Origin of the sequence: Haloarcula sp. KBTZ06 (assembly GCF_048595605.1) — an archaeon.
GTDB classification, from domain to species: domain Archaea; phylum Halobacteriota; class Halobacteria; order Halobacteriales; family Haloarculaceae; genus Haloarcula; species Haloarcula hispanica.
On sequence record NZ_CP184337.1, the window covers coordinates 656,125 to 711,048 of the forward strand.

General features: G+C 64.2%; 61 protein-coding genes and 2 tRNA genes (2 of these 63 cut by a window edge). 50 read left to right on the forward strand and 13 right to left on the reverse strand.

Annotation, left to right across the window (positions count from 1 at the left end):
- The 3 genes in view from ACNO8S_RS03510 to ACNO8S_RS03520 are tightly spaced (at most 17 nt apart) and all read left to right on the forward strand, a layout consistent with a single transcriptional unit that may run on beyond the window.
- Positions 1-497, forward strand: the end of a protein-coding gene (locus ACNO8S_RS03510; RefSeq protein ID WP_014039730.1) for a carbohydrate ABC transporter permease. 568 nt of this gene lie to the left of the window's left edge; 497 of the gene's 1,065 nt are visible here — the last part of the coding sequence; its start codon lies off the left edge, out of view; it ends in the stop codon at positions 495-497.
- A complete protein-coding gene (locus ACNO8S_RS03515; protein WP_014039731.1) occupies positions 494-1,423 on the forward strand; it encodes a carbohydrate ABC transporter permease in 930 nt (309 codons plus the stop codon). Before ACNO8S_RS03510 ends, ACNO8S_RS03515 begins: the two co-directional genes overlap by 4 nt.
- A 17-nt stretch (positions 1,424-1,440) precedes the next feature.
- Positions 1,441-2,580, forward strand: a complete 1,140-nt coding sequence (locus ACNO8S_RS03520) for an ABC transporter ATP-binding protein (protein WP_050006913.1) — start codon at positions 1,441-1,443, stop codon at positions 2,578-2,580.
- 58 nt (positions 2,581-2,638) lie between these two features.
- Here ACNO8S_RS03520 and fen read toward each other — a convergent pair whose 3' ends face one another.
- A complete protein-coding gene (fen, locus tag ACNO8S_RS03525; RefSeq protein WP_420182494.1) occupies positions 2,639-3,619 on the reverse strand; it encodes a flap endonuclease-1 in 981 nt (326 codons plus the stop codon).
- Between the two features lie 80 nt (positions 3,620-3,699).
- On the reverse strand, positions 3,700-4,257 hold the full coding sequence (locus ACNO8S_RS03530; protein WP_064288313.1) for a GNAT family N-acetyltransferase: 558 nt from the start codon (positions 4,255-4,257) through the stop codon (positions 3,700-3,702).
- A gap of 110 nt (positions 4,258-4,367) precedes the next feature.
- Between ACNO8S_RS03530 and ACNO8S_RS03535 the strand changes: the two genes are divergently transcribed.
- Positions 4,368-4,781 carry a DUF3054 domain-containing protein gene (locus ACNO8S_RS03535; protein ID WP_014039735.1) on the forward strand — a complete coding sequence of 138 codons (414 nt, stop codon included), beginning with the start codon at positions 4,368-4,370 and terminating at the stop codon, positions 4,779-4,781.
- Positions 4,782-4,816: 35 nt separating this feature from the next.
- Here the strand turns inward: ACNO8S_RS03535 and ACNO8S_RS03540 are convergent, their stop codons facing one another.
- Positions 4,817-4,984 carry a DUF7331 family protein gene (locus ACNO8S_RS03540; RefSeq protein WP_014039736.1) on the reverse strand — a complete coding sequence of 56 codons (168 nt, stop codon included), beginning with the start codon at positions 4,982-4,984 and terminating at the stop codon, positions 4,817-4,819.
- 478 nt (positions 4,985-5,462) lie between these two features.
- Here ACNO8S_RS03540 and ACNO8S_RS03545 point away from each other — a divergent pair, with 478 nt between their 5' ends.
- Positions 5,463-5,696 carry a hypothetical protein gene (locus ACNO8S_RS03545; RefSeq protein WP_014039737.1) on the forward strand — a complete coding sequence of 78 codons (234 nt, stop codon included), beginning with the start codon at positions 5,463-5,465 and terminating at the stop codon, positions 5,694-5,696.
- A 107-nt stretch (positions 5,697-5,803) separates the two neighbouring features.
- Positions 5,804-6,811 carry an ornithine cyclodeaminase family protein gene (locus ACNO8S_RS03550; RefSeq protein ID WP_014039738.1) on the forward strand — a complete coding sequence of 336 codons (1,008 nt, stop codon included), beginning with the start codon at positions 5,804-5,806 and terminating at the stop codon, positions 6,809-6,811.
- Between the two features lie 14 nt (positions 6,812-6,825).
- Here the strand turns inward: ACNO8S_RS03550 and ACNO8S_RS03555 are convergent, their stop codons facing one another.
- From ACNO8S_RS03555 to srp19, 3 genes are all read right to left on the reverse strand, one after another.
- Positions 6,826-7,938 carry a presenilin family intramembrane aspartyl protease PSH gene (locus ACNO8S_RS03555; RefSeq protein WP_420182495.1) on the reverse strand — a complete coding sequence of 371 codons (1,113 nt, stop codon included), beginning with the start codon at positions 7,936-7,938 and terminating at the stop codon, positions 6,826-6,828.
- A gap of 75 nt (positions 7,939-8,013) precedes the next feature.
- Positions 8,014-8,241 carry an H/ACA ribonucleoprotein complex subunit GAR1 gene (locus ACNO8S_RS03560; protein ID WP_014039740.1) on the reverse strand — a complete coding sequence of 76 codons (228 nt, stop codon included), beginning with the start codon at positions 8,239-8,241 and terminating at the stop codon, positions 8,014-8,016.
- Positions 8,238-8,516 carry a signal recognition particle subunit SRP19 gene (srp19, locus tag ACNO8S_RS03565; protein ID WP_004593581.1) on the reverse strand — a complete coding sequence of 93 codons (279 nt, stop codon included), beginning with the start codon at positions 8,514-8,516 and terminating at the stop codon, positions 8,238-8,240. The genes ACNO8S_RS03560 and srp19 overlap by 4 nt, the downstream gene beginning before the upstream one ends.
- 122 nt (positions 8,517-8,638) lie before the next feature.
- Between srp19 and ACNO8S_RS03570 the strand changes: the two genes are divergently transcribed.
- Positions 8,639-9,409 carry a CAP domain-containing protein gene (locus ACNO8S_RS03570; RefSeq protein WP_014039742.1) on the forward strand — a complete coding sequence of 257 codons (771 nt, stop codon included), beginning with the start codon at positions 8,639-8,641 and terminating at the stop codon, positions 9,407-9,409.
- A gap of 889 nt (positions 9,410-10,298) precedes the next feature.
- Here the strand turns inward: ACNO8S_RS03570 and coxB are convergent.
- Positions 10,299-11,063 carry a cytochrome c oxidase subunit II gene (coxB, locus tag ACNO8S_RS03575; protein ID WP_050037666.1) on the reverse strand — a complete coding sequence of 255 codons (765 nt, stop codon included), beginning with the start codon at positions 11,061-11,063 and terminating at the stop codon, positions 10,299-10,301.
- A 142-nt stretch (positions 11,064-11,205) separates the two neighbouring features.
- Between coxB and ACNO8S_RS03580 the strand changes: the two genes are divergently transcribed.
- From ACNO8S_RS03580 to ACNO8S_RS03600, 5 genes are all read left to right on the forward strand, one after another.
- On the forward strand, positions 11,206-12,594 hold the full coding sequence (locus ACNO8S_RS03580; RefSeq protein WP_050037667.1) for a heme o synthase: 1,389 nt from the start codon (positions 11,206-11,208) through the stop codon (positions 12,592-12,594).
- Positions 12,591-13,292 carry a DUF7546 family protein gene (locus tag ACNO8S_RS03585; RefSeq protein ID WP_420182496.1) on the forward strand — a complete coding sequence of 234 codons (702 nt, stop codon included), beginning with the start codon at positions 12,591-12,593 and terminating at the stop codon, positions 13,290-13,292. Before ACNO8S_RS03580 ends, ACNO8S_RS03585 begins: the two co-directional genes overlap by 4 nt.
- 31 nt (positions 13,293-13,323) lie before the next feature.
- Positions 13,324-13,563, forward strand: coding sequence for a SelT/SelW/SelH family protein (locus ACNO8S_RS03590; RefSeq protein ID WP_050037669.1), 240 nt, complete (start codon positions 13,324-13,326; stop codon positions 13,561-13,563).
- Between the two features lie 269 nt (positions 13,564-13,832).
- Positions 13,833-14,774, forward strand: a complete 942-nt coding sequence (locus ACNO8S_RS03595) for an ABC transporter ATP-binding protein (RefSeq protein WP_050037670.1) — start codon at positions 13,833-13,835, stop codon at positions 14,772-14,774.
- Positions 14,771-15,511: an ABC transporter permease gene (locus ACNO8S_RS03600; RefSeq protein ID WP_014039748.1), complete on the forward strand. Its 741-nt coding sequence runs from the start codon at positions 14,771-14,773 to the stop codon at positions 15,509-15,511. The genes ACNO8S_RS03595 and ACNO8S_RS03600 overlap by 4 nt, the downstream gene beginning before the upstream one ends.
- A gap of 16 nt (positions 15,512-15,527) precedes the next feature.
- Here the strand turns inward: ACNO8S_RS03600 and ACNO8S_RS03605 are convergent, their stop codons facing one another.
- Positions 15,528-16,067: a protein-tyrosine phosphatase family protein gene (locus ACNO8S_RS03605; protein ID WP_023843156.1), complete on the reverse strand. Its 540-nt coding sequence runs from the start codon at positions 16,065-16,067 to the stop codon at positions 15,528-15,530.
- A gap of 161 nt (positions 16,068-16,228) precedes the next feature.
- Between ACNO8S_RS03605 and cofD the strand changes: the two genes are divergently transcribed.
- The 5 genes from cofD (at position 16,229) to ACNO8S_RS03630 (ending at position 19,808) form a co-directional block, all read left to right on the forward strand.
- On the forward strand, positions 16,229-17,221 hold the full coding sequence (gene cofD, locus ACNO8S_RS03610) for a 2-phospho-L-lactate transferase (RefSeq protein WP_420182497.1): 993 nt from the start codon (positions 16,229-16,231) through the stop codon (positions 17,219-17,221).
- Positions 17,221-17,967 carry a tRNA-dihydrouridine synthase gene (locus ACNO8S_RS03615; RefSeq protein ID WP_151103013.1) on the forward strand — a complete coding sequence of 249 codons (747 nt, stop codon included), beginning with the start codon at positions 17,221-17,223 and terminating at the stop codon, positions 17,965-17,967. The genes cofD and ACNO8S_RS03615 overlap by 1 nt, the downstream gene beginning before the upstream one ends.
- Positions 17,940-18,803 (forward strand): triphosphoribosyl-dephospho-CoA synthase, encoded by an 864-nt coding sequence (locus ACNO8S_RS03620; RefSeq protein WP_371727274.1) that lies wholly within the window; start codon positions 17,940-17,942, stop codon positions 18,801-18,803. Before ACNO8S_RS03615 ends, ACNO8S_RS03620 begins: the two co-directional genes overlap by 28 nt.
- A complete protein-coding gene (locus tag ACNO8S_RS03625; RefSeq protein ID WP_420182498.1) occupies positions 18,800-19,426 on the forward strand; it encodes a DUF447 domain-containing protein in 627 nt (208 codons plus the stop codon). Before ACNO8S_RS03620 ends, ACNO8S_RS03625 begins: the two co-directional genes overlap by 4 nt.
- Positions 19,427-19,616: 190 nt before the next feature.
- Positions 19,617-19,808, forward strand: coding sequence for a 30S ribosomal protein S17e (locus ACNO8S_RS03630; protein ID WP_004516807.1), 192 nt, complete (start codon positions 19,617-19,619; stop codon positions 19,806-19,808).
- Between the two features lie 62 nt (positions 19,809-19,870).
- Here ACNO8S_RS03630 and ACNO8S_RS03635 read toward each other — a convergent pair whose 3' ends face one another.
- Positions 19,871-20,932 carry an Mrp/NBP35 family ATP-binding protein gene (locus ACNO8S_RS03635; RefSeq protein WP_014039754.1) on the reverse strand — a complete coding sequence of 354 codons (1,062 nt, stop codon included), beginning with the start codon at positions 20,930-20,932 and terminating at the stop codon, positions 19,871-19,873.
- 128 nt (positions 20,933-21,060) lie between these two features.
- Positions 21,061-21,360, reverse strand: a complete 300-nt coding sequence (locus tag ACNO8S_RS03640; protein WP_014039755.1) for a hypothetical protein — start codon at positions 21,358-21,360, stop codon at positions 21,061-21,063.
- A 218-nt stretch (positions 21,361-21,578) separates the two neighbouring features.
- On the opposite strand from ACNO8S_RS03640, the gene ACNO8S_RS03645 reads away from it, so the two are divergent.
- The 24 genes from ACNO8S_RS03645 (at position 21,579) to ACNO8S_RS03760 (ending at position 42,234) form a co-directional block, all read left to right on the forward strand.
- Positions 21,579-21,663, forward strand: a tRNA-Ser gene (locus ACNO8S_RS03645).
- A 21-nt stretch (positions 21,664-21,684) separates the two neighbouring features.
- Entirely contained in the window at positions 21,685-22,218 is a 534-nt protein-coding gene (locus ACNO8S_RS03650; protein ID WP_008310371.1) for a 30S ribosomal protein S13, read from the forward strand.
- A complete protein-coding gene (locus tag ACNO8S_RS03655) occupies positions 22,218-22,733 on the forward strand; it encodes a 30S ribosomal protein S4 (RefSeq protein WP_004593562.1) in 516 nt (171 codons plus the stop codon). Before ACNO8S_RS03650 ends, ACNO8S_RS03655 begins: the two co-directional genes overlap by 1 nt.
- Entirely contained in the window at positions 22,730-23,119 is a 390-nt protein-coding gene (locus tag ACNO8S_RS03660) for a 30S ribosomal protein S11 (protein ID WP_004516802.1), read from the forward strand. The genes ACNO8S_RS03655 and ACNO8S_RS03660 overlap by 4 nt, the downstream gene beginning before the upstream one ends.
- A gap of 3 nt (positions 23,120-23,122) precedes the next feature.
- The gene (locus tag ACNO8S_RS03665) at positions 23,123-23,902 is read left to right on the forward strand and encodes a DNA-directed RNA polymerase subunit D (protein WP_004963344.1); all 780 of its coding nucleotides are present in this window, start codon (positions 23,123-23,125) and stop codon (positions 23,900-23,902) included.
- Positions 23,903-24,006: 104 nt separating this feature from the next.
- Positions 24,007-24,091: transfer RNA gene (locus tag ACNO8S_RS03670), tRNA-Leu, on the forward strand.
- A 24-nt stretch (positions 24,092-24,115) separates the two neighbouring features.
- Complete coding sequence (locus ACNO8S_RS03675) at positions 24,116-24,466, forward strand: 50S ribosomal protein L18e (RefSeq protein ID WP_004516800.1); 351 nt, start codon at positions 24,116-24,118, stop codon at positions 24,464-24,466.
- Positions 24,463-24,900, forward strand: coding sequence for a 50S ribosomal protein L13 (locus tag ACNO8S_RS03680; protein WP_008310363.1), 438 nt, complete (start codon positions 24,463-24,465; stop codon positions 24,898-24,900). The genes ACNO8S_RS03675 and ACNO8S_RS03680 overlap by 4 nt, the downstream gene beginning before the upstream one ends.
- On the forward strand, positions 24,894-25,292 hold the full coding sequence (locus ACNO8S_RS03685) for a 30S ribosomal protein S9 (protein WP_004516798.1): 399 nt from the start codon (positions 24,894-24,896) through the stop codon (positions 25,290-25,292). The genes ACNO8S_RS03680 and ACNO8S_RS03685 overlap by 7 nt, the downstream gene beginning before the upstream one ends.
- Positions 25,293-25,304: 12 nt before the next feature.
- Positions 25,305-25,505 carry a DNA-directed RNA polymerase subunit N gene (locus tag ACNO8S_RS03690; protein WP_023843157.1) on the forward strand — a complete coding sequence of 67 codons (201 nt, stop codon included), beginning with the start codon at positions 25,305-25,307 and terminating at the stop codon, positions 25,503-25,505.
- Positions 25,502-25,675 (forward strand): DNA-directed RNA polymerase subunit K, encoded by a 174-nt coding sequence (locus tag ACNO8S_RS03695; RefSeq protein ID WP_004516796.1) that lies wholly within the window; start codon positions 25,502-25,504, stop codon positions 25,673-25,675. The genes ACNO8S_RS03690 and ACNO8S_RS03695 overlap by 4 nt, the downstream gene beginning before the upstream one ends.
- A gap of 2 nt (positions 25,676-25,677) precedes the next feature.
- A complete protein-coding gene (gene eno, locus ACNO8S_RS03700; protein WP_050006905.1) occupies positions 25,678-26,883 on the forward strand; it encodes a phosphopyruvate hydratase in 1,206 nt (401 codons plus the stop codon).
- Positions 26,880-27,701, forward strand: a complete 822-nt coding sequence (gene rpsB / locus ACNO8S_RS03705; RefSeq protein WP_420182499.1) for a 30S ribosomal protein S2 — start codon at positions 26,880-26,882, stop codon at positions 27,699-27,701. The genes eno and rpsB overlap by 4 nt, the downstream gene beginning before the upstream one ends.
- Before the next feature lie 100 nt (positions 27,702-27,801).
- Entirely contained in the window at positions 27,802-28,185 is a 384-nt protein-coding gene (locus tag ACNO8S_RS03710) for a DUF5518 domain-containing protein (protein ID WP_014039759.1), read from the forward strand.
- 58 nt (positions 28,186-28,243) lie between these two features.
- Positions 28,244-28,624 carry a DUF5518 domain-containing protein gene (locus ACNO8S_RS03715; protein ID WP_014039760.1) on the forward strand — a complete coding sequence of 127 codons (381 nt, stop codon included), beginning with the start codon at positions 28,244-28,246 and terminating at the stop codon, positions 28,622-28,624.
- Between the two features lie 70 nt (positions 28,625-28,694).
- Positions 28,695-30,032 (forward strand): cytochrome P450, encoded by a 1,338-nt coding sequence (locus ACNO8S_RS03720; RefSeq protein WP_050006902.1) that lies wholly within the window; start codon positions 28,695-28,697, stop codon positions 30,030-30,032.
- 369 nt (positions 30,033-30,401) lie between these two features.
- Positions 30,402-32,582: a PAS domain S-box protein gene (locus tag ACNO8S_RS03725; RefSeq protein WP_151103019.1), complete on the forward strand. Its 2,181-nt coding sequence runs from the start codon at positions 30,402-30,404 to the stop codon at positions 32,580-32,582.
- Positions 32,583-32,649: 67 nt separating this feature from the next.
- A complete protein-coding gene (mvk, locus tag ACNO8S_RS03730) occupies positions 32,650-33,633 on the forward strand; it encodes a mevalonate kinase (protein ID WP_151103021.1) in 984 nt (327 codons plus the stop codon).
- Complete coding sequence (locus ACNO8S_RS03735; protein WP_014039764.1) at positions 33,630-34,385, forward strand: isopentenyl phosphate kinase; 756 nt, start codon at positions 33,630-33,632, stop codon at positions 34,383-34,385. Before mvk ends, ACNO8S_RS03735 begins: the two co-directional genes overlap by 4 nt.
- A 170-nt stretch (positions 34,386-34,555) precedes the next feature.
- Entirely contained in the window at positions 34,556-36,043 is a 1,488-nt protein-coding gene (locus ACNO8S_RS03740; protein ID WP_420182500.1) for a hypothetical protein, read from the forward strand.
- 264 nt (positions 36,044-36,307) lie between these two features.
- Positions 36,308-37,654: a ribonuclease J gene (locus ACNO8S_RS03745; RefSeq protein ID WP_014039766.1), complete on the forward strand. Its 1,347-nt coding sequence runs from the start codon at positions 36,308-36,310 to the stop codon at positions 37,652-37,654.
- A 4-nt stretch (positions 37,655-37,658) separates the two neighbouring features.
- A complete protein-coding gene (gene idsA3 / locus ACNO8S_RS03750) occupies positions 37,659-38,699 on the forward strand; it encodes a geranylfarnesyl diphosphate synthase (protein ID WP_008310347.1) in 1,041 nt (346 codons plus the stop codon).
- A gap of 87 nt (positions 38,700-38,786) precedes the next feature.
- Positions 38,787-39,722 (forward strand): ArsA family ATPase, encoded by a 936-nt coding sequence (locus ACNO8S_RS03755; protein WP_420182501.1) that lies wholly within the window; start codon positions 38,787-38,789, stop codon positions 39,720-39,722.
- 772 nt (positions 39,723-40,494) lie between these two features.
- Positions 40,495-42,234, forward strand: coding sequence for a glutamate--tRNA ligase (locus tag ACNO8S_RS03760; protein WP_420182502.1), 1,740 nt, complete (start codon positions 40,495-40,497; stop codon positions 42,232-42,234).
- Positions 42,235-42,242: 8 nt separating this feature from the next.
- On the opposite strand, the gene ACNO8S_RS03765 is transcribed toward ACNO8S_RS03760, so the two are convergent.
- Complete coding sequence (locus ACNO8S_RS03765) at positions 42,243-44,684, reverse strand: PAS domain S-box protein (protein WP_420182503.1); 2,442 nt, start codon at positions 44,682-44,684, stop codon at positions 42,243-42,245.
- 250 nt (positions 44,685-44,934) lie between these two features.
- On the opposite strand from ACNO8S_RS03765, the gene ACNO8S_RS03770 reads away from it, so the two are divergent.
- The 9 genes from ACNO8S_RS03770 to ACNO8S_RS03810 all read left to right on the forward strand — a co-directional run bounded on the left by ACNO8S_RS03770 (position 44,935) and on the right by ACNO8S_RS03810 (position 52,537).
- Positions 44,935-45,306 carry an Hsp20/alpha crystallin family protein gene (locus ACNO8S_RS03770; RefSeq protein ID WP_023843159.1) on the forward strand — a complete coding sequence of 124 codons (372 nt, stop codon included), beginning with the start codon at positions 44,935-44,937 and terminating at the stop codon, positions 45,304-45,306.
- Positions 45,307-45,363: 57 nt separating this feature from the next.
- On the forward strand, positions 45,364-45,519 hold the full coding sequence (locus ACNO8S_RS03775) for a hypothetical protein (RefSeq protein ID WP_191907481.1): 156 nt from the start codon (positions 45,364-45,366) through the stop codon (positions 45,517-45,519).
- Between the two features lie 131 nt (positions 45,520-45,650).
- Positions 45,651-46,607, forward strand: coding sequence for an alpha/beta hydrolase fold domain-containing protein (locus ACNO8S_RS03780; RefSeq protein WP_420182504.1), 957 nt, complete (start codon positions 45,651-45,653; stop codon positions 46,605-46,607).
- Positions 46,608-46,656: 49 nt separating this feature from the next.
- Positions 46,657-46,986 (forward strand): 4Fe-4S dicluster domain-containing protein, encoded by a 330-nt coding sequence (locus tag ACNO8S_RS03785; RefSeq protein ID WP_004593526.1) that lies wholly within the window; start codon positions 46,657-46,659, stop codon positions 46,984-46,986.
- A gap of 204 nt (positions 46,987-47,190) precedes the next feature.
- On the forward strand, positions 47,191-48,045 hold the full coding sequence (locus ACNO8S_RS03790; RefSeq protein WP_050037686.1) for an electron transfer flavoprotein subunit beta/FixA family protein: 855 nt from the start codon (positions 47,191-47,193) through the stop codon (positions 48,043-48,045).
- Between the two features lie 2 nt (positions 48,046-48,047).
- Complete coding sequence (locus ACNO8S_RS03795; protein ID WP_191449753.1) at positions 48,048-49,712, forward strand: electron transfer flavoprotein subunit alpha/FixB family protein; 1,665 nt, start codon at positions 48,048-48,050, stop codon at positions 49,710-49,712.
- Positions 49,705-51,366: an FAD-dependent monooxygenase gene (locus ACNO8S_RS03800; protein ID WP_420182505.1), complete on the forward strand. Its 1,662-nt coding sequence runs from the start codon at positions 49,705-49,707 to the stop codon at positions 51,364-51,366. Before ACNO8S_RS03795 ends, ACNO8S_RS03800 begins: the two co-directional genes overlap by 8 nt.
- Before the next feature lie 11 nt (positions 51,367-51,377).
- Positions 51,378-51,737: a hypothetical protein gene (locus tag ACNO8S_RS03805; RefSeq protein ID WP_044951721.1), complete on the forward strand. Its 360-nt coding sequence runs from the start codon at positions 51,378-51,380 to the stop codon at positions 51,735-51,737.
- A gap of 68 nt (positions 51,738-51,805) precedes the next feature.
- Positions 51,806-52,537 (forward strand): GNAT family N-acetyltransferase, encoded by a 732-nt coding sequence (locus tag ACNO8S_RS03810; RefSeq protein ID WP_014039779.1) that lies wholly within the window; start codon positions 51,806-51,808, stop codon positions 52,535-52,537.
- 4 nt (positions 52,538-52,541) lie between these two features.
- Here ACNO8S_RS03810 and ACNO8S_RS03815 read toward each other — a convergent pair whose 3' ends face one another.
- Both ACNO8S_RS03815 and ACNO8S_RS03820 read right to left on the reverse strand, forming a co-directional pair.
- Entirely contained in the window at positions 52,542-53,516 is a 975-nt protein-coding gene (locus tag ACNO8S_RS03815; protein ID WP_420182506.1) for an LLM class flavin-dependent oxidoreductase, read from the reverse strand.
- 76 nt (positions 53,517-53,592) lie between these two features.
- Positions 53,593-54,924: the 3' portion of a class I adenylate-forming enzyme family protein gene (locus ACNO8S_RS03820; protein WP_420182507.1), read on the reverse strand. The gene runs 270 nt beyond the window's last position; only the last 1,332 of its 1,602 coding nucleotides appear in the window; its start codon lies beyond the right edge, outside the window — the gene reads right to left on this strand; its stop codon occupies positions 53,593-53,595.

Sequence of the window (54,924 nt, forward strand, 5' to 3'; positions counted from 1 at the left end):
ATCTCGAAGGTGCCATCGTGGGACTACTCCGCCCGGCCGGGGTCAACGCCGAGGTCATTCAGTGGCTCTCCTGGAACACGACCGCCTTGGCGGCGGTCATCTTCGCGCTCATCTGGCAGTTCAGCGGCTACGCGATGGTCGTCTTCCTCGCCGGCCTTCGAGCAATTCCGACCGAACACTACGAGGCCGCGCGGGTCGACGGTGCGTCGACGGTTCGGATGTATGCGCGGGTAATCATCCCGCAACTCCGTGCCTCCGCGGTGTCCGCGTCGGTGGTGCTGATGGTGTTCGCGCTGAAGGCGTTCGACTTCATCTACGCGCTCCGTGGCTCACAGCCGGGGGCGAACATGGACATTCTGGCGACGATGATGTATCGGGTCGCGTTCGACAGCCTCCAGTGGGCGTACGGGTCAGCCGTCGCTATCGTGCTGTTTGCCCTCGCGCTGCTGGTCATCGGCCCGTACCTCTACAGCGAATACCGACGGGGTGAACTATGAGTATCAGAGGCGGCAATTTCATCGACGAACTCCGCAGTACAGAGAACAGTCGTATCGGCCTGTATGCCCTCCTGCTGGCGGGTATCGCCTTCTACCTCTTCCCGGTAGAGACGGCCGTGATGACGATGTTCAAGACCGAGAGCGCGTTCGCCCGGACGCTCCCGTTCGCGCCGCCGGGCACTGACGGCTTCACGCTTGAAGCGCTCAGCACCGCCTGGAACACGCTCCGGCCGGGACTTATAAACTCGCTGTTGATGGCGATCCCGGCGACGATTATGTCTGCGCTGCTTGGAAGCCTGACCGCGTACGGACTGACGACGATTAGCTGGCGCGGCCAGGTCGGCGTGGTCGTTCTCATCATCGCGGGCATCTTCATCCCCTACCAGGCCGTGCTGGTCCCGCTGGCACAGTTCTGGTTCCAGGTGTTCCCCGGACTAGTCGAGGGTTTCGTCAACACTCTCTTCGGCTTTATTACGGGCGGCAGTTGGCAGTATCCGAGCCGTAACGGCTACGTGCAGTTGCTGCAGCTGTCGGTGACCCACGCTGCGTACGGGATTCCGATCTGTACGTTGCTGTTCCGGTCGTACTACCAGAGCATCTCCGAGGAGATGATCGAGGCCGCTCGCCTCGACGGCGCGAGCGCGTTCAGCATCTACCGCAACATCATCCTCCCGCTGTCGCTGCCGATGTTCGCGGTGACGCTCATCTACCAGTTCACGCAGGTGTACAACGACCTGCTGTTTGCGCTGGTGCTCATCAACGAGCCGGCCTCGCAGGTGGCGACCCAGCGCCTCGCGGCGCTCACTGGCGGGGTCGTCCAGTCGTTCAACACCACGATGGCGGGCGCCATCGTCGCAGCACTGCCGACGCTGCTCGTCTACATCGTGTTCGGCGAACAGTTCGCGAAAGGCGTCGCTGGAGAGTAATTACGGAGGTATTCACAATGGCACAACTCACACTGGACGAGGTAACGAAGACGTTCCAAGACGACGACGGCGAAATCATCGCAGTTGACGAGGTATCGGTCGACATCGAGGACGGCGAGTTCCTCTGTGTCGTCGGCCCATCGGGCTGTGGGAAATCGACGACCCTGCGGATGATCGCCGGGCTCGAAGACATCACGCGCGGCGAGATCCGGCTGGACGGCCAGATAATCAACGACCAGCCGCCGGCCCGCCGGAACGTGGCGATGGTGTTCCAGTCCTACGCCCTGTACCCGCACATGACCGTGCGGGAGAACATGGCGTTCGGGCTGGAGGAATCGACGGACATGCCCGACGACGAGATCAACGAGCGCGTCGAGAAGGCGTGCAAGGACATGGACATCTTCGAACTCATCGACCGCAAGCCCGGCGAACTCTCCGGCGGCCAGCAACAGCGCGTGGCGCTCGGCCGCGCTATCGTCCGGGACCCCGAAGTGTTCCTGATGGACGAGCCGCTGGCGAACCTTGACGCGAAGCTCAAAGCGGAGATGCGGACGGAACTCCAGGAGCTCCAGCAGGATCTCGACGTCACCACTGTCTACGTCACCCACGACCAGACGGAGGCGATGACGATGAGCGACCGTATCGCCATTCTCAACGACGGCGTCCTCCAGCAGTGTGCGACGCCGCTCGAGTGTTACCACGAGCCGAACAACCTCTTCGTCGCCGGCTTCATCGGCGAGCCGTCGATGAACTTCTTCCCGACGACTCTGGAGGGGTCGACGCTACGGGGCGAGTGGTTCGAGTACGAACTCAGCGACGAGACGGTCGCCGAAGTCGAGGGGACGACCGACATCACGCTCGGCATCAGACCCGAAGACATCGAGTTCGTCCAGACTGACACCGGCCCGAACGTGTTCGATTCCACGGTCAACGTCGTCGAGCCACGCGGGAACGAGAACACGGCCCACCTGCAGTTCGACGAGTCGATGGACGACCAGTTCATCGCGACGGTCGGCGGCATGAAACAGCTCAAGGCCGGACAGCGCGTCAAAGTCCGGTTCCCCGAGAACGCGATTCACCTCTTCGACACGGCCAGCGGTGAAGCCATCCGGAACCGCACGCTCGACGAGATCGAAACGGTCGAGTCGGTCGTCTGAGCTGAAATCGTCCGCGGTCGTTTTTAGTGCGCTATTGGTCAGTCGTGGGTTTTCGCTGTCACGCCCAGCGGTCTAGCCCCGTCTGGACGACCGACTCGTCGATGCGCTCGAACCCGCGAGCGACCTCGTCGGCGTCGACCTCCCACTGCTCGGTGACGAACGCGCGGGCGGCGTCGACGTCCGGCTCGATGCTGTCCGGAATCTCGTAGTCGTCGGTGACTTCGGGGTCGAGAAACAGGTTCCGGATGCGGTCGGCGTGGTCGATGTGTTCGTCCCGGGCTTCGAGAACGGCGTAGAGGTCGCCGTGCTCGTGAAGTTCCTTGACAGCAGTCTTGGGACCGATGCCGGAGATCCCCTCGTTGAAGTCCGTCCCCATCAGGATAGCGGCGTCGACCAGTTGCTCCCAGGTGAGGTCGTGCTGTTCGAGTGTCGCCTCGAAGTCCATCAGCTCGGGGTCACCCTTCGACGTAATCTGGCGGAGCGTCATCGGCGCACCGAACAGGAGCGCGTCATAGTCCTCCGTCCCGACGTAGTCCACGTCGCCCCGCCGGGCCATCACCGACGCCTGCCCTTCGCCTTCAGCGGGGGCGTCGACGATAGGCACGTCGAGCAGTTCCAGCAGGTCCCGCGTCGTGTCGACGATGGTATCGGTCAGCCGCTGCGTGCGGGAGTCAAGCTTGGCGACGCGGGTGCTGTCACCCGCTTCCCGGGCTGCCTCCAGTTCGGACTCGTACTTCTCGCGTTGCTCGCGGCGCTTCTCGACCTCGTCGTCTTTGAGGTCCGTGACCGCGCCGTCGAAGACGAACACCGGCGTGAGGTCGTGTTCAAAGAACTTCGGTAGCCCTTGGACGACGCCGATGAGGTTCGCCACCTCCTCGCCGTCGCCGGTGGTGTACTTCGACTCGCTGGTGAACTTCACCGTCGTCGTCAGATAGCGATAGAGCCAGTTGTGGGCGTCTACGGCGACGACGCTCCCGCCGAGGTCGCCGAACGACACGTCCGACAGCGCCGCGAGCGACCGTAAATCAGCGTTTCCCATTGGCAGGCCTTTGGCCGACAGCCGCTTGAATCTCTCGGAGATGGGACGACTCTACAGGCCAGTCGACTCGATCGGGCCGATCAGCCTGATGTGGTTGTCCGTCCGGACGGCGGTTCGGCCCAGTCGTCGAGGACCGACGGCGGGTCGGCGTCGGCCTTCGCCGCGAGAAACGACTCCTCCTCTGGCGAGAGATCGCGCTCCCGAAACAGGTCCAGACCGGCCTGATACCGTTCGGTACTGCGGTCGCCCGGCCAGACGAGGTCGAGTTCGGCCATCCCCGACTCCGCGCCGCTGAAGCAAAACCCGGCCCGGTAGGCGGCCTGGTAGGAAAACGGATTGTTGACGCCGATGGACACGCGCTCGAAGTCCCGCTCCGTAGCGCGGTCCCGAACGAACCGGAGGAGGCGGGCACCGAGCCGGTCGCCCTGCCGGTCCTGCCGAACGGTGATATACCGGACACAGAGCGTGTCGGGGTCGGTCCGGTCGGCGTCGAACGCGGCCGCGGCCACCACGCCATCGTCCCCGACGACGGCCTTCCCGGTCGAGGTCATCACGAACTTGCCCGCGTACGCGAACTGCTCGTGATCTAGCCGGAGCCGGTGGCCGTCCTCGGGCCAGCCGAGCAGCGTGAACTCCATACACCGACACTGGGGCCGCCCACTGTAATCAGTGCTGGTCCCTGTTTTAAGGCACCAACCGCCGTCGTCGAATCCGGGAGAGCGAAGTGCCCGGAGCCGGAACTACCTGTATGAGCGTCTCGACGGTGGGGAACGGTCGTATCGAACTGTCCGCCCGGACGGCGCTGGTGGCCGTCGGCGACCTGCTGGCGATTGCCCTGTTCGTCGGTATCGGTGAGCTGACCCACGGCATCAATCCGATACTGAGCCCGGCTCGATTCGCTGGGACGCTGACGCCATTTTACGTCGGCTGGCTCCTCGTCGCCGGACTCGGGGGGCTGTACACCGCCGCGGCGACCGGAACGGTGCGGGCGGCTCTCGGCCGCACTATCGTGGGGTGGGTACTGGCAGTCGGGATCGCGCAGGGGCTCCGTTCGACGTCGATGTTCCCCGGCAATGCGGCAGTGACGTTCGCGCTCGTCTCCGTGCTCGTCGGTGGCACACTGTTGCTGTGCTGGCGCGGTGCGATTGCAGTCGCAAAATAAGCGGCCTGTAACAGAGCTGCGGTGTCGCTGACGGACTATCGCAGGTCGGCGACTTCGAGCGATTCTGTCGACTGAATCCATGCCTGGTGGTTCTCCCGGTCGTAGATTACGAACTCTTCGTCGCCGATGTTCAGTTCTGCGTATCGTCGTTCTTGCTCGTCGGTCGCGGCGTCCGTCGTGTTGTCCGTTGCGTTCGTGCTCATTGTCTCGTTTGGGAATCGGCGTTCCGTTTTTCTCCGATTCAACGTATCTTGGCGTACCTAATAAGCACATGGACCCAGTTATCATCGGAGAAAATAGGGGGCATTACCACACCATGAATCACCTAATCCAGTTCTCAAATTCTGAAAACAGGTGAGTCGGTGGGCTCTATCCCGAGAAACAGATAACCGTCACAGCAGACATCACATCCCGGCCGGCAAACACCGCATTCCAGCTTTGGGGTGAAATATCATATCCTGCGTACGGCTGCGGGCCAGCAACAACAAGTCGTCCCCGCCCTTATATTGTGAATCGTTCACAAGAATAGGCATATATTAATCTTTCCCCAAAATCCAACTCATAACTTATGAATTTGTTACTCAGCGGGTACTGAATAAATTCTCAGGGGCCATTGAGTGTATTATCCCGTATTTTAGGGAAACATTCATATACTCCGCTATCGTAGACTGATTCATACTTATGACGGGATATTACGACATCATTCTTGGACTCATTCCGCTCGCCATGGCCGGCATCACCGCCTCTCTGTTCGTTGTCGGCTTCGAACTGACGACGGCGATTCCGCTGGCCTCTGTCGTAACAGTCGGCCTCATCGGCCACGCGATGTTCGTCCGTGCCCCCGTCGACCCGGTTCCAAACGACACGTCGACCCAACAGAGCCCGCAGTCGGACCCGCTACAGACTGCGGACTAGGCGCTTTCCTGTCCGTCTACTCTCCCGTTTTCGATAGATATCCGTAACCGGTCGTACAGATTGGCACTGCCGGGCAGTATAAGAGTCGGTCGCCCAAACGACGGAGTATGACGACAGATGCGACAGCGCTGTTCCTGCAGAGCGACGAAGTAGCTGATCTCGCTGAACCCACCGAGTACGTCGACGCCGTCAGAGAGGGGTATCGCCAGCGTGGCGAAGGTGCCCCGGCGACTCCCAGAACAACGCTGTTCTCGGACGAGCCCGCGGGAATGTTGACGGGCTATCTCGCGATTCTCCCCGACACCGGTGCGATGGGCGGGTACACCTACGCAGCCGGTTTCAGCGGGCAAGATGCACACTTCACGCTCCCGATTTTCGACGCCGACAGCGGTGACCCGCTTGCTGTCCTCGACGGTGCGAGCATGAACCCCCACAAGACTGGCGCGGCCGGGGCGGTCGGTGTCGACGCACTGGCCCGTCGGGACGCCAGCGACCTCGCAGTCATCGGCAGTGGCGCACAGGCTCGCGGCCAGGTCCGTGCGACGGCGACAGTCCGAGATTTCGACCGCATCGAGGTGTACTCCCCGACGGCCAGTAGCCGCGAGTCCTTCGCCGCGGAGATGAACGACGCGCTGGACCCGACAGTGGCTGCTGTCGCGTCCCCGGCCGCAGCAATCGAGGGGGCCGATGTCGTTATCACGGCGACCAGCGCGAGCGAACCGGTGTTCGACGGCGATCTACTCGAGCCGGGAACTCACGTAACCGCGATGGGCCAGTACCACCCCGAGAAGAACGAACTGGACGCGACGACGATCGAACGCGCCACGTACGTTCCGGACTTGCGCGAGCGGGTGACACAGGACGCCGGGTCGTTCATTAACGCCCTCGATGCGGGCGTCATTGACGAGGACCACGTCCACGCCGAGCTAGGTGATATCGTCGCCGGCAACGCGCCCGGGCGGCAGTCACCCGAGGAGATTACAGTCTTCGACTCCGGCGGCACAGCCATCGAAACCGTCGCCGCGGGCCACATGCTGTACGAGCGGGCGAAGGCAGAAGGCCGGGGTGAGGAGATCGATTTCGCGCCCGCGAGCAAGGCCCTGACCGGACGGTAGCGGCTGCAGGAGAATTAGAGGTACGGGCCGAGACCGAGGGCGTCTATCAGACTAATACCGGCGGCGAGTGCGCCGACGATGTAGCCGGCGATGGTTCCACCGTTCAAGAGTGGGAGTCCTGCGTGTGCGCGCCCCTTCAGCACCATCCACAGCAGTATCGCCAGGCCGACGTAGGACCCGAGCATCGCGGTCAGCGCCGGCAACGGGACGCCGAACACTGACAGTACGTCCGACGAGGCGAAAAAGGCGGCGCTGGCGACGAGTATCGACGGGATGATGGCGTCACCGAGACCGATAAACAGCGCGTCGCGCTCTAGCGGGTCGGCGTGAACGTCAGCAGTTTCGTCTGCTTTGCCAGTCTCTGTCGCGTCGTCGGGACGCTCCGCCGGCTGGCTCCCATCCGCAACCGCCGGACCGTCTGCGTCGGCTCCGTGTTCTGTGGTCGCCGGCTCCTCGGCCGCGTCGTCCGCCGCCGTTGCGTCGTCGTCAGTCTCGTCTTCTGCTACCGAATCCGCCGCCGTTGCGTCGAGATAGGAGTACGACAGCGTCATCGGGATCACGAGGACGACGGGGACCTTGAGGTCCATGACGCCCGAGGCCAGCGTGAGCATGTGCTCAGTCCCGTAGACGCTGATCGCATCGTACACGGCGAGTACAGTCAGCAGGACGAGCGCTGGCAACACCCCGAAACTGATGCCAAACAGGCCGGCTGCGGCAGCACCCATCACCGCACCGGCGGCGTCGATGACGTACCACTCGGGATAGACCAGCAGTGCCGTCCCCAGGCCCAGCGCCAACAGGACGGCAACGACGTTGAGGCCGGCGTACGTGAGCACCGGCGGGACCAGCACCTGAAACACGTACAGGGAGAGCCAGGCCGACGAGAAGACGATGAGCCCGCGAATGAGCTGGTCCACGTCGTAGCGGAAGGCAAGCAACATGACCGCCGTTGCGACCAGAATCGCCCCGATGTACATGAGGCTGTTCGTGGGGTCAGACGGGTCTTCGACGGCCTGGTACCCAGCCGACTCGAAGGGCTGGACCAGCGCCAGTGCGCCGAGTTGGACGAACAGGAAGATACCAGCGATAAGGCCACAACCGCCGAGGATTCGCCACCGTCGCTCCATGCACACACGTCCTGCAGGAACCGGTTTGAGCGTTACGAAGCAGATGTTGACAGACGTCGGCGGTTCGGAGGGCTCTTACCGCGCGTACAGGACTGTGCCGACCAGCGCTGGGAGATGCACGCTGTCGTTCGGCGAGACAGCGAGATACGGGCGCTCGACCGGACCGAACACGTCGACGACGGAGCCAACCGTCTGGAGTTCCTCGTCGACCACGTCGGTTCCCACGGACGCGTACTCGTCGTCGGGTGCCCGGACGACGGCCAGTCCCTGTGCGACCCGCGAGACAGTGCCGATGCGTTTCATTCACGTAGCGCCTGCATGTAGGCCGCCACAGCCCCGAGCAGGTCGCTTTTCGTCGCGTCGTCCGCGTCCTTGACGACGACTCGCCCGCGGGCTTCGTACTCGCGTGGATACGTCTTGTCCCGCTCGATGACCGCGTCGTAACCGACCTGCTGGACGGCTTTAGCGATCTCGTCGACAGTCGGGTCCTCGACGGCCAGATCCAGTGACACGCGACGCCCGTCGCTGCGCGAACGGTTGGCGTCGAGTGCCGCCGGCCAGATAACGTTCTCGACCATACCGGCAGTGGCCGCCCGTGGCATATATGGGTTATCGTCACCGGCGACAGTAGACGAAATGAAAATCAGATGAAGTATATGAAGAATCAAGCTTACATACCTCTGTAATCTATCCGTTGTATATGGTAAAGAAAGGGTTACTCGCTATCGCCGCCGTGGTGCTCCTCGTGGTCTTGGGGACGGGAGTGCTTGTCGGAGCACAGTTCGCAGGCGGGACAGCGGATACGACGACACAGACAACTGACTCACAGAGCGACGACGGTAGCGGTGGCTCAACGACGACGGCGACGGCGGGCAATAGCACTACGCCAACACCGACGCCAGGAGCAAACGGGACGGCGACACCGGCCGAGACTGCGACCCCGAAACAGGAGTCGATCCCGGCACGGAAGTTCAATGAACAGAACGTCTCCGACTACGTCCGGCAGTTCCTCAACGAGGAACGCAAGGCTGCAGGTGTCCCAGCGTTCGAGTCGGGACTCCGGACTGAAGAGGATCTGAACGAGATGGCAAAGGGCCACAGCGAGCAGATGGCCGTCGAAGGGCAGGCGATCCACAAGATCGACGGTGTCTCCAGCAAAGACCGATACGAAAACACCGGGCTCTATGACCGGTGTACGTTCGACTCTGCGGAGGGTGAGTACATAGAGCAACCGGACCGAAACCGGTTCGAGGCGGTTGAGCAGACAGTCGCCGGACAAACGTACGAAGAGGACGGCAAAGAGCGGTTCCACGCCACCGACAAGGAAGTCGCCAGAAAGATCGTCGACGACTGGATGGCGTGGCCGGACTACCGCGAACGGCTCACGCTCCGCAACGCTAATCTCGTCGGCATCGGCGTGGAGATAACCGATACCGGCAACGTGTACGCGACTGCCAACATCTGCGGATAGCGGTCGGACTGGACGACCGACGCGGCAATTGTTCTGACCACCGGGCTGCTCGTGAGTGCTGTCTTGCTGCCACCGTCCTCTCTCTGTTCAGATTCTACGCTTTTCGTCCAAATGCAAGCAGCGCCGTCGCTGTCTCGTTGTTCTCTGTGGTCGGGGAATCGCTGGTGGCAGTACTCAATCCGTCTATAGCGTTCCCCGGCATGCTGCTGCCCCTCATAGCGTGGCTAAACCAGTGGCTGTTCTCCTGCCCCTCACAAGACCCTTACACAACCGGTCTCACCAGCTATCATGCATCGCCGACAGTTCCTCTCAATCTCAGCACTTTCCAGCTCTCTCTCCGGTTGTGTTGAGTGGAATTTTGACGGTACTACCGAAAACAACTCTTCAGCACCGAAGGCGACAGAAACGCCGAACGACACTGCCACTGAAACCGGGACGCCGCCTTCCGATGTATCGACACCGGAATGTTGGCCGTCGATGTGTGCCGGATCGAAACTCGTGGCAGTCCAAGTCGCAGGTGATTTTTCGGGCGACGTTGTGCTAACTGCCACCTGTCAGAACAAGGAGTTTTCAGTTCAACCAGGCGAATCAGTCCGGATCAACCGCGAGGCGGACGCTGAGGTCTGTGGAATCAGATTATATATCGACGGCAAGCACGCATTCAGTGATAGGGTTAGCAGCCACCAAAGCCTGAACCTGACAGTTGATTCGAGTGGCGAAGTGACTGAAAGATGGGTCGTTCAGTAACGGACTGACAGGCCGCTTCAGCGCGGTACTTCAATCTGACCGTGACTCCCATTCACCCTGCCGGAAATTCGTGATCTGCTGGCTGAGAATAATCTTCCGTAACCCGGCAGTTCTCGAAGGGAAAAGACGCCCAGTTACCGCGCTACTTGTCGCTGCCTTCGGAGTCGTCGCCGCCGCTCTTTTGCTCTGCCAGCCAGTCCTCGTACTCGTCCTGCGGGACGACCTCAACGGTCCCGAGCATCTGTGAGTGACCAGAGCCACAGTACTCGGCACAGTAGAGCTGGTACGTGCCGGTGTTACCCGCGTTGGTTCGGAGACGGTTGTACTGGCCGGGGAACGCGTCGGATTTCAGTCCAAGTCCGGGAACGTGGAACGCGTGTAGCCAGTCAGTCGACGTAACCCGCAAGGATACGTCCTGATTAGCCGGTATCTTCATGTTCGTCGTGGTGGTCACCTCCGCCTCGCCATCCCAACTCGATTCGTTGTAGTAGAACGTCCAGCCGTACCGCTGGGCTTCGACGGTAATGAGTTCAGTGTCCTGTTCCTGTAGTTCGGCCTGGTCACCGGCCTCGGCGGTGACGTACGGGCTCGCCATCACCTGGTAGGAGGCGACCCCGACGAACAGGAGAATGATCGCCGTCGCGATGGTCCAGGTGACTTCGAGTCGGCGGTTCTCCTGCGTGGGAAGCGCCTCTTCCTGATTACGGAACCGCCAGACAGTGTAGATCAGAATCCCTTCGACGAGGACCGTAATCGGGAGAGCGACGTACAGGAGGTTCATGTTCAGCCCCCAGATGAGGCTATCCGTCGTCGAGTCCTGAATCTGTGCGGCGGCGGCCGGCTCGGCGGCGAGCGCGAGCAACGCAGCACCGAACAGAGCGACCAGACCGGCGCGTTTCCGGGTCATGGATGCGGCTTAGGATTTCGGGGATAAATAACTGCTGTCTTCGCCGCAGGCTCCCGATTTGTAGCGATAGGGCAGCGGAACGGCTCCGGACGGAGACAGCGGAATCGCGAGGTCTAAGTGGCCAGCATCGAAGGATACAATAATGGCAGAGAGCCGGACCTTCACCGGGCTGCTCGCCGCGACCGCCGTCGGCGTGTACTTGCTAGTTCTCGCCGGCGCGACGACAACGCTCACCGATGCGGCAGCAGCCTGTACTACATGGCCGCTGTGTGACGGACCGGTCGACGTGACGAACACGGCCCTGCTGGTCGCCTGGGGACACCGACTCGTCGCAGCCGCCGTCGGACTCTTCGTGGTGGCTGTGGCCGTTATCGGGCTCCGATCCAGCTGTCGCGGCCGCGTCAAGGCAGCTATCCTCCTCGGCACCGCGCTGTACCCGGTCCAGATAGCGCTCGGTGCCGTCGTCGCGACGAGCACCGAGACGGCGCTCCCCGGCGCCCACCTCGCTCTGGGGATGGGTATCTTCGGCTCGTTCGTGCTGGCTCTGGCGTGGCACCTCGAAGCTGAGACGGGCAGTGATGACGAGACCCCCGTGAAGAACCCGACACTCGCGCCGGAGCCAGCCGACGACGGTCCGGCACGGTCGCCGACGCTCTCCACCCGCGAGCGCATCGTCGAGACCGCATCGGCGTACTTCCGCCTGATGAAGCCCCGGCTGATGTGGCTCCTGTGTCTGGTCGCCGCGGCCGGAATGGCACTCGCCGCCGGGCAGACGCTCACTGTTCGGACGGTGTTGCTCACGCTCGGGGGTGGCGTCCTCTCTATCGGCGCGTCGGGGACGTTCAACCACGTTCTCGAACGGGACATCGACAAGCGCATGGACCGGACCTCGGACCGTCCCATTGCGACCCATCAGGTTCCGGTCCGGAACGCACTGACTTTCGGCCTGCTCCTGTCGCTCGCCTCGCTGTGGCTGTTCTGGCAGGTGAACGCACTCGTAGCGGTCCTCGGATTGACCGCGATTGTGTTCTACAGCGTCATCTACACGCTCGTACTGAAGCCCAACACCGTCCAGAACACCGTCATCGGCGGGGCCGCCGGCGCGCTGCCGGCGCTCATCGGCTGGGTCGCCGCTGACGGGTCGGTCGGCCTCCCGGGAATCGTCCTCGCCGTCGTCATCTTCCTCTGGACGCCAGCGCACTTCTACAATCTCGCGCTCGCGTACAAGGATGACTACGAGGCGGGCGGCTTCCCGATGATGCCGGTCGTCCGCGGCGAGACCGAGACGCGCAAACACATCGTCTACTATCTCGGGGCGACGCTCATCGCAGCAGGTGTTCTGGGCGTGCTCACGCCGCTTGGCTGGCTGTACGCCGTCACGTCGGTGTTGCTGGGTGCAGTGTTCCTCTGGGCCGTCATCCTGCTCCACCGCGAGCAGACCGAAGCGGCGGCGTTCCGGGCGTTCCACGCGTCGAACGCCTACCTCGGGGCGGTCCTGATCGCCATCGTTGTTGATGCACTCGCACTATGAGTACCACGACAGCAACCTTCAGGGATGTAATCCCGGACACACGCTCGCTGGTGACCTGGGCAGCCGTATTGAACGCGGAGGCCATCCTCGTTCTGGGCTACGTCCTCAACACGGCCCAACCCGCAACGGACCCGTTCCTGCTGCTGTTCCCGTTCATCTGGCTCAACGTCGCCGGTCTCGTTGTCCTGCGAGTGCGCCCGGAACTGACCAGTCGCCGGCGGACGCTCGGCAGTGCGGTTCTCGCCCTGGGCTACCTGCTCGTGCTGGGGTACGTCGGCGGCGTGTACGGCACAGGCGGTCAGGGAACTGGCCTCCGGCTGGTCACACAAGCCCCGCCCGGGTTCTCGCCGACGGTCGTGTTCAGCGGCGCAACCCTGAGCGTGGTGCTCATCCCGTGGAAGATCGCCGGCTATCTGGCGCTTTCGTACCTGGTGTTCGTGACTGCTGTCGATGCAAGTGGCGGCGCAGTGGGCGGCATCGTCGGCCTCTTTTCGTGTGTCTCCTGTGTCCTCCCGATTATCGCGTCGATACTGGGCGGGTTCGTCGGCGTCGGGGCGACGCTGTCACAGGCGGCACTGTCCCAGTCGTACGGCCTCTCGACGGTAGTGTTCATCACCTCGGTCGGACTGCTGTACGGCGTCCACCGCTTTGACGTGACGCTCGTCGGTCGGCTCCGAACGCTGGTCGACCGACCATAGAGCTTTCACGCAGACAGCCGTGAAAGCCGGTATGAGCTCTGTCGAAATCGAATACTGCGTCCCGTGTGGGTTCCGCGAGCGAGCAGTAGATGTTCAGCAGGCGATTTTATCCGGACTGGAGCTGGAACTCGACAGCGTTCGGCTCGTCATGGGCGACCACGGCGTGTTCAGAATCAGTGTCGACGACGAGACCGTCTACGACAAAGCCGAGGCCAGTGAGGAGTTCGACGTGGACGCTATCGTACGCGAGGTCCGGTCGCACGTCATGTAACAGGGTATCGTGATGTCAGTGGAATCCCGTGCCGGAGCTGCCATCGGTTTGCGAAGATCTACCGCACAACAACCTATTTATTGTTCTGCCGTGACATATTCGGCAAATGGCGACGAAAACTGAGTTCTGTGATCACTGCGAAGACACCCAACCAGTCGTCACGGACAAGCCGTGGCTTCCGGCCGTCTGTCTGAGATGTGGCCGTAACGTGTAGCCGATAGTCGCGCGAGAACGGAACTGCTTTCGGCCACCCGACCGGACGAGGGCGCATGGACGAGGTACTGGTCGCGTCGGATGTCGGGCGGCGCTACGGCGATACGGTTGCACTCGACGGCGTTTCGTTGACGGCGACCACCGGAGAGGTGCTCGCGCTGGTCGGTCCCAACGGGGCTGGCAAGACAACGCTGGTACGGGCGTTGACCGGAACGACAGACGCGACCGGCGAGGTTCGGCTGTTCGGCCAGTCGCCCAGAACGGTCGCCCGCGACCGAATCGGTCTGCTGCCACAGTCGTTTTCGCCCCACGAGCGGCTGACGGCGCGGGAGCTGCTGGAATACTACGCCGGTCTGTACGATGACACTCGCGATGTCGAAGCCGTCCTTGACGATGTCGGTCTGACCGACACTGCCAGCACGACATACGAGAACCTCTCGGGTGGCCAGCAGCGACGGGCCTGCGTCGCGACGGCGCTCATCAACGACCCGGACCTCCTTGTGCTGGACGAACCGACCACCGGCATCGACCCGGCCGGTCGGCGTGACCTCTGGCGACTGCTGGAGGGGCTTGCCGACCGCGGCGTGACGATACTCGTCACGACCCACTACATGGAGGAGGCCCAGCGGCTCGCGGACCGCGTCGGCCTCCTCGCCGACGGGACACTCATCGCACTCGACTCGCCGGACCAGCTCGTGGCCGAACACGGCGGCGACAGCCAACTCATCGTCGACGGAACTTTCGACGAGGCCGCCGTTTCAGCCATCGACTACCCGGCGGAGACAGCGATCCGGAACGGCCGGCTGGTCGTCTACGGCATCCGCCCGGAGTCCATCGGCAACATCACCGAGCAACTGGGCCAGGCGGGCATCGAGTACGACAGCCTCACCTGGAAACAGCCTGACTTAGAGGACGTGTACCTCGAACTCACCGGAACGGCTGTCGGCCAGCGCGGTGAACCGCGCCGGACAGAGCCGGCGGCAGGTGGTGTCCAATGAGCCGACTGGGGCGACTCGCATCGGAGACGCGCGCGGCGTCGCTGGCTTTCCTCCGGCGACGGACGGCCGTCTTCTTCACGTTCTTTTTCCCGGTCATCATCGTCGTCATCTTCGGTGTGCTGGTCCAGACCCAGCCTGGCGGCGGCGGCCTGTTCACGGAACCGCCGAGCTTCTACGCGCCGGGCTATCTGGCCGTCGTCGTCCTGTTTACGCCACTCTCCCGCGTCGGTAGCGAGGTGGCGCGGCATCGGGACGGCAACCGCTTCGAGAAACTGGCGACGACGCCGCTGACCCGAACTGAGTGGCTGCTCGCTCAGACGCTCGTCAACGTCGTCATCATCGGCATCGCCGGCCTCATCATACTCGGCATGATGGTGTGGCTGACCGGCGCGACCATCCGCCCCTCTGTGCTCCTACTCCCCTTTGTCGGCCTCGGCGTCGCGCTGTTCTGTGCCGTCGGTGCGATGCTGGGCAGCCTTGCGGACTCACAGGACGGCGTCATCGCGGCGAGCAACGGCCTCGCGCTCCCGCTGCTCTTCCTCTCGGAGACGTTCGTCCCACAGACCCTCCTGCCCGCGTGGCTCCCGACCTGGCTCTCGCCGCTGACGTACTTCTCGCGTGGCGTCCGTGCGGCGACAACCGGAACCGGTGAAGCACTCGCCCCACTCGCCGTTCTCACAGTCTGTGCCGTCGTCGGCTTTGCCGTCGGCGCGCGGCTCCTCCCGCGGACGGACTGAGCACCGACGGGGCCTTTTACAAGCGTGCGACCGACGACAGCAGACTGGACAGCTCCGCTTCAGTCGCGTTCCCCGATTCGATAGCGTCTTGCGGGTCACGGCCCATCTCTTGGACAGTTTCGATGGCGCGGTCGGGGCCGTAGTCGTAATGATACACCAGCCACGCGGCGAGTACCTGTCCGGTGCGGCCGATGCCGGCCAGGCAATGAACGACGACCCGCTCTTCTGTCTCACAGGCGTCAACCAGGAACGGCAGAATATCGTCGTGGAGGCGGTCTTGGGGGATGAGTTGGTGGTCGGGAACCGGTACGTGGCGGACTGATGACGCTCCGAAGGCCTCCCGATAGCGCTGGATGTTGGCCCCAGCGTCGTCGAGCTGTTGTCCGGGAAGCAGACAGCAGACCCGCTCGATGTCGTGTGCCTGCATGTGTGCGATCCAATCGTCGAGCGCGTCCTGGTGCGTGGCGGCCGAATGCCAGCCCGGCGCACAGGACCCGTAGACGTACTCTTCGTTGGAGGCTGCAGGCGCGAAGCGGTGTGGATTCACGATGGGCATAGCACCCGTTACCCTGCCTATCCTACCGATACCCTTCACTCTACCCACCCAATTCTCAGCTGTGATTCTCTGAATAGAACACTGTCTCCGCCAGACTGCTTTCCAGCTCCGACCAGTTTCAGTGGCCACGTTTATACTGTCAGTTCCCCCTACGTCGAGACATGGTGACGTTTCTTGCCGGCGGGACGGGAACGCCGAAGCTCCTCGCCGGTGCCGACGACGTGTTTTGGCCGGCGGCGACGACTGTCGTCGCCAACACCGGCGACGATATCGAACTGGGAGGCCATCTCGTGTGCCCGGACCTCGATACCGTCCTGTTTCTCGACGGTGAGGTCCTCGACCGGGAGACCTGGTGGGGTATCGCCGACGACACCGCCGAGACACACAGTGAACTGACGCGGCTCGCCGACGCCGCCGGGCTCGATGGCGGCCCACGATACCTCCCCGACGACGCGCAGACTGAGGGCCGAGATATCGCCCGCTGGCGACGCTTCTCCGGCGTTGCGGAGTTCATGCACATCGGCGACCGGGACCGCGCGGTCCACGTCACGCGCACCTCGCTCCTAGACGAGGGCCAATCACTCACAGCCGTGACGCGGACGCTCGCCGACGCATTCGGATTGGCCCGGACACTGTTACCGATGAGCGACGACCCGGTCGCTTCCATCATCCACACGCCGAGCGGTCCGATACACTTCCAGGAGTGGTGGGTCGGTCGGAACGGGGAGCCGCCGGTCGAAGATGTTGAGTTCAGGGGCGCAGAACGGGCCAGCGCGACGGATGCCGTCCTGACCGCACTTGACGATACGGTTGTCATCGGCCCGTCGAACCCCGTGACCTCGCTCGGGCCGATGCTCGCCATCGATGAGTTCGAGCAGGCGCTACACGAGACAACGGTCGTCGCCGTCTCGCCGTTCATCGAGGACACGGTGTTTTCCGGGCCGGCGGCGGACCTGATGGCCGGCGTCGGGCTGGAGCCCAGCACTGGCGGCGTGGCCGAGGCGTACCCCTTCGCTGACGCGTTCGTACTGGACGACGACGATTCCACGCCGCTCGACGTGCCGGTCATCCGAACCGACACGACCCTCGACGACGCGGCCGACGCTGAGCGGGTGAACCGTGCCGTCGAAACGGCCCTCTCGGAGGTGGCCTGATGTTCGAGCCGCGACTCGCCCTCGCGAGTCTGAGCGGCGAGGCCGACGCGTCGTGGGCCCGCGCGGTCGAATCCCACGTTGGGTGTGCGTTCCTCGGCGGTATCGCACTCGACGACCGGACGCGCGAGGCCGCCCGAGCGATGACGGACCGCGACCGCTCCGAGTTCCTGCCGGACGATCCGGTCGTGTTCGTCGACGACCAGTTGGCTGCGCTTGCGGACGCACCGCTGCGCCCGGCGTTCAACGTCCGGAGCGCGACGCTTGGCCCCGTCGAGCGTGTCGCCGCCGTCTGTCAGCGCCACGACGCCATCATCGAGATCAACGCCCACTGTCGGCAGGACGAGATGTGCGCCGCGGGTGCCGGCGAGGCGCTGCTCCGGGAGCCGGAACGACTGGCGGCGTTCGTGGAAACAGCAGCGTCGACAGGGGCGACGGTGTCGGTGAAGGGCCGTGCCGAACTTGATGGCGTCTCGCTCCCAGCTGTCGCTCAAGCCATCGAAGACGCTGGTGGAGACCTGTTCCACGTCGACGCGATGGACTCCGAGTCGGTCGTCGCCGACGTGGCCGACGCCACCGACCTGTTCGTCGTCGCGAACAACGGCGTTCGAGGGAGAGAGACGGCACGGGAGTACCTTTCGTACGGCGCTGACGCCGTCAGCGTCGGTCGCGCGAGCGACAAGCCGGAGACGCTCGACGAGATCCGAGCGACGACAGCGGAGTGGTTCGCGTCGGAGGTGCCACTGTGAGCGAACGGTCGGTTGCACAGAACGCCCAGCTTGCACTGCTGCTGGAGGTCTCCGGGACGCCGAAGCCCGGCAACGTCGACCGCGAGCGGGAGTACGATGACCTGCGGTTCGAGCATTTCATGGCCGGGGCTGTGGGGGCGCGTCCGGGGCTTGACCGCGCGGCCGCGGGCGACCCGGTTGGTCCCGCGTTCGAGGCCGCCGTCGACGGGATGGCGGACCAGTCCGGCGGGAACACCCAGTTCGGGGCCCTGATGGTACTCACACCCCTTGCCGCCGCGGCCGCGGACGGGCGACTGTCACCATCCGATGTCGATGCTGTGGTTCATGAGACGACCGTCGAGGACGCGGCGGCGTTCTACCGCGCCTTCGAACATGTCGACGTGGCCGTCGACGACCCGCCCGACGGGCTGGAGCCGCTCGACGTTCGCCGCGGACGCGACGCGATTCCGGAACTCCGCGCGCGTGAGATGACGCTGTTCGACGTGATGCAGTCCAGCGCGGATGTCGATGGCGTGGCCGCCGAGTGGGTGTCCGGTTTCGAGCGCGTGTTCGAGGCCAGCGAGTGGCTACTGGACGGATCCGGTCCGGTCGCCGACCGCGCATCGGACGTGTTCATCGAACTGCTCGCGGCGGAACCGGACACCTTCATCGTCACGCGGCAGGACCGCGAAACCGCTGAGGAGGTCCAGCGACGGGCACAGGCTGTCCTCGAGGGTGCGGAAACCGCGACCGGCCTCGCCGAGGAGTTCGTCGAGCGGGACATCAACCCCGGAACGACTGCTGATCTCGTTGCGGGCGCGCTGTTCGTCGCGCTCGAACGGGGGCTCGAAGTGTGACCAGGGATTCCTCTGGAGATGGCGGCCCGGACTCCGGTGGCTCCGGGACGGAGTGGCCGGTCGCCCTTTCCGGCGTCTCCGAGACCGTCGTCACTACCCTGGGGCCGAACGAGCGCTGGAACGTCGCCGCACTGGGTGTCCATGCGCCGGACGGCGACGGACCAGCCACGGCGACGACGTGGGGCCGGACCCGGACCTGGCGGAACTTCCGGGAGCGTGGGGGCGGCTACGTCCAGTTCACGCGCGACCCGGTCGACTTCGCCGAGGCGGCGCTGTCGGTCCGCGAGGAAGACGTCCCTGTCCTCGATAGCGTGGACGCGTGGGTCGAAGTCGATGTGGAGCGGCGTGACTCTGGCTCGAAGGGGGACACCCAGTGGGTCGAGTGGGAACTGCATCCAGTGGACAGCGCCGTCGAACGGCGCGTCGTGCCGACGACGAACCGCGGCCACGCCGCCGTCGTCGAGGCGACGGTCGCGGCTTCGCGGCTGGACGTGCCGAGCTACGACAGCGAGACGCTGCTAGACCGTCTCGCGTACTTCGAGTCCGTGGTCGAAACGGCCGGCGGCGAACGCGAGCGAGCGGCTTTCGAACGCGTACGCGAACTGATCGATGCCGAGTGGTAGGGACGCCGCACGGAATGAGGGGCACACAGGCGACACACGACGACCCGTGACAGACTGTGTCGCACTCTCGCGGACCCTGCCACGGCGACGTTCAGCGCACGGTAACGGATCGTTCCACCCCTACTGATAAACGTTCGCGTGCGTGGTCCGTTCCGAACCCTTTTTGAGTGCGACCAAGCAAGTAGCGCGCATGGCAATCAAACCCGCCTACGTCAAGAAGACCGGGACGCTCCTCATGGAGCGATACCCTGACGCCTTCGGTGCAGACTTCGAACACAACAAAGACGTCGTCGAGGAACTGACCAACATCGAGTCCAAGGGTGTCCGCAACCGCATCGCCGGCTACGTCACCCGGAAGATGAACAACCCGGTCGAAGCGTAATTCGGTTCTTTCTCTCTGTTTCTTGCCGGTGACTGAGCCGCTGCTGTATCGGCTCTGAACCCTTACTGCTCTGGCTGGGCGCGCTGGCTGTCGCTCTGTCGCTTTCGGTGGATAATGCCCTGCATGTTGGCGGTGCGGGCGGCGATGTCGCGGAACGACTCGCCGACGTCGCTGTCCTCATCAAGGACGAGCGGTTCCCCGGTCGCGCCCCCTTCCCTGACTTCGGGGTTGAGCGGGATCTCCCCGAGGAACGGCATCTCCGTCTCGTCGGCGAACTCGCGGCCGCCGCCGCTGCCGAAGATGTCGTGCGTGCCGCCACAGTCGGGACAGACGAACGACGACATATTTTCGACGATGCCAAGCACTGGCGTCTCGTGGCGACCGAACATCCGGAGCCCCTTCCGGGCGTCATCGAGGGCGACTTCCTCCGGCGTGGTGACGATGACAGCCCCGGAGACGGGCACTTGCTGGAGCATCGTCAACTGCGTGTCGCCGGTCCCCGGCGGCAGGTCGACGACCATGTAGTCGAGTTCGCCCCACAGCACGTCGTCCCACAGCTGCGTGAGGACGTTGTCGACCATCGGGCCGCGGAAGATAACCGGATCGTCCTTGCCGACGAGGAAGTCCATGCTCATCAGCTTCATCCCGTGTTTCTCGACGGGGATGATCTCCTCGTCCTCGGTTGCGCGGGGCGATTCGTCGGCGTCGAGCATCCGCGGGACGTTCGGCCCGTACACGTCGGCGTCGAACAGGCCGACGCGGGCGCCGAGCCGCGAGAGGCCGGCGGCGAGGTTCACCGCGACGGTGGACTTGCCGACCCCGCCCTTCCCCGAGGCGACCGCGATGACGTTCTTGACCTTCGGCAGTGGGTCTTCGGCCTCCGGGACACCGCGGTCGACGCTCGCGGAGAGGTCTATCTCACGGTCGATGTCGCCCATCGCCTCGCGGACCTCGTTCGCGATGCTCGTCTCCGTCGGCGAGTACGGCGCACCGAGCGCCAGGTCGATGCTGACCTCGTCGTCAGTCACGTCGATGCTGTTGATCAGCCCGAGTGAGACGATGTCGGCTCCCAGATCCGGGTCCTCGACCGTTCGCAGGCGCTCGCGTACGTCGTCTGTATTCATGCACAGGAGTAGGTCCCGGAGGTGCGATAAGGATTGTGACCCGTCGAATGCGGGCAGTCCGCTGCCCCGGCCCCGCAACAGCGGATAAGTTCTAAGGTCACTCTCGCGTGCGCGAAGAACACATCTCTCTATGGATGTCGAAACACATAGACGTTCTCTCCGTCCAGTTCGGCGCGCAACTCGCCGCTGTCGTGGTCGAACACGAGCCGCTCCGGCGTCCCGGCAAACGAGTGGAGCGGCATCCCGGTGTCTATCGTACCATCGGGAGCCACTGCGACGTGGGTTCGGCCGCTGAAGTCGGCCCGGAGCGTGCCGTCGTCCGTTTCGGTAACCGTGCCGGACCCTGCGAACCGTTCCAGGTGGTCACGGACCGCTGTTCGGTCGGTCGGGTCGACGCTGTTGCCGCCGTCAGTGATGCACCGACGCATACGCCGACATGGGCGCCTAGCGACGAATGTGTTGTGCTGGCACCTGACAAGTGCAGCGATGCTTGCGATTCCATGTCTCTGTGGGTATGTCCCGAAGTCACGCTGTCGGGCCCCTTCGTTGCGTTTAAATACAACCCCGGAATAGAATCGGATAGACTCGTGTAGGGGGACCAGCCCCCGAGTCCGCGTGCTGCGGGCGCGAGTGTCATAGAACGCGTGTCGTGGTAGCCAAGCCTGGCCCAAGGCGCAGGGTTGCTAACTCTGTGGCGTACAGCCTCCGGGGTTCGAATCCCCGCCACGACGCTCACCCATCAGTACCTACATATGAGTGCAGAAGACCCCAACGCGGGCGAGGACGCGGATGCCGAAGAGGAGGAGGACATCCGCTATTTCGTCCGTATCGGACAGACAGACCTCGACGGGACGAAATCCGTCGAGCGAGCACTGACAGAACTGAACGGTATCGGCCACCGGGCCGCCCGAATCATCACCCAGAAGGCGGACGTGGACCGGCGCGCGGTCTTCGGCAAGCTCGACGACGACGTCATCGAGCGCGTCGTCGACCACGTCGAGAACTTCGCCGACGAGGTGCCCGAATGGATGGCCAACCACCAGAAGGACTACTTCACTGGTGAGACCACCCACGAGACTGGCAACGACCTCCAGCTCACCCGCCGGCAGGACATCAACCGCATGAAGATGATCGACTCCTACCGCGGTGTCCGCCACAAGCGCGGCCAGAAGGTCCGTGGACAGCGTACCAAGTCCACCGGCCGGACGGAGGGGACCATCGGCGTCAACGTCGAGGCGATTAAAGAAGAGCAGGCTGAGGAAGCCGCCGCGGAGGATGACGAATAATGGCGCTTGGTTCGAACACGAAGTTCTACGAGACGCCGAATCATCCCTTCCAGGGCGAGCGAATCGCCGACGAGGCCAACCTCATCGGCCGCTACGGCCTGAAGAACAAAGAAGAGCTCTGGCGCGCACAGTCCGAGCTTCGTGGCTACCGCCGTGAGGCCCGGAAGCTGCTGGGCAGCGCCGGCGAGCACGAGACCGAGTCCGAGGAGTTCCTCGCTCGGCTCAAGCGCTACGGCATCCTCAACGAGCAGGACCAGCTCGACGACGTGCTGTCGCTCGACGTGACCGACGTGCTGGAACGTCGCCTGCAGACGGTCGTCTACCGCAAGGGCTACGCGAACACGCCCGAGCAGGCCCGCCAGTTCATCGTCCACGGACACATCGTGCTGGACGACGCTCGCGTCACTCGACCCGGCATGACGGTGGAGACCGCCGTCGAGAGCTCGGTCGGCTTCGACGAGCACAGCTCGCTGTCGGACGAACTCCATCCTGAGCGCGCGGAGGCCCAAGAATGAGCGAAGAAACCGAAGACATCTGGGGCATCGCCCACGTGCACGCATCGTTCAACAACACGATTATCACCATCACCGACCAGACCGGCGCGGAAACGCTCGCAAAGAGCTCCGGCGGGACGGTTGTCAAGCAGAACCGCGACGAAGCGTCGCCGTACGCGGCGATGCAGATGGCCGAGGTCGTTGCGGAGAAAGCCCTCGACCGCGGCGTCGAGGGCGTCGACGTTCGGGTCCGCGGTCCCGGCGGCAACCTCCAGACCTCGCCCGGTCCGGGTGCGCAGGCGACGATCCGCGCACTCGCCCGAGCGGGCCTGGAGATCGGTCGCATCGAGGACGTCACGCCGACCCCGCACGACGGCACTCGTGCACCCAAGAACTCCGGATTCTAACCAATGACACAGGACTACGAGGTTGAGTTCGTCGAACGCGGCGAGCGCGAGGCCCGCATCCTCGTGCGCGGCATCACGCCGGCGTTTGCCAACGGCATCCGGCGAGCGATGGTCGCGGACGTGCCGACGTTCAGTATCGACACCGTCCGCGTCATCGAGAACACCAGCGTGATGTTCAACGAGCAGATCGGTCTCCGACTGGGACTGGTCCCGCTGACGACCGACCTCGACGACTTCGAGATCGGCGACGAGGTGACGCTGTCGCTGTCCGTCGACGGGCCGAGCACGGCCTACTCCAGCGACCTCGTCTCCTCGGACCCGATGGTCGAGGCGGCCGACGACAACATCCCGATCATCGATCTCAAGGAGGGCCAACGTCTCGAAGTCGAGGCCGACGCCGTCCTCGACACCGGTCGGGAACACGCCAAACATCAGGGCGGCGTGGCCGTCGGCTACCGACACCTCCAGCAGGTGGAGGTCGTCGGCGACCTCGGCGAGTTCGAGGACGACGACCCGAACATCCTGCGTGGCGTCATCGAAGAGCAGGCGGCCGAACACGCCGCCGGCGACGCCACCAACGGCGAACTCGTCGCGACAGACGAGTTCGACAACGACCTCCGGAACCGCTACCCCGGCAAAGACGTCGAGGTCTCGGACGTGCCGAACGCGTTCGTGTTCCACGTCGAGACGGACGGGTCGTTCACCACCGAGGAACTGGTCCTGCGCGCGGTCGAGACGCTGCGTGACCGCGCGACCGAACTGAAAGACGCAGTCCAACTGTAACGACACAATGCCCCGACACACCCCACCACTACCGATGACCGCCCGCTCCCCGAGCGCGAGGACCGAAAGGGGTTTTACGGGGCACGCAAAACGAACAATCGCGCGCAGGGATAGCCAAGTTTGGCCAACGGCGCAGCGTTCAGGGCGCTGTCCCGTAGGGGTCCGCAGGTTCAAATCCTGCTCCCTGCACTTTTCCCACAACGGAGGAATCATATGAGTAAGACGAACCCGAGACTCAGTAGTCTCATCGCCGACCTGAAGTCAGCCGCCCGCAGTTCGGGCGGTGCTGTCTGGGGCGACGTCGCCGAGCGCTTAGAAAAGCCACGGCGCACACACGCGGAAGTCAACCTCGGCCGTATCGAACGATACGCCCAGGAAGACGAAACCGTCGTTGTGCCCGGCAAGGTGCTTGGCTCCGGTGTCCTGCAGAAGGACGTCACCGTCGCCGCTGTCGACTTCTCCGGAACCGCCGAGACGAAGATCGACCAGGTTGGAGAGGCTGTATCACTCGAACAGGCAATCGAAAACAACCCAGAAGGCTCCCACGTCCGGGTGATCCGATGAGCGTCGCAGAATTCGACGCGGATGTCATCGTTGACGCCCGCGACTGTATCATGGGCCGCGTCGCATCACAGGTCGCCGAACAGGCTCTCGATGGCGAGACGGTCGCCGTCGTCAACGCCGAGCGCGCTGTGATCACCGGCCGAGAGGAGCAGATCACAGAGAAGTACAAGAAACGTGTCGACATCGGTAACGACAACGGGTACTTCTACCCCAAGCGACCGGACGGCATCTTCAAGCGCACCATCCGTGGCATGCTGCCCCACAAGAAGCAGCGTGGCCGCGAGGCGTTCGAGAACGTCCGTGTCTACCTCGGCAACCCGTACGACGAGGACGGCGAGGTCCTAGACGGCACGTCGCTTGACCGACTGTCGAACATCAAGTTCGTCACGCTGGGCGAGATCAGCGAAACGCTTGGAGCGAACAAGACATGGTAACGAACACGTCTGGCAAGAAGAAGACCGCCGTCGCCCGCGCGACCGTTCGCGAGGGCGAGGGCCGCGTGCGTATCGACTCGCAGCCGGTCGAACTCGTCGACCCCGAGCTGGCGCAGCTCAAGATGCTGGAACCGTTCCGCATCGCCGAGGACGACCTCCGCGGCGAGGTCGACGTCGAAGTGTCCGTCGAAGGTGGCGGCGTCATGGGGCAGGCAGACGCCGCCCGAACCGCCATCGCTCGCGGGCTCGTCGACCACACCAACGACGCCGAACTCCGTGACGCGTTCATGGAGTTCGACCGCTCGCTGCTGGTCAACGACGTTCGCCAGTCCGAACCCAAGAAGTGGGGCGGCCCCGGTGCGCGGGCCCGCTACCAGAAATCGTACCGCTAAGGTGATACAGGTATGATGGTACCGGTTCGGTGTTTCACGTGCGGTAACGTCGTCGGCGAGCACTGGGAAGAGTTCAAAGCACGCACCCGCGAGGCCGAGGAGCCCGAGAACCCGGAGAAGGTCCTCGACGAACTCGGCGTCGAGCGGCACTGCTGTCGCCGGATGCTCGTCTCGCACAAGGACCTCGTCGACATCGTCTCACCATACCAATGAACGCACAGGAAAGCCGCTACGAGAAGGCCCGCAAACTCGGCGCACGAGCGCTGCAGTTGGCTCACGGTGCTCCCGTGCTCATCGAGACGGAACACACCCAGCCGATACTCATCGCCGCCGAGGAGTACGACGCTGGCGTCCTACCGTTCACGGTCAACAGGAGTGATTAACGATGACGCTCATCACTGACATCCGACTCCGCCGCGTCCTCGACTCCCGCGGGAACGCGACTGTCGAGGCCGACGTTCTCACCGAGAGTGGGGGCTTCGGTCGTGGCAAGGCACCGAGCGGCGCAAGCACGGGCGAGTACGAGGCCATCGAACTCCCCGCCAACGAGGCCATCGCCAAGGCCCGCGAGGAGGCACTCCCGCGACTCATCGGTGAGGTCCACGCCGGGAACCAGCGTGACGTCGACGCGGCGCTGCACGCCGCCGACGGCACCGACGACTTCTCCGGCATCGGAGCCAACAGCGCCGTCGCCATCTCGATGGCGGCCGCAAAGGCCGGTGCCGACGTGCTGGGCGCACCGCTGTACCAGCATCTCGGCGGTACGTTCCGGGGCAACGAGTACCCAACGCCGCTGGGCAATATCATCGGCGGCGGCGAGCACGCCGCGGATGCAACCAATATCCAAGAGTTCCTCGCAGCCCCCGTCGGCGCACCGAGCGTCGAAGAGGCTGTCTTCGCCAACGCCGCGGTCCATCAGGAGGTCCACGACATCCTGGCCGACCGCGACCTGCCAGCGGGCAAGGGCGACGAAGGAGCCTGGGCACCGTCCGTTTCGGACGACGAAGCGTTCGAGATTATGGACGAGGCTGTTGAGACCGTCGCCGACGACTTCGGCTTCGCTATCTCTTTCGGCCTCGATGTTGCTGGCGCGGAACTCTACGATGACGAGGCGGACGGCTACGTCTACGACGACGGCGTCAAGTCCACCGAAGAGCAGATAGAGTACATCGCCGGGAAGGTCGAGGAGTACGACCTCGTCTACGTCGAGGACCCACTCGACGAGAACGATTACGAGGCCTTCGCGGACCTGACCACACAGGTCGGTGACCAGACGCTCGTCTGTGGCGACGACCTGTTCGTCACCAACGTCGAGCGCCTGCAGGCCGGTATCAACGCCGACGCCGGGAACTCCATCCTGATCAAGCCGAACCAGATCGGGACGCTTACCGACGCTGTCGACGCCATCGAACTGGCGACGGCAAGCGGCTACGAGTCCGTGGTCTCTCACCGCAGCGGCGAGACGGAAGACACGACGATTGCACACCTCGCTGTCGCCACTGACGCACCGTTCATCAAGACCGGCGCGGTCGGCGGCGAGCGCACAGCCAAGCTGAACGAACTAATCCGTATCGAGGACAACGCAGTATGAGCGGCAACGAAAAAGAAGGTCTCGACGCGTCAGACTCCGACTTCGACCCGTCCGACGAGGACGACGAAGCGGTCGACGCGGAGACCGAAACGGAAGCCGAACAGCCCGCCGACGACGCCGCGGAGGCGACAGAGGCCGAACCAACCGATGCAGACACGAAGGCCGACGAAGCGGCCGACGCCGACGAGGCCGCCGGCCCACAGCTGGACGAGGACGTCATGCCCGACGAGCAGTCGGAGGCCGACCTCCTCATCCCCGTCGAGGACTACCTCGGCGCCGGTGTCCACATCGGGACCCAGCAGAAGACCCAGGACATGGAGCGGTTCATCCACCGCGTCCGGACTGACGGGCTCTACGTGCTGGACGTCTCGATGACCGACGAGCGCATCCGCACAGCCGCGGACTTCCTGGCCAACTACGAGCCGGAGCAGATCCTGGCCGCGTCGTCGCGCCAGTACGGCCGGTTCCCGGCCGAGAAGTTCGCCGAAGCGATCGGCGCGCGCGTCCGCACCGGCCGGTTCATCCCCGGCACGCTGACCAACCCCGACTACGACGGCTACATCGAGCCTGACATCGTGGTCGTCACCGACCCGATCGGTGACGCCCAGGCTGTCAAGGAGGCCATCACGGTCGGCATCCCGGTCATCGCGATGTGTGACTCCAACAACACCACGTCGAACGTCGACCTGGTCGTCCCGACGAACAACAAGGGGCGCAAGGCGCTGTCGGTCGTCTACTGGCTGCTGGCCAACGAGACGCTCGACCGCCGCGGTGCCGAGCCGACGTACGGACTCGACGACTTCGAGTCCGACATCTAACGTCGCTGAACTGTTTCGTTTTCTCGCTGTCGAAGTGCGAGTGGCGATGCCAGTATCGCCAACACAAGACCTACCACAAGCCCCGGAGTAGGGCTGGCAAATGGCAGAGGGAGACACACTCGTTAACGCGATTATCGGTGCCGTCGCAACCGCTCTGCTGAGTGGATTCGTCCCGCTTGCGCCGCTACTCGGTGGTGGCATCGCCGGCTATCTCGAAGGCGGCGAGCGAGACGACGGCGTCCGTGTCGGATTGCTGTCCGGCGCCGTCGGGCTGGCGATATCGCTGGTCTTCTTCGTGGTCGTGTTCGTCTTTCTGGCCGCATTTCTGGCATTTGTGCCCGAAGCACTGGGCGTGTTCGGCGCGGTGGGACTGCTCGTGCTCGTCCTCGGAACAGTCATGACGGCCGCGTATTTCCTCGGCTTGAGCGCGCTCGGCGGCTGGCTGGGTAACTACGTCAAGCACGACACGACCATCGGCGACTGACTGGCCAGCCGCGCTGTCGGTAACTACATCACGGGGGACGCCACTACCGAGAACGCATATGCGTGAGTCGGTGACCAACGCCGGTATCGGGGCGCTCGTCACGGTTGCGCTGTCGTTCGTTCCCTTTTCGTCGGTGGCTGGGGGTGCCGTGGCCGCGGCGAACCACGGCGGCAGCTACCGGACGGGGCTCTGGCTGGGAACGCTGGCCGGCGTCTGCGCGATGGTTCCCTTGCTTGCCCTCTTTCTCCCAGCGCTGTACATCGCTGGCCTCCTCGGGTTCGGGATTCCGCCCGGCGCACCGGGGTACGACTTGTTTCTGGCGCTCGTGTTCACGTTCTTTCTGCTGTACACTGTCGGTCTCAGCGCTCTCGGTGGTCTCGGCGGCGTCTGGATATCGGCACACACCGACTGGGACCTAGATGCCAACCGCTGGCTCTGAATGCACGTGAACCGCCCGCTGCCCGACATTTGGCATACCATTCAAGCGTGTCCGACACTAACGTCAGCCGATGTCAAAGACGCCGCCCGGACCGAAGGGCGAACCGCTGTTCGGCAGTAGTCGCACGTACGCTCGGGACCCGTTCCGGTTCATCTCGGCGCTGGAGCGAGCATACGGCGATGTCGCCCGCTTCGACATGGGGCCGATGGATACGGTCATGCTGTGTGATCCGACGGCAATCGAGCGCGTGCTGGTCTCGGAGGCAGACCGGTTCCGCAAGCCCGACTTTCAGGGAGATGCGCTCGGGGATCTGCTGGGTGACGGACTGCTGTTGAGCGAAGGGGAGACGTGGGAGCAGCAGCGAAAGCTCGCCAACCCCGCGTTCTCGATGGCTCGGTTGTCGGGGATGGCCGACCGCATCACCGACCACGCGGAGGACCGGATCGCCGACTGGTCCCACGGCGACGTCATCGACGCCGAGCAGTCGATGACCCGGGTCACGCTGGACGTAATTCTGGACCTGATGATGGGCGTCGAGCTTTCCGAGCAGCGAGTCCGGACCATCGAGGAACAACTGTTGCCGCTTGGCCAGCGGTTCGAGCCGGACCCTATCCGGTTCGCCATGCCGCAGTGGATGCCGATGCCCGACGACGCCGAGTTCGACCGCGCCGTGCGGACGCTGGACGAGGTGCTGGACGACATCATCGCGGTCCGTGAAGAATCGCTTGGGACGGCTGAGGACGGCCCGATGGATTTCCTGTCGGTGCTCCTGCGTGCCCGCGACGAGGGGAACCAGTCGCCCGACCAACTGCGCGACGAGATGATGACCATGCTGCTTGCCGGTCACGACACGACGGCGCTGACGCTGACCTACACCTGGTTCCTGCTGTCGGAACACCCCGAAGTCGAACAGCGGGTCCACGAGGAACTCGACGACGTCATCGGCGACGACCGGCCGGGGATGGAGCACGTCCGCGAACTGGACTACCTCGAATGGGTGATTCAGGAAGCGATGCGGCTCTACCCACCGGTGTACACCATATTCCGGGAGCCGACCGAGGACGTGACGCTGTCGGGCTACGAGGTCGAGGCGGGGACGACGCTGATGGTCCCTCAGTGGGGCGTCCACCGCTCCGAGCGGTTCTACGACGACCCAGAGACGTTCAATCCGGAGCGCTGGAAGCCCGAACGAGCGGGCGAGCGCCCGCGGTTCGCCTACTTCCCGTTCGGTGGTGGCCCGCGCCACTGTATCGGAAAGCATCTTGCCATGCTCGAAGCACAACTCATCACCGCGACGACGGCTAGCCAGTACCGACTGGAGTTTCAGGGGGAGACGCCTCTGGAGTTGTTGCCGTCGCTGACCGCCCATCCTCGGCAGGAAATGTCGATGCGCGTGCAGGAACGGTAGCGCGGACTCCGATGTGACCACTCCGGTGTCGTCGTCGCCTCACAGTGCGGGATCGACGTGACAGGGACTTGGTCATCAGCTATTTACTGCAGAACCCCGTGTAAGCGTACAAGAACAGCGGACTGAACGTCTCTCCGGTGACCGATTTCAGCCGCGGTCACGGTGGGAGGGCCCCGTTCACAGCCGACTACTCGACCATCATGACACTGCTGCAGAACACCACTGGCGGCAATCGTCCCGCGCCGTTTGCAGTTGTCCTGCGACCGGACCTGTCCCGAGACAGTTCCCAGAGCCATATCACTCCGACTGCTCTTGAGCAGGGAACGATATCTATCCCGGCGCAATGGCCAGACTCGAACGGGATACCGAATGACGTCTGAGACCGCTGTCAACGGGGACGACAGGGTTCAGGTCCTCTACGTCGGCACCGATTCGGACGACGCCGAAACGCTGTCGACGGCGCTCGAACGCGAGAACGGCCGTTTCACGGTCGAAACGGTGCGCACTGCTCCCGAGGCTGTGGCGAGGCTGGCTGACGATACCGTAGACTGTCTCGTCTCCGACTACGACCTGCCCGAACGGAACGGTGTCGAGCTTCTGGAAACGGTCCGTGACGAGCATCCGACCCTCCCGTTTATTATCTACACTGCCCGGGGGAGCGAGGCGGTCGCCAGCGAGGCGATTTCGGCCGGTGTCACGGACTACCTCAGGAAAGAGCCGGGCACCGAACAGCATGTGGAGTTGACGAACCGAATCTTTGACGCCGTCGAGCATCACCGCTCACAGCAGGCGACCACCGAGCGGAACCGAGCGCTCCGGAGCTACGAGCGGATGGTCAACTCCATGCAGGAGGCAGCCTGTATTTACGATGCGGAGGGGCGGTTCGAAATCGTCAACGAGACCATAGCAGAGTGGTACGACACGACGCGCGCTGCGCTCGAAGGACAGACAAGTAGACTCGTTCCGCGTATTCGAACCGAGGGTGAGAGAGACCGCTACCAGGAACTGCTCGACGGAACGCGGGAGCAGCTTAGCGGCGAAATCGAAGCGGAGTTCCCCGGCCACGGACACGCGGTGGTCGCGTACCAGCTAACGCCGCTGGTCGTCGATGGTGTTATCGACGGCATCGTCGGCGTCGCTCGGGACGTCACCGACCGGAAAGAGCGCGAACAGAAGCTACTCCGGAACAAACGCGCGATAGACGAGGCCCCGGTCGGTGTCGTTATCACCGACCCTGGCCAGACGGACAATCCGCTGATCTACGCCAACGACCACTACCGCGACCTGACTGGCTATTCGCTTCCGGAGTTACTCGGGAAGAACTGCCGAATGCTACAGGGCGAGAACACCGATCCGGAGTCCGTCGCTACAATGCGGGACGCGATTGACGCAGAGGAGCGGGTGACGGTCGAACTCAGGAACTACCGGAAGAACGGGACCGAGTTCTGGAACAGGGTTCGGATCGCGCCGGTTCGCGATGACGACGGGGCAGTCGTCAACCACGTCGGGTTCCAGCAGGACATCACGGAGCGGAAACGACGCGAGCAACGGTTAGAGGAAACATCGTCACGCCTCGAAGCCCTCTTCGAGAACTCGCCGGACATGATCGACGTGCTCGACGCCGATGGGACGATCCGCGACGTGAACCAGCGGTTCTGTGCGGAACTGGGGTACGACGAGAGCGAGGTGCTCGGGCGGTCGATCTGGGAGTTCGACCTGACGTTCGACGCCGAGGACGTGCAGACACAGCTTTCGGGGTTCAGTGTCAACGAGCGCCGCAAGTTCGAGGGCCTGTACGAACGCCGCGACGGGTCGACGATGCCGGTCGAAGTACATCTGCTCCGACTCAGCCTCGACGGCGAGGACCGGTTCCTGGCGATCAGCCGTGATCTCACGGAGCGCAAGGAGCGCGAGCAGGAACTCGAACAGCAAAACGAACAGCTCGAACAGTTCGCCAGCGTCGTCAGCCACGACCTCCGGAACCCGCTGACTGTCGCTCGCGGCCAACTCGAACTCCTGCGAGAGGAATCCGATAGCGAGCATATCGACGCCATCGACGGCGCACACCAGCGGATGGATACACTCATCGACGACCTGCTCACGCTCGCACGCGACGGCGCGTCACCCGCTTCGCCCGTCGTGGTTGACCTCGAACAGTTTGTCCAGACGTGCTGGCAAAACGTCGATACGAAAGCCGCGACGCTCCGCACTGACATAGACCGGCCCATCCGCGCCGACGAGAGCCGCCTCAGACAACTGTTCGAGAATCTCGTCCGCAACGCGGTTGAGCACGGCGGTGACGGCGTGACCGTGACCGTCGGCGAACTGGCCGACGGCTTCTACGTCGCGGACGACGGTCCCGGTATCCCTGTGGCCGACCGCGGGGACGTGTTCGATGCCGGCTACTCGACGGCGGTCGAAGGGACCGGCTTCGGCCTGAGCATCGTGAAACAGGTCGCTGACGCCCACAGCTGGGCGGTCCGCGTCGGCAGCGGCAGCGACGGCGGCGCCCGGTTTGAGTTCACCGATGTCGACACTGTCTCTGAGTAGTATCCCGAGGGTCGTCCTGACCATCGACTCCGAAAACGCCTAACGCCCTGGGTGCACACGAGCGGGTATGGTCACGTCGAGCGCTCCCGGGAAGGTGTACCTGTTCGGGGAGCACGCGGTCGTCTACGGTGAGCCGGCGGTGCCCTGCGCCATCGAGCGGCGAGTGCATGTGACGGCAACCGAGATCGACGAGGGATTGCGAATCCACGCGAACGACTTGCAACTGGACGGCTTTACCGTCGAGTACACCGGCGACGGGGAGAGCCATCCGGACGTAGACGTCGCCGAATCGCTCGTCGAAGCCGGCATGGGGTACGTCAACGAGGCAGTGGCACAGGCCCGTGACGCGGCCGACGCGCCGGAAGCGGGCTTCGAGATTTCCGTCGAGGGCGACATCCCGCTCGGGGCGGGGCTGGGGTCGTCTGCCGCGCTCGTCGTCGCGGCGATAGACGCGGCGACCCGGGAACTCGGCGTCGAACTGCCGGCGAGCGAAATCGCCGACCGCGCCTATCAGGTCGAACACGAGGTACAGGACGGGCAGGCCTCGCGGGCGGACACGTTCTGCTCGGCGATGGGCGGGGCGGTCCGCGTGGAGGGCGACGACTGCCGGCGGCTGGACGGCATCGACACCCTCCCCTTCGTCATCGGCTACGACGGCGGGGCCGGCGACACCGGCGCACTGGTCGCCGGCGTCCGGACCCTCCGCGATGAATACGACTTCGCTGCCGACACCGTCACGGCAATCGGCGATATCGTCCGCGAGGGCGAAGCGGTGCTGGAAACGGGCGATTACGAGCGGCTCGGGGAACTGATGGACTTCAACCACGGACTGCTCTCGGCGCTGGGCGTCTCCTCGCGGTCGCTGGACTCGATGGTGTGGGCGGCCCGCGACGCCGACGCACACGGCGCGAAACTCACCGGAGCCGGTGGCGGTGGCTGTATCGTCGCGCTGGACGAGACGGACGACGCGCTCACGGCGCTGAAGTACACGCCGGGGTGTGAGGACGTCTTCCGGGCCGAACTGGACACCGACGGGGTCCGGCAGGAATGACGGCCGTCCTCAAACTCGGCGGGAGCGTCATCACGGAGAAAGACGAACCCGAGACGGTCGATACGGCCGCTCTGTCGGCGGCGGCGTCGGCTATCGCCGAATCGGCAGTCGGGGAGGATATCGTCGTCGTTCACGGCGGCGGGAGCTTCGGCCACCACCACGCCGCCGATTACGGTGTCAGCACGACCGCGGGGACCCACGACGTGGACGGCGTACAGGCCATCCACGGCGCGATGTGTCGGCTCAACGCCGCCGTCGTCGATGAACTCACTGGGCAGGGAGTTCCGGCTGTCCCGATCCACCCGTTCTCGGCGGCCACACGCGACGCCGACAGTGACCTTTCGCTGCCGACGGCGCAGGTCACGACGCTGCTCGACGAGGGGTTCGTCCCGGTCCTCCACGGCGACCTCGTCGCACACGCCGGTGCGGGCGCGACGGTTCTGAGCGGCGACGAACTGGTCGTCGAACTCGCGCCCGCTGTCGACGCGGACCGCGTCGGCGTCTGCTCGACTGTTCCCGGCGTCCTCGACGAAGACGGGACCGTCATCGACCGCATCGAGACATTCGAGGCCGTCGCATCGGCGCTGGGCGGGAGCGACGCGACGGACGTGTCGGGTGGGATGGCCGGCAAGGTCCGTGCGCTGCTCGCCCTCTCGGCCCCCGCCGTCGTGTTCGGGCCCGACGCACTCCCCGCGTTTCTCGCCGGTGAGAGCCCGGGAACGACTATCGCTGGTGATGACGACGACTGGTGAGACTGCTACTACTGTCGTCGACTGGCCCGTCCCAGAAAGCGATTTAGTCCATAGTGTGCCCAGGCTGGCTGATGCAGGGTATCTCTGCCCAGGTCTGGCAGACTGGTAGCTTAAATATCACTTCTTCGGCTGTCGTAACATATTTGTCCTCTGTTATCAATTATGCGACTATGTCTGCAGTAGGTCTGACCGACGTCTATCGATACGGAACGAGGTTTCTCGGGACATTGCTTGTCGTCGCCGGCGTCGGTGGCGGCCTCATCGCTGCAGGGTACGTGCTGATACAGAACGGCTCTCTCGACTCGTTCTCGGGGACGCAAGGCTATCGCGCGGTACTCGGCGTCGTTGTCGGTGCGCTCGGTGGGCTCCTGTTGCTCTCCGGCCTGCTCGGCCTGAGCCACAAGCTCATCGCCGACGCGACGATGGCGGGCACGCTCGCGGCCCAGACAGCACAGCGTGGTGCGAGCGATGTGGCAGCCGCCAGTCCTCCAGCGAGCGACCAGGCAGCAACTGAAACTGCCGATGATAGCGCCGCAGCGGCGACCGAATCGGCCACGGAATCGGAAGAACCGACGCCGGAGCCGGCCGGGACTGAACCGGCGGTTTCTCAGGAGACGGAACCGGCCGCCGACTCAGCGGCTGTCGAGCCGGCAACGGCCGAACCCGAGGTATCGGAGCCGGTCGCTGACTCCGAGACGGACGCCGACTCGTCCGGAGACTCGGGAATCCACGCGTCCGCACAGGAACCCTCCGACCCATCCGACGGGGCAGCGGCGTCCGCTACGTCCGACGCTGCGGCGGCCGGGACTGATGACGCACCGGCGACGGCAGCCGACGAAGATCCGCTGGCGGATGCTGACCCGGCGACAGCTGATGACCCGGTGGCAGGCGATGTCCCAGTGACAGACAAGGACCTTCTGGACACCGACGACACTTCAGAACCACCGTCGACCGACGACACGATGGCCGCGGCGACGGACGGAGACGCAGTGGAGACGGCCCAGAACGAACAGCTATCGAACCAACAGCCGGCGGAAAACGTTGCTGGACCGGAATCCGAAGCAGTGGACGACACTACTGCGGAGCCATCCCCGACAGACCTCGCCGGTGAGTCGGAAACGGTAGAGCCCCAGTCTGAACCCAGCGAGCAGTCGGACCGCGACCTGCTTGCTGAGGACGCCGCCGAGGAACCAGAATCGAGCACGGAACCACAGGAGTGGACTCCGCCGGACCCCGCGGAGTTCGACACGCAGAGCGAGGAACCCGCGGCGGCCGACGACTGGGGAGACGACGAGCCAGCACCGGCCGACGAATGGGAAACCGAACCCGAAGCCGATAGCGACCCCACTGGCGTCGGCACGCCGGATGCTGACGAGGCGGACCAGCGCGACGCCGTGACTCAGGACACCCGAATACTCGACGAAACCGACGGGACAGACACGTCCGGTGGCCCGCGGACGACGGACGACCTGTTCGGTGGCGGCACCGGTGACGAGCAATCCGACTCCGGGGTCGACGAGAGCGTGCAGAGCGAGGCGGAGTCTCAGGACGCGGACGCGACTGACGACGAGGACGCGACGCTCGCGGACGACGGTGTCACTGGTTTCGACGTCTCCAGTGACGACGACCCGCTCTCGGACCCCTTAGACGACGAGTAGCGACGAACCCACACCGTTTTAAGAAGCGCCGTTGTAGTCCGGAGTAACCGAGCGCACGGCCGCCCGCGGACTGCGGTTTGGCGGCCGGCAGACGGCGGATGTAAGTTGCGGGACGGAAGTCCCTCCCACTGCGGTTGCCCAGGCTACGGGCGTACCCGACTGGCCTGGAGCGCCGACGCGGACGAAGTCGCCTACATTGCAGATACCGTCGTTGCCGTGCCCCACCGGATGCCCGCGGCCGGCTTTCCACTCGGAGCTACAACTATGGAAGTCGAAATTGCGACAATTGGCGGTTACGAGGCTGTAGGCCGACAGATGACGGCCGTCCGTGCAGGGGACGACGTCGTCATCTTCGACATGGGCCTGAACCTCTCGAAGGTACTGATTCACGACAACGTCGAGACGGAACGGATGCACTCGCTGGACCTCATCGACATGGGTGCCATCCCGGACGACCGGGTCATGTCCGACCTGGAAGGCGACGTGAAGGCTATCGTGCCGACACACGGTCACCTCGACCACATCGGCGCGATTTCCAAGCTCGCCCACCGCTACGACGCACCCATCGTCGCGACGCCGTTCACCATCGAACTCGTCAAACAGCAGATCAAGAGCGAGGAGAAGTTCGGCGTCCAGAACGACCTCGTCAAGATGGACGCCGGCGAGACGATGTCCATCGGCGAGCGCAACGAACTGGAGTTCGTCAACGTCACACACTCCATCATCGACGCCATCAACCCCGTGCTTCACACGCCGGAAGGCGCAGTCGTCTACGGGCTCGACAAGCGGATGGACCACACGCCGGTCATCGGCGACCCCATCGACATGAAGCGGTTCCGCGAGATCGGCCGCGAGGGCGAGGGTGTCCTCTGTTATATCGAGGACTGTACGAACGCGGGCAAGAAGGGCCGCACGCCCTCCGAATCCGTCGCGCGTCGCCACCTCAAAGACGTGATGGACAGCGTCGCCGACTACGACGGCGGCATCGTCGCCACGACGTTCTCCTCACACATCGCTCGTGTCAAGAGCCTCGTCGAGTTCGCTGACGACATCGGCCGCCAGCCGGTGCTGCTCGGTCGCTCGATGGAGAAGTACTCCGGCACCGCCGAACGACTCGACTTCGTCGACTTCCCGGAGGACCTGGGCATGTACGGCCACCGGAAATCCGTCGACCGGACGTTCAAGCGGATCATGAACGAAGGCAAGGAGAACTTCCTCCCCATCGTCACCGGCCACCAGGGCGAGCCCCGCGCGATGCTCACCCGTATGGGCCGCGGCGAGACGCCATACGAGCTAGACGACGGCGACAAAGTCATCTTCTCGGCCCGGGTCATTCCGGAGCCGACCAACGAGGGCCAGCGCTACCAGTCCGAGAAGCTCCTGGGCATGCAGGGCGCGCGCATCTACGACGACATCCACGTTTCGGGCCACCTCCGCGAGGAGGGCCACTACGAGATGCTCGACGCGCTCCAGCCGAAGAACGTCATTCCGGCCCACCAGAGCCTCGAAGGGTTCGCACCGTACGTCGACCTCGCGGAAAACATGGGCTACAAAGCCGGGCGGGACCTCCACATCACCCGCAACGGCAACATGATCCAGCTCACCGAGTAAATCGATGTCCGAACGCCATCAGCAGGTCGAAGACGCGATTGTCGCCCGACGAGACCGGGTCAACGACGCCCTCCCCGAGGACCTTCCGGTGCAGAAGCCGGACCACCTCTACGAGGCGTCGCGTTACCTGCTGGACGCGGGCGGGAAACGGCTCCGCCCGACGGTCCTGCTGCTGGTCGCGGAGTCGCTGCTCGACGTCGACCCGCTGACGGCAGACTACCGTGACTTCCCGACGCTCGAGGGCGGGCAGGCCGATATGATGTCGGCCGCGCTCGCCATCGAGGTCATCCAGACGTTCACGCTTATCCACGACGACATCATGGACGACGACGCGCTCCGTCGCGGGGTGCCCGCCGTCCACAAGGAGTACGACCTCTCGACGGCGATTCTCGCCGGCGACACGCTGTACTCGAAAGCGTTCGAGTTCCTGCTCGATACCGGCGCGGCCCCCGAGCGGACCGTCGACGCGAACAAGCGACTCGCGACGACGTGTACCCGCATCTGCGAGGGCCAGTCCCTCGACATCGAGTTCGAGCAACGCGACGTCGTCACGCCCGAGGAGTACCTGGAGATGGTCGAACTCAAGACGGCCGTGCTGTACGGCGCGGCCGCCTCGATTCCGGCCACGCTGCTCGGGGCCGACGCGGAGACAGTCGACGCCCTGTACAACTACGGGCTCGACGTGGGTCGCGCGTTCCAGATTCAGGACGACCTGCTGGACCTGACGACCCCCTCGGAGAAACTGGGCAAGCAGCGCGGGTCCGACCTCGTCGAGAACAAGCAGACCCTGGTGACGTTACACGCTCGCCAGCAGGGCGTCGACGTCGGCGACCTCATCGACACGGACTCCGTCGAGGCTGTTTCGGAAGCCGAAATCGACGCGGCCGTCGAGCGCCTGCGCGACGTTGGGTCCATCGAATACGCCCGCCAGACCGGGCAGGATCTCATCGCGAGCGGCAAGCAGAACCTCGAAGTCCTGCCGGACAACGAGTCCCGGTATCTGCTCGAGGGTATCGCGAACTACCTCGTCGAGCGCGACTACTGAGCGCTCCGACAGTCCGTTTTTCCCGCGTCTTTCGACCCTGAACAGTGCTGGTCAGCAACTAAGACCTGTCAGCCCCTAGGCAGTCGTGTGACTCGGTTCCTCCTCTACGGCGGCAAGGGCGGCGTGGGCAAGACGACCGTAGCCGCGGCGACCGGCTACCGGCTAGCAGCGGCGGGCCACGAGACACTGGTCGTCTCCACTGACCCCGCGCACTCGCTGGCCGACGCCGTCGAGGCCGAGGTCGGCGGCGACCCGACGGAAATCCAGTCGGGGCTGTGGGGTGTCGAGATCGACCCGCAGACCGGTATCGACCGCTACCGGTCGCTGTTCGAGGCGCTGGCGTCGGAGTTTTCCGACGCCGGGGTCCGGATTGACGAGGACGAAATCGCCGACCTGTTCACGACCGGCGTGATGCCCGGCAGCGACGAACTGGCGGCCATCGAGGGCATGGCGACGTACATCGAGAGCGACCGCTGGGACCGCGTGGTGTTCGACACCGCCCCGACCGGCCACACGCTCCGCTTGCTCGACCTGCCGTCGGTGATGGACCGCGGCGTCGCGACGGCGATGGACCTCCGGGATCAGGTCCGCCGGAAGGTCAACACCGCCCGGACAATGATGTTTGGCCCGATGGCGAGCCGACGCGACGACGGTCCGGACGACTTCACCGCGATGCGCGAGCGGATGGAGCGGGTCGGTACAGTGTTGCGAGACCCAGAGCAGACGGCGTTCCGGGTCGTCACCATTCCCGAGACGATGGCCGTCCGCGAGACTGAGCGGTTGGTCGAGAAACTCCGCGAGTTCGACGTGCCGGTGACGATGCTGGTCGTGAACAAGGTCATCGAGGATGCCGGCGACTGTCAGCGCTGTCAGGGGAAGCAGGCGGTACAGCAAGAGTCTATTGCCGCGCTTCGGGAGTCGCTGCCCGAACTGGGCCTGTGGACGATTCCTGACCAGTCCGGCGAGGTGACTGGTCTTAGCGCGCTGGAACAGGTCGCGGACTCGTTAGGTGCTGTGGAGTGACCACTCTTCGTTTGTGGGTAAACCATCCCGCGTAGAATACGCAGGCGTCTGCGAACTTACCAACCAGAAAACACATGCGGCCAGAGATGAGTTGCTTGCGTCATGAATCTCCGTCCGATTCTTGCGGTGTTTCTCATTATCACTGTCGGCATCGTAGCTTCGCTACTCCTGTTTCCCACCCTTTCTGCCCACAGCGGCCCGCCCGATGTAACGACGACTGACACGCCGACGATTGAGCCATCTGTTCCGGCTCCATACCAAGGAACGAAAGCCGAACCCTCTGTCGTCATTCAGGTCGGTGCCACTGGGAATGGTTTGCCGATTCAGGTTTGGAATGCTAGCCCGATGAATCGAACCGTATCCGTCGAGATAGTACATACTGACAGCAATTCTTCAGTCCTAACCCGGACAGAAACACTGCCACCGAACGGGACACTTTGGTTGGAAATTCCGTCCCCAGGGTACCTCCTCACAGTGACGGACGAAGCAACACAGACGACTGGAACGTACCCAGTAACAACTGACCATTTCGACTGTAATTCCCGGTTTGCAGAAGTCCGTATCGGTAGCAACGGAACAGTGGATTCTCGGACCGTCTCCACAAGTATGGGCTGTTGACGGTGCTCGCTGTACTAACCAGTATGCCTGCACCCTGTACTGTGTGGCGAATCGTTGCAGACCAGGGACCTAAGTGAACTGCTTGCTGACACCCTGCCCCCATAGCTGGCTGAACCCGACGGCGTTTTGACCCTCCCAGTCGCAGGTCCCGGTAATGGACGACGAGCTGCGAGACCGAATCACGGAGGCGGCGGAGACAAGCGCCCTCCTGAACGCGGTCAAACACGACAGCGAGGCACAGGTCGGAGCGATCATGGGGCCACTCATGGGCGAGAACCCGGAGTTCCGCGAGTACGGCGACGAGATTCCGGGCGTCATCGCGCCGGTCGTCGAGCGGGTCAACGGGATGAGTAGTTCTGAACGCCGCGAGCGGCTGGCCGAACTTGCGCCGGATAAACTCGAAGAACTGGAGAGCAAGGACGAGGGCGAGGACCACCCGCTGCCGGACCTGCCCAACGCCGACGAGTACGACACTGTCCGGATGCGAGTCGCGCCCAACCCCAACGGCCCGTGGCACATCGGCCACGCGCGGATGGCCGCCGTCGTGGGGACGTACAAGCAACGCTACGACGGGGAGTTCATCTGCCGCTTCGACGACACCGACCCCGAGACCAAGCGGCCGGACCTGGACGCCTACGACGCGATTCTGGACGCCATCGACTACCTGGGCTTCGAGCCCGACGACGTGGTCAACGCCAGCGACCGGGTGGAGACCTACTACGAGTACGCCCGGGAACTCATCGACAAAGGCGGGGCCTACACCTGCTCGTGCCCGCAGGGTGAGTTCTCCGACCTGAAGAACAACGGCGAGGCCTGTCCCCACCGCGACAAGGACGCCGAAACGACGCGCTCGGAGTTCGAAGCGATGGTCGACGGCGAGTACGACAGCGGCGAGATGGTGCTGCGGGTCCGGACCGACATCACCCACAAGAACCCCGCGCTGCGGGACTTCGTCGCCTTCCGGATGGTCGATACGCCCCATCCCCGGGAAGCGGCCGAAGAGTACCGCTGCTGGCCGATGCTGGACTTCCAGAGCGGGCTCGACGACCACTTGCTGGGCGTCACGCACATCATCCGCGGCATCGATCTGCAAGACTCCGCAAAACGCCAGCAGTTCGTCTACGACTACTTCGACTGGGAGTACCCCGAGGTCATCCACTGGGGCCACGTTCAGGTCGACGCCTACGACGTGCCTCTCTCCACGTCAAGCATCGCCGAACTCATCGAGGACGGCGAACTGGCGGGCTGGGACGACCCGCGAGCGCCGACCGTCGCCAGCCTCGAACGGCGTGGTATCCGCGGCGAGGCCGTCGTCGACGCGATGATTCAACTGGGGACCTCCACTTCGAACGTCGACCTCGCGATGTCCTCGATCTACTCGAACAACCGCGACCTGATCGACGACGACTCGGACCGGGCGTTCTTCGTCCGGGACAGCGACGACCACGGCGGCCTCGTCGAGCGCCAGATCGTCGGCGGCCCGGACGCCGGCGAACCGCCGCTGCATCCGGATTTCGAGGAGCGTGGCCGCCGCGAGATTCCGGTAACCAGCGGTGTCGTCGTTGAAGGCGACGACCTGCCAGGTCACGGCGAGCGTATCTGGCTCAAGGGGTACGGCTGCGTGCGCCACACCCGCGACGCCTTCGAGTACACCGGCGACGACATCGACGCCGTCCGCGAGGAGGGCGTCGACGTGATTCACTGGGCACCGGCTGATGGGCCACAGGTCCGCCTCCGGACGATGGACGGTGACGTGTCAGGCGTGGCCGAACCCGGACTACTCGATTACGACGCTGACGAGGTGGTTCAGTTCGAGCGCATCGGCTTCGCCCGCCTCGACGAGGTCGCGGACGACCCGGACACGGAGTCCGTCGCATACTTCACCCATCCCTGAAGCCGCCGTCACGACGACTCAGCCGTCGGTTCTTCGCCCTGTGTCTCGATCTCGACGCCGCTGAACTCGAACCGGGCGCCGCCGTCCTCGCTGTCGGTAATTTTCAGTTCCCAGCCGTGGGCCTCGGCAATCGTCTCGACTATCGACAGGCCGAACCCGGTGCCGTCATCGTTCGTACTGTAGCCCGATTCGAGAACGGCGTCGCGCTGGTCCGGCGGAATCCCCGGGCCGTCGTCGGCGACGTAGAAGCCGTCCGGCGTGGCTCCGAGCGTTATGGTGACCGCCCCTGCCCCGTCGGCCGCTGGCCCGGATTCGGGAGTATCACCGTCTCTGCCGTGTTCCACAGCGTTTCGTACGAGGTTCTGGAACAGTTCGACGAGGCGGTCGGGGTCGGCCAGTACGCGCTCCGGCGGGTCCCGAATCCGGCGCTCGGCCGCGCTCGTTGGCGCGGCGTCCCACGCTCGAGCGAACGTGTCTCGGAGCGACACCGGTTCGGGGTCGCCGATGTCACGCCCCTCGCGGGCCAGCGTCAGGGTGTGGTCGATGAGCGTCTCCATCCGATTGAGGGCGTCCGTTGCGGCCGTTATCGACTCGCGTACGTCCGCCGAAGCGTCCTGTGACGCCAGTTCCAGATGGCCGCTGGCGACCTGCAAGGGGTTCCGGAGGTCGTGGCTGACGAGGCTGGCGAACTCGTCCAGCCGCTCGTTCTGGAGTTGGAGTTGTCGCTCCCGCCGCTTCTGGTCGGTGATGTCCGTGATGACGGAGACGCTACCGACCACAGAACCACTGAGGCCGCGAATCGGGGCGGCGGCAAGACTCACGTCGACACGGCTCCCGTCTTTTCGCTGGAGTTCCGTTTCGTGGCCCGCCAGACGCTCGCCCTCGAGTACCTGCGCGTGAAGTTCGGCGGTCTGCCGTCGGTTCTCGGCCGGGATGACGGGGACTGTTTCGCCCAGAACCTCGTCGGCAGACCAGCCGAACAGCTCTGTCGCGGCGGGGTTCCAGACTTCGACGACCCCGTCGGTGTCCGTCGCAATAATCGCAAGCGGGGCAGCCTCGACGAGCGTCTCCAGACGCTCGGTCGTCACTGCGAGTTCGGACTCGATTTCCTTTCGCTGTGAGATGTCACGGACGATGCCGACTCGGCCGGACTCACCGCTGGCCAGTTCGATGTCCGCCGCATCGACTTCACAGGGGACCTGTTCGCCGGACGCGGTCCGGATCAGGAACTCTCCCGGCTCGTCGTCCATCGGTTCGGTTTCCATCTGTCCCAGCACCGTCTCGAAGCGTTCGCCGACGAGACTGTCCTCGACGGTACCGACCAGTTCGGCGAACGGGTCGTTGTACGTGACGAACCGGTCGTGCTCGTCGAGGACGTAGACGGGTTCGCTGACGCCCTCGAAAATCGTCTTGTACTGCGCCAGCCGCTGTTCGCGCTGTTTCCGCTCCGTGACATCCCGGAGGACGACGAGCCGGCCAACGAGTCCATCGAACCGGTCGGTAAACGGGGTCACTTCGAGCTCGACGAACCGCTGCTGGCCGTCCACGGAGAGCGCGAGTTCCGACCAGTCTGACTGTCCGTCGTCGTCGACCGTGACTTTGTCCCAGGTCGGGATGACGGCGTCTACTTGCTGGCCCACGAGCGTTTCCTCGGGGCCAGCGAGGAGGGTCTCGGCCGCTGGGTTCGCGTGGCTGATACAACCGTCGACGTCCAGAACGAGCGTTCCATCGCCCATTTGCTCGACGATGGTCTTCTGGGCGGCTGGCACCGGGTCGAGTGTCTTGAACGTGTAGAGCCCGGTCGTCATCGCTATCCCGGAGACTCCCCAGGCGAAAATCGTGGCGTCTTCGGGAATCTGTAGGAAGTACTGCTGGGTCAGCGCAATGGTCCAGGGAGCCAGCGCCGCGACGAGGACGGCAGCGGCCTGTGTTCGGTACAGGTGTCGCGAGCGGACGAACAACTGAACGAGAACGATTGTCCCGGCGAGTGCCGCAATCAGAATCGTCGCCATGTGGGCGACGAACACCGCTGTGAGGCCGGTCCCGGGCGTCACCACCAGCGACCCCACGGAGCCGCTGGGCGGGAGGTCGAACAGCGATACGCCCGGAAAGACGAACACGGCCATCAGCATCAGTAGATCAAGCGACAGTAGCCCGACGGCCCGGCGCGTCACCGCCCGGTCGAAGTCGGCGTACTGCAACGCGGCGTGCAGCCAGGAGATGGCGACTGCACCCTGCGCGATGGTCGCGACCTGTCGGGCGAGCAACTGGGTCGACAGCGTCGTCGCGGTGATGTCGACGGCGTAGCTGGCAGCACCGACTGACAGAGCGAGGTGAAACACCACCATCGGCGTCCCGCCAGGGTCCTCCCGCTTGCGCCACGCGAGCAGTGAAAACACCGCGGAAAGGCCCGTCAGGACCCACAGGGCCGTCACGAAGCGGCCGTACATCGTTCCAGTAACGATACTCCTATTCCCACTTTATCTTATCGATAGATGGGTATTATTAGTAAAAAATACGCTTGCCTGTAGTCGGTCTCCTCATTACCCGAATCATGCCTTCTAACCCGACTGGGGCTACTTGCAGTGGTTATTTTAAACTCTCGATGAGCTGAATTACTGTTTGTTGTCATATACCATGGTTAGTAAGACTTTTTACGAACTGCAACACTAGTGTCAAATGGACACGAGGTGATGGCCAATGGCACTGCCAACAACCACACCGAGTTCCTGGATGCGCGGTCTTGACCTCCCGTCCCGCCTACTCGAAACCGGTAGCGACGACTACGAACTATATGAAGAGGACGACGAGTTCGTCCTCAACGTCGAGCTCCCGGGCTTTGACGTCGAGGACATCGACGTCTCCTGGGACGACGGCATGTTGAACATCGCCGCCGAACGTGAGGACGAACAGCGCGGCGAGCGTCGGACGTACCACCGACGCTTCCGGTTCCCGAAGCGGGTCGACGACGAGGGTATCGCCGCGAACTACACCAACGGTATCCTCAAGGTGCGCCTGCCCGTCGAGGTAGGCGCGACGGCCCGCGGCAAGCAGATCGAGGTCGAAGGCTGACCGTCGGGCCACAGGCGTACCGCCCGAGAACCGAGCTTTTTCGCTTCGTTCAGAACGATGCAACTGACTGTCAGGCCACTCAAGAACAGAGAGCCGGGGAGTGGGATGGCAGTCATCGACCGGCAGGCTCCGGCGGACAGCGAGTTCAGCAGCGGTGACTTCGTTCGCCTGCAGGAACGCAGCAGTGGCCAGTCGGCTATCGCGACCGTGTGATCCAGCGACTGTGGTGGCACTGGTCGGTGCTGAGGCGTCGTTGGACGCCCGCGATGCCGACGCCTCGCTCGACCACGGCGTCGAGAGCGAATAGCGTCGGGCTTATGTCCGCGACGGCCCGACTGTAGCCCGTGACAGATACCGCTCCCGAGTCGGTAACCGTCCAGCGGGATATCCCGTTCCACGAGATGGACGGCGTGACGCTGACGCTTGACCTGTACGACTCGCCAGCGGCCAGCGGCCCGAAACCGGTTGCCGTGCTCGTCCGCGGCGGCGCGTTCACGTCCGGCGACAAGGGCGAGTTCGCACGGCACGCGCTCGACCTCGCGGCGGACGGCTTCCTCGTCATTGAGCCCCAGTACCGCCTCGCGCCGGAGTGGACGTTCCCGGCGGCGTTGGTCGACGTGAAAGCCGCTATCGAGTGGGCCAGAACGGAGGGCGAGAGCTACGGCGCGGACACTGACCACATCGTCGGCGTCGGCCACTCGGCGGGCGCGAATCTCGTTGTCCTGGCAGCGCTGACGGCGGATGAACCCGGGTTCGAACCCGAACTGTACCCCGGTGCGTCCTCCCACCTGTCGGCTGTCGTCGGCTACGCCGGCATCTACGACTTCCACGCACTCGATAACGCCGCTGACGACGAAGCCGACGCGCCCCACCGCGCGTATCTCACCGGCGGACCCGACGACGAACCCGCGGCCTACGACCTCGCCTCGCCGGTCGGGCAGGTGAACACCGACGCCCCGCCGACGCTGTTGCTCCACGGGACCAACGACGACGTCGTCCCGCCAGCCCAGTCCGAGCTACTGGCCGACGCGCTCGGGCCGATGACCGATGTCGTCCACGAGACGGTGCCGTCGGATCACGGCTTCCCCTTCCACGGGGCGAACTACGATGACGTGTACGAACGGACCGTCGAGTTCATCCGGCGGGTCGGAGTCGGCGGTCCGGATACTGGTGACAGGGCCGGTGCAGGCGAGAGAACCGGCTTGCCCGGCGGCGACCTGCCGGGACCGGCCGACCGTATCGATGATCTCGGACCGGGGGACACTCGGGGCCCGGATCGCCGCGACGGCCCCGGATTCTGACGGTCAGGTCGAAAAGTTAAGTAGCTCCCAAAAGTGAGATAAGATACCAATGGCCATAGATCCGGAGTTCGAGGAGAACCGCGACGTTGTCGAACAGCACGACGGACACGACGTTTGGGGGCCGGTCGACGAACCCGAGGAACTGGGTATCCACGGGACACACGTCGCCGTCGACTTCGATATCTGCATCGCCGACGGCGCGTGTCTGGAGGATTGCCCTGTCGACGTATTCGAGTGGGTCGACACGCCGGATCATCCGGAGAGCGAAATCAAGGCCGACCCCGCCCACGAGGAGCAGTGCATCGACTGCATGCTCTGTGTCGACGTGTGTCCGGTCGATGCCATCGACGTGGACCCGGGCCGCGCCGGTCGCATCTGAGCTATCGGACCCCCTGTTTCCGCGGGATTACAGCATTCCACACCCTAAATATAAACGCCCCATAGCTGTCAGGCTGTCGTCATACAGCGTGTTACCTGGATTCTACAACCCCTGAGACAGATACGCCTACCTGTCATACAGATTTGTAAACATACATTTATTATAGATTCTTGTGTGAGATACACTCACGAGGGTCGTGATACCATGCACACAGTCGTTATGACGAAAGGCGTTCCGGACTTCCGCGAGGGACAGGTATCGTTCGACGAGGATGGCCATCTCGAACGCGGGAAGACACCGACGGTGATGAACCCCAACGACAAGCACGCGCTTCGGGCGGCGTTCCAGACGAAAGTCCGCAACGGGGGGCACGTCTCGCTGATGAGCATGGGGCCGCCGGGATACAAAGAGGTCTTACAGGAGGGGATGCGGGACGTGTACGCCGACGACCTCTATCTCCTCTCGGACCGCGAGATGGGGGCCGCAGATACGTGGGCCACTGCGATGACTGTCGCCACTGGCCTCCAGAACCTCGACGACCAGCCGGACTTGGTGTTTGCCGGGTTCAAAACTGCTGACGGCGAGACGGGTCACACCGGCCCACAGACCTGCTGGTGTCTGGACTGGCCGATGATTACCCACGTCGTCTCGCTCGACATCGACGAGGACGCCGGTACCGTCCGGGCCAAGCGGCTGGTCGATGGCGACATCTCCGAGATCGAGACGGTCGAAGCGCCGATGCCGTGTTTCATCGTCGCTGACCCCGAGTTCGAACCGACCTACCGGAAGGCGAGCCACCGGCTGAACCACAAGGACCTCCGAGAGGAGACCCAGAAGCGGGCCGAAGAGTACGAGGACTATCTCACGGTCTGGGACCACGAGGACCTCAATCTCGACCCGGACTACATCGGTCTCGACGGGTCCCCGACCATTGTCTCCGGTGTCGACCCGATTCCGAAGGCTCCCTCCGAGCGTGAGGCGACGATTATTGAAGCCGACGACAGCGAGGCGCTGGAGCCGATACTGGACGAACTTACGCCGTACGCGGTAGGTGACTGACCATGCCTGACATCGACCCCACGGAACACGAGATCGCCGAGCTAGGCCCGAAAATCAAGGACGTCGACGACGCGGACGAACTGCGGGCGATGCTGGCGCTGGAGGAAGACGGCGAGGATCGAGTCCCGGTCAAGACGCTCATCGAGGACCGCATCGAGAAAGTCGAGGACGAGGGCGACGGCGAGATGGACCCGGAAACCGTCGACCTCGCTGACCTCACGGTTGCCGACGTGGCGAACATGGTTCGAGAGGTCGACGACGGCGACGTGCTCAGAGACCTGCTCGAACGCGAGAAAGCGGGCCAGGACCGCAAGACGGCGAAGTCCCAGATAGAGAGCCGCATCGAGTCCGTCGAGGGGACCGAGGAAACCGAAGGTGAGGAGACGGCGGAAGTCGAGTACGTTCCGCCGGAGGAGAAGTATCCCGAACTCGACCACCCGACCAACGACAAACAGTGGGTCGAAGGGACCGTCGGGGCAGAGTACCGCGACATGTGGGTGTACTGCGAGACCCAGGCCGGCGAACTCGTCGACGTCTCGAAGGAGATGCTCGGGAAGGCCCGGGAACTGATGGACACCTACAACGAGGACTACGATGAGGACGAGCGCGTGGTCGCCGTGCTCATCGGGTCCGACGCGAGCGACCACGTCGAGGACGTCATCGCCTACGGCGCGGATCTCGTCGTCTACCACGAGGACCCCCGTTTGGAACGGTTCCGCCACCAGCCCTACACAGAGATTTTCTGTGACATGGCCCGTGCCGGCGGCGAACTCGCCGCCGAGGGCCGCGAGGACGTCGCGTGGAAGGACTACCACGAGCCGCGCTACACCATCTTCCCGGCGACGAACAACGGCCGGGACCTCTCGGCGCTCGTCCAGGGCGAACTCGACTCCGGGCTGGCCTCCGACTGTTCGGGGCTGTACATCGAGAGCGCGATGATCTCCAACCCCGCGAAAGTCGGCACCGCCGGTGACAAGAAGGAGTTCGAACGGGTGTTGCACATGAAGCGCCCGGACTTCTCCGGGTTCGAGTACTCGACGATTCTCTGTATCGACAAGCCCAACCGGGACTTCCACCCGCAAGGGGCGTCGGTGATTCCGGGGAGCTTCGAGATGCCTGACCCAGATTACGAGCGCGACGGTGAGGTCGTCGACTACGAGATGGACCTCGACGAGGAGTGGTTCACAGTCGAGGTCGAGGAGTACGACCGCCTCTCCGGCGGCGTCGACCTCACCGGCAACGACGTCGTCGTCGCCGTCGGCCGGGGCATCGGCGACGACCCGACACAGGGCATCGAGCAGGCGCTGGACCTCGTCGACGCCTTCGACGAGGCTGACCTGGGGCTGTCCCGTGGCGTCATCACCTCGTCGTACTCCTTCGACGGCCACGTCGAGCAGTACGTTACGGAAGAGCGCCAGATCGGCGAATCCGGACAGGAAGTCGAACCCGACGTGTACATCGCGGCGGGCATCTCCGGCGCGATCCAGCACAAGGTGGGCTGTGACGAGTCCGATACAATCATCGCCGTCAACACCGATCCGGATGCCGACATCCGGGACTTCTCGGACTACCTCATCGAGGGCGACCTGTTCGAGGTGCTCCCGCGGTTGACCGAGGCCGTCGAAGCCGGTGAACTCGGTGCGATGATGGAGGCCAGCGATGACTGACGCCTACGAGGAGTACGAGGCGGTCGTCGTCGGTTGCGGACCGGGCGGAGCGGCCGCGGCGGCGACCCTCGCACGGAACGGCGTGGAGACGCTGGTGCTCGAACGCGGCGTCGACGCCGGCTCGAAGAACGTCTCGGGCGGGCTCATCTACGCGGAGGAGTCGGCCCCTTACACCATCGACGGGCTGTTTCCCGACTTCCGCGAGGAAGCGACGGAGCGGCCGGTGACGGAGAACCTCATCCACAATATCGCCGGCGACAGGGTGAAGTCCTTCGACATCGGCGACCTGCACCACCACGACACGGCGTGGGCCGACGCCGTGCTCCGCCGGAAGATGGACTCGTGGCTCGCCCAGCAGGTCCACGAGCGCACCCGCGAGACCGGCGGCGGCCTGCTGACCGAGGTCCACGTCACCGGCCTGCTCCGCGAGCGGGGCGAAATCGTCGGCGTGACGACCGAGGAACTAGACCCAATCAAAGCCGACCTCGTGGTGGCGGCTGACGGCGTCAACTCCGAACTCGCCCGCGACGCCGGGCTGATGGACTGGGAAGAGCCCGAGGAGTGGTTCCAGGGCGTGAAGGCAGTCGTCGACATGGAGCCCGAGGTCATCAACGACCGGTTCGACGTGGCTCCCGACGACGGCGCGGCCCACCTGTTCTCGGGCGACCTGTTCGACGGCGTCCGCGGCGGCGGCTTCCTCTACACCAACGAGTCCTCGCTCTCCATCGGCACTGTCTTTCACCTCGACTCGATCGCCGAGGAGCGGGCCGAGCCCCACGAACTGCTCGACAGCCTGCTCACGCATCCGCTCATGGCCCAGTGGCTCGGCGACGAGTACGACGAGCGCGAGTACAGTGCGAAACTGGTTCCGGACTCGAAGAAGGCGGCCCATCCCTCCCCGCACAAGGACCGCCTCGTGCTGGTCGGCGACGCCGCCGGTCAGATGCGGGCTCAGGGCCCCATCATCAAGGGGATGAACCACGCGGTCACCGCCGGGGCGCTGGCCGCCGAGGCGTTCGCCGACGCGAGGGCACGCGGGGACACGTCTCAGGCCGGCAAACTGTACGAAAAGAAACTCCACGACGAGGGCGTGATGGACAAGCTCCGGCCAACCGGATACAAGGTGTTCGGACAGCTCGGCGAACTCGGCCCCGTCGACGACCTCTCGAACGCTATCGCCGAGTCCGCCGTCGGCCGGTTCGGGGTCCGCGCGGCAGGCGGACTGCTCGAACGGGCCTACTCGTCGCCGCGCATGGTGTCGATGATCCCCGACACCAAACTGCCCTACGTGACGCTGCCAACGGTCATCGCGGAGGAACTGGGCGAGCCCGTGACCGACGAGAACACCGTCTCGCCGCCGGACCTGGCCGACCGTATCGGCGACCTGACCTACGACGTGGGCGACCCGCACATCGAACTGGTCGACAAGTCCTTCGAGGCCTCGGGCACCGCCGTCACGGCCTGCCCGGTCAGCGCCGAGGACTTCGGCGGTGGCTGTTACCGCGACGAGATGGTCCAGACCAACGGGACCAAGGAACACCTCGTGAGCCTCGATACCCAGCCCTGCGTCGAGTGTGGCACCTGTGCCATCGTCGCCGACACCGAGTGGGAACACCCCGCCGGCGGCAAGGGCGTCGAGTTCAAGCAGGGGTGACCTGTTCGGTGATGAGCGGCCAGTACGACGACCGGATTCGGGCGCTCTCCCGCCGGGCCGAGCAGGTCCACGAGTCGCTGGACCCCGACCCGCCGGACGAGGAGCGAGCGATGGAACTGTTGCGTGAGGGGTTCGGTCCAACGGTGGCTCTGTACTGCGAGGCCCGGACCGGCGGGTCGTGGGTCCGGTTCTCCGAAGCGGAGTTTGAGCGGCTCGAACGGACGATGAACGACTGGCTGGACTGCTACGCCGCCTGCTACGGCGTGGAGTTAGCCGGCACCTACAGCGTCAGAGCGGCCGCAGAACTGCTCGTCGACACGCATAACGCCCGTGACGTGGCAGTCCTTCTGACCGGCGTTCCGGAGCAGTAGCGACCGTTTACTGAGAAGTACATGGTTTTTGATAAAGGATTAAGTACTGTCTCGTGGTAGCAGATACCATGGAGTTAACAGAGCCACTGCAGTTCGACCACGAGGACCGACGGGACATCTACGAGTACATCGAATCGCACGGGTCAGTTGAGCCACGAGCCGCACGGACGTCGCTGCAGATGGACCCGCGCCCGTTCGGCCATCACGTCGCGATACTCAAACGGGACGGCGTGCTGGCAGAAATCGACGGGGAACTCCGCATCGCGTACAACGACACCGTCGAGGAGGAGTTCGAGGCCGACGACATCGAGTTCACCATTCGGCAGGCCCGTCAGGAGGACCTGACCGGCCTTGTCGGGGCCATCCGAGCCGCTATCGGCGGCGGCGAGTACGTCGACGCGGAGACCGTCGCCGACGTGGTGGACAGCGAGGGCGTGCTGCTCCGGCACAACGAACTGGAGTCGCGCATCTTCTTCGTCGCCTGCATCGACGACGACGTTGTCGGGTGGGTCCACCTCAAACACCCTGAAGTGGAGAAACTCAGCCACACCGCAGAGCTAACGCTGGGCGTGCTTGACCGCTATCGGGGTCACGGCATCGGCTCCCAGCTGCTCGCCCGGGGCACCGAGTGGGCGGCGTCGAACGGCTACGAGAAGCTGTACAACTCTGTCCCATCGACGAACGAAGACGCGATCGAGTTCCTCGAAGGCCACGGCTGGGACACCGAAGCCGTCCGTGAAGACCACTACAAGTTCGGCGACGAGTACGCCGACGAGGTGATGATGGAGATCGACCTGTAGCGCGCTACGTCCGCCCCAGCGCCCGAATCGTCGTTCGAGCAAGCTCCCCGTCGACCTGCTGTGGCACAGTTAGCAGAAGCCGGTCGATGACAGCCCTGTCCGCAATTCTATCCCGTTTCTCCTGTGCCTGTTCCGGCGTCCCGGCGATGCCGAGGTCAGCCGTCATCTCGTCAGTGACGAGCTCCGTCGCCTCCCCGCGGTCACCCGCCTGCCAGGCGTCGGCGATGCGCTCCGCTCGGTCCGGATACGTCTCCGCGACAGCCCGGCGATACCCCTCGCCGCTGCCGACGTAGTAGGCGATGTGCTGACGGAGTTCCTCGGTCGCCCGCTCGGAATCCTCGTGGACCACCGCCGGCACGTACGGTGCGACGGTAATCTCGCTCGGGTCGCGGTCGGCATCGCGTGCCGTCTCCACGATGTAGTCGAACGCCGACTCCAGTTCGGAGAACGGGATCATGTGTGGGAGCCAGCCGTCGGCGAGTCTGGCGACGACTCGCCTGTTCGCCGGCCCGAGCGCGGCGTGGTACACCGGCACGTCGCGGTCTAGCGGCGGAACCCCCCTCACCGACGCAACCTCGCCGTCGTAGGTCACCCGCTCGTCGCTCGTCATGAGCTGTTTGACGATGTCGATGGTTTCGTGGGCGCGACGGACCGGTCGCTCGAACTCCATGCTGTGCATGTTCTCGATGGACCGGGCTGTACTCGTTCCCAGGCCCAGCACTGTCCGTCCGTCCGAGACCCTGTCGAGGGTCGTCGCTGTCATCGCCAGCACGGCCGGTGATCGCGAGAAGACGTTGAGTATCGCGCTGCCGATTTCGATGTCGTCGGTCCGTGTCGCGATGTCCGTGAGTTCGACGACGGAGCTGGCACCCCACAGTTCGTTCAGCCAGACCGAGTCGTAGCCCCAGTTTTCGGCCTCGACAGCCAGGTCGATTGTGCTGTGGTCCTCGACGCGTGGCACGACGACTCCCAGATGCATGGTGTAACCGACCGCTGGAACCCTAATAAAGAATCGTGTTGATATCTCGGTGCTGTTCTTCTCTACTCCGGCAGGCTCACTCCTGGCCGATCATCCGCTCCTGTTCCTGCCAGTATTCCTCGCGGAGTTCGTACTTCTGGATTTTACCGGTCGCCGTTTCAGGGAGCGAGTCCCGGAAGTCGATGCCTGCGGGGACCTTGTAGCTCGCGACGCGTTCCCTGAGGAACTCGAGAATATCCTGTTCGGTCACGTCGCTGTCGGCCGTCGGAACGACAATCGCCATCGGCGTCTCGCCCCAGTCTTCGCTCGGAGCCGGAATGACCGCGGCTTTCAGGACATCGGGGTGATCGTACAGTTCGTCTTCCAGTTCGATAGAGGAGATGTTCTCGCCGCCGGAGATGATGATGTCCTTCCGGCGGTCCATGATCTGTATCATCCCGTCCTCGTCCCACGTCGCGAGGTCGCCGGTGTGGAAGTACCCCTCGACGCGGTCGTTGAACGCCTCCTCGGTAATCTCGGGCTTGTTGAGATAGCGGTCCATCACCTGGTTGCCCTGCACCACGACCTCGCCGATCGTCGCCCCGTCGCGTGGCACGTCGGTTCCGTCCTCGTCAACGATTCGGATGTCGGTACACAGCGCCTCGGACCCCTGCTTGACCTTGAGTTCACGGCCCCGTTCGGCGATGCGCCGCGGGGAGTTGCTGGTCGTGATGATCGGGGCCGTCTCGGTCAGGCCGTAGATGTGGATGATGCGCCAGCCGAACTCGTCTTCGACGCGTTCGATAGTCGCCGTCGCCGGCGCGCTCCCGGCTGTCGCGATCCGCACGTCGCGGTCGCCCTGTGTCACGACGTCGCCGTCGTTAGCCCGGTAGTGCTGGATGAGTTTGTTCAGCACCGTCGGCGCGCCGCACATGAACGACACGTCGTACTCACGGACCCGGCGGAAGGTGTCCGCGGCGTCGAAGGTCCGCTGACAGACGTGGGTGCCGCCGGTCCCGGTGATGGCGTAGGTGTGGCCCCAGCCGTTGCAGTGGAACATCGGGAGCGTCCAGAGGTACGTGTCGTCGTCGCGTATCTCCATGTGCTGATTGAGCACCAGCGCGTGCCAACTCTCGGTCCGATGGGTTCTGACCACGCCCTTCGGGTCCCCCGTCGTGCCGGACGTGTAGTTGATGCTGGCGTCGTCGTCCTCGGTCATGTCCGGCCGGTCCGGTTCGGCTGTCGGCTGCCCGTCGAGGATACTGCTGTAGGCTTCCCATTCCCCGTCGATACGGTCGGGCTCGTACCCGATGAACGTCTCCGCAGGGATGTCGTCCCGTACTGGCTGGACCTTCTCTGCGAAATCGTAGTCAGCGATTACCGTTGCGGCTTCACAGTCGTTCAGAATATACTCGATTTTCGCGGGATC

Coding starts and splice junctions, on each gene's coding strand:
- cofD (WP_420182497.1), top strand. CDS start 16,229: ATGGTGACGTTTCTTGCCGGCGGGACGGGAACGCCGAAGCTCCTCGCC.
- ACNO8S_RS03570 (WP_014039742.1), top strand. CDS start 8,639: ATGGTAAAGAAAGGGTTACTCGCTATCGCCGCCGTGGTGCTCCTCGTG.
- ACNO8S_RS03530 (WP_064288313.1), bottom strand. CDS start 4,257: ATGGAGTTCACGCTGCTCGGCTGGCCCGAGGACGGCCACCGGCTCCGG.
- ACNO8S_RS03770 (WP_023843159.1), top strand. CDS start 44,935: ATGGCACTGCCAACAACCACACCGAGTTCCTGGATGCGCGGTCTTGAC.
- ACNO8S_RS03690 (WP_023843157.1), top strand. CDS start 25,305: ATGATGGTACCGGTTCGGTGTTTCACGTGCGGTAACGTCGTCGGCGAG.
- ACNO8S_RS03540 (WP_014039736.1), bottom strand. CDS start 4,984: ATGAGCACGAACGCAACGGACAACACGACGGACGCCGCGACCGACGAG.
- ACNO8S_RS03615 (WP_151103013.1), top strand. CDS start 17,221: ATGTTCGAGCCGCGACTCGCCCTCGCGAGTCTGAGCGGCGAGGCCGAC.
- ACNO8S_RS03580 (WP_050037667.1), top strand. CDS start 11,206: ATGGCAGAGAGCCGGACCTTCACCGGGCTGCTCGCCGCGACCGCCGTC.
- ACNO8S_RS03775 (WP_191907481.1), top strand. CDS start 45,364: ATGCAACTGACTGTCAGGCCACTCAAGAACAGAGAGCCGGGGAGTGGG.
- ACNO8S_RS03740 (WP_420182500.1), top strand. CDS start 34,556: ATGTCTGCAGTAGGTCTGACCGACGTCTATCGATACGGAACGAGGTTT.
- rpsB (WP_420182499.1), top strand. CDS start 26,880: ATGAGCGGCAACGAAAAAGAAGGTCTCGACGCGTCAGACTCCGACTTC.
- srp19 (WP_004593581.1), bottom strand. CDS start 8,516: ATGGTCGAGAACGTTATCTGGCCGGCGGCACTCGACGCCAACCGTTCG.
- ACNO8S_RS03695 (WP_004516796.1), top strand. CDS start 25,502: ATGAACGCACAGGAAAGCCGCTACGAGAAGGCCCGCAAACTCGGCGCA.
- fen (WP_420182494.1), bottom strand. CDS start 3,619: ATGGGAAACGCTGATTTACGGTCGCTCGCGGCGCTGTCGGACGTGTCG.
- ACNO8S_RS03545 (WP_014039737.1), top strand. CDS start 5,463: ATGACGGGATATTACGACATCATTCTTGGACTCATTCCGCTCGCCATG.
- ACNO8S_RS03710 (WP_014039759.1), top strand. CDS start 27,802: ATGGCAGAGGGAGACACACTCGTTAACGCGATTATCGGTGCCGTCGCA.
- ACNO8S_RS03680 (WP_008310363.1), top strand. CDS start 24,463: ATGAGCGTCGCAGAATTCGACGCGGATGTCATCGTTGACGCCCGCGAC.
- ACNO8S_RS03630 (WP_004516807.1), top strand. CDS start 19,617: ATGGCAATCAAACCCGCCTACGTCAAGAAGACCGGGACGCTCCTCATG.
- ACNO8S_RS03560 (WP_014039740.1), bottom strand. CDS start 8,241: ATGAAACGCATCGGCACTGTCTCGCGGGTCGCACAGGGACTGGCCGTC.
- ACNO8S_RS03735 (WP_014039764.1), top strand. CDS start 33,630: ATGACGGCCGTCCTCAAACTCGGCGGGAGCGTCATCACGGAGAAAGAC.
- mvk (WP_151103021.1), top strand. CDS start 32,650: ATGGTCACGTCGAGCGCTCCCGGGAAGGTGTACCTGTTCGGGGAGCAC.
- ACNO8S_RS03665 (WP_004963344.1), top strand. CDS start 23,123: ATGACACAGGACTACGAGGTTGAGTTCGTCGAACGCGGCGAGCGCGAG.
- ACNO8S_RS03795 (WP_191449753.1), top strand. CDS start 48,048: ATGCCTGACATCGACCCCACGGAACACGAGATCGCCGAGCTAGGCCCG.
- ACNO8S_RS03745 (WP_014039766.1), top strand. CDS start 36,308: ATGGAAGTCGAAATTGCGACAATTGGCGGTTACGAGGCTGTAGGCCGA.
- ACNO8S_RS03535 (WP_014039735.1), top strand. CDS start 4,368: ATGAGCGTCTCGACGGTGGGGAACGGTCGTATCGAACTGTCCGCCCGG.
- ACNO8S_RS03760 (WP_420182502.1), top strand. CDS start 40,495: ATGGACGACGAGCTGCGAGACCGAATCACGGAGGCGGCGGAGACAAGC.
- ACNO8S_RS03650 (WP_008310371.1), top strand. CDS start 21,685: ATGAGTGCAGAAGACCCCAACGCGGGCGAGGACGCGGATGCCGAAGAG.
- ACNO8S_RS03635 (WP_014039754.1), bottom strand. CDS start 20,932: ATGAATACAGACGACGTACGCGAGCGCCTGCGAACGGTCGAGGACCCG.
- ACNO8S_RS03810 (WP_014039779.1), top strand. CDS start 51,806: ATGGAGTTAACAGAGCCACTGCAGTTCGACCACGAGGACCGACGGGAC.
- ACNO8S_RS03640 (WP_014039755.1), bottom strand. CDS start 21,360: ATGCGTCGGTGCATCACTGACGGCGGCAACAGCGTCGACCCGACCGAC.
- ACNO8S_RS03765 (WP_420182503.1), bottom strand. CDS start 44,684: ATGTACGGCCGCTTCGTGACGGCCCTGTGGGTCCTGACGGGCCTTTCC.
- ACNO8S_RS03800 (WP_420182505.1), top strand. CDS start 49,705: ATGACTGACGCCTACGAGGAGTACGAGGCGGTCGTCGTCGGTTGCGGA.
- ACNO8S_RS03515 (WP_014039731.1), top strand. CDS start 494: ATGAGTATCAGAGGCGGCAATTTCATCGACGAACTCCGCAGTACAGAG.
- ACNO8S_RS03555 (WP_420182495.1), bottom strand. CDS start 7,938: ATGGAGCGACGGTGGCGAATCCTCGGCGGTTGTGGCCTTATCGCTGGT.
- ACNO8S_RS03595 (WP_050037670.1), top strand. CDS start 13,833: ATGGACGAGGTACTGGTCGCGTCGGATGTCGGGCGGCGCTACGGCGAT.
- ACNO8S_RS03805 (WP_044951721.1), top strand. CDS start 51,378: ATGAGCGGCCAGTACGACGACCGGATTCGGGCGCTCTCCCGCCGGGCC.
- ACNO8S_RS03675 (WP_004516800.1), top strand. CDS start 24,116: ATGAGTAAGACGAACCCGAGACTCAGTAGTCTCATCGCCGACCTGAAG.
- eno (WP_050006905.1), top strand. CDS start 25,678: ATGACGCTCATCACTGACATCCGACTCCGCCGCGTCCTCGACTCCCGC.
- ACNO8S_RS03685 (WP_004516798.1), top strand. CDS start 24,894: ATGGTAACGAACACGTCTGGCAAGAAGAAGACCGCCGTCGCCCGCGCG.
- ACNO8S_RS03600 (WP_014039748.1), top strand. CDS start 14,771: ATGAGCCGACTGGGGCGACTCGCATCGGAGACGCGCGCGGCGTCGCTG.
- ACNO8S_RS03590 (WP_050037669.1), top strand. CDS start 13,324: ATGAGCTCTGTCGAAATCGAATACTGCGTCCCGTGTGGGTTCCGCGAG.
- coxB (WP_050037666.1), bottom strand. CDS start 11,063: ATGACCCGGAAACGCGCCGGTCTGGTCGCTCTGTTCGGTGCTGCGTTG.
- ACNO8S_RS03715 (WP_014039760.1), top strand. CDS start 28,244: ATGCGTGAGTCGGTGACCAACGCCGGTATCGGGGCGCTCGTCACGGTT.
- ACNO8S_RS03785 (WP_004593526.1), top strand. CDS start 46,657: ATGGCCATAGATCCGGAGTTCGAGGAGAACCGCGACGTTGTCGAACAG.
- ACNO8S_RS03550 (WP_014039738.1), top strand. CDS start 5,804: ATGACGACAGATGCGACAGCGCTGTTCCTGCAGAGCGACGAAGTAGCT.
- idsA3 (WP_008310347.1), top strand. CDS start 37,659: ATGTCCGAACGCCATCAGCAGGTCGAAGACGCGATTGTCGCCCGACGA.
- ACNO8S_RS03815 (WP_420182506.1), bottom strand. CDS start 53,516: ATGCATCTGGGAGTCGTCGTGCCACGCGTCGAGGACCACAGCACAATC.
- ACNO8S_RS03660 (WP_004516802.1), top strand. CDS start 22,730: ATGAGCGAAGAAACCGAAGACATCTGGGGCATCGCCCACGTGCACGCA.
- ACNO8S_RS03720 (WP_050006902.1), top strand. CDS start 28,695: ATGTCAAAGACGCCGCCCGGACCGAAGGGCGAACCGCTGTTCGGCAGT.
- ACNO8S_RS03605 (WP_023843156.1), bottom strand. CDS start 16,067: ATGCCCATCGTGAATCCACACCGCTTCGCGCCTGCAGCCTCCAACGAA.
- ACNO8S_RS03585 (WP_420182496.1), top strand. CDS start 12,591: ATGAGTACCACGACAGCAACCTTCAGGGATGTAATCCCGGACACACGC.
- ACNO8S_RS03725 (WP_151103019.1), top strand. CDS start 30,402: ATGACGTCTGAGACCGCTGTCAACGGGGACGACAGGGTTCAGGTCCTC.
- ACNO8S_RS03520 (WP_050006913.1), top strand. CDS start 1,441: ATGGCACAACTCACACTGGACGAGGTAACGAAGACGTTCCAAGACGAC.
- ACNO8S_RS03655 (WP_004593562.1), top strand. CDS start 22,218: ATGGCGCTTGGTTCGAACACGAAGTTCTACGAGACGCCGAATCATCCC.
- ACNO8S_RS03790 (WP_050037686.1), top strand. CDS start 47,191: ATGCACACAGTCGTTATGACGAAAGGCGTTCCGGACTTCCGCGAGGGA.